A 57,671-nucleotide genomic window follows, 5' to 3' on the forward strand; every position below is an offset into this window, starting at 1 on the left:
GAGATCAAGGGTGCTCTGAGGGACACGGTGCTCAACAAACGCGGCCTCAGTCTGTGAAGCGGCGTCTGCTGCTTGACCACGCGGTCCTTCATCCAGATCGAAGGATCAAGCAACTGCCTGAGCGAGGTATTGGTTCAACCGCAGCGGCGGAAACTGAACTGCGACGGCTGATCAGCCATTATGCTGTGAAGCGGCAGTAGTGCTTTGGCAAGACCAAGGCCGTGACCGCCACGGCCCGGAAGATCGCAGTTCTGTTCTACAATGCTGTGCGATACGGAATGGACTATGTCGATCCCGGGGCCTCGTCCTACGAGACGCGCTACCGGACGCGAGTGGTCAACAATTTGCAGCGGCGTGCCAAGGCATTCGGCTTTGTTCACCTGCCCTTGGAGCCGAAAGTAGATGCTGCCGTTTCTTAGGAATCGTTCTCAAGCGTCAGCTCCCCGATCTTGGCGTGCAGCGTTTTCACGTCCCCCGCGGGCTCGCTCGTTCTGTTGCCACCGCGAGGACCAAAGACCTCGGCCGCCGCTTCCTGAAGCTGGGACTTCCACTGCGTGATCCGGTTCGGATGCATGTCGAAATGCTCAGCCAGCTCGGCCAGCGTCATCTCGCCCTTGATCCTTGATCGCCGCTAACGCCACCTTGGCCTTGAATGCGAGTGCGTGCTGCCGGCGGGCTCGTCTGCTCATCGTCTCTCCTGATTCGCGGGACAATCTTGCCCGCCGTCAGGCAGAAACTCCACTCATCGCCCTGTCCAGATTTCCGGAGCCAGCTCTTTCTGTTCTACGCGCTACCCGACATAGGCATCCGTCTGACGCCGTTCGAGACTTCCTGGCTAGCGCTCGCATTGTGGGGCGGTGCTTATCAAACGGAGGTCTTCAGGGCCGCATTCGAAGCTGTGCCGAAAGGCGAAGTGACGGCAGCTCGCGCTCTCGGCTTGCCGGCGTTCCAGACCTTTCTTGACATCACACTCCCGATCGCGTTGCGCATCGCGATCACCGGAACAACAACCACGGCGATCACGCAGTTCAGGTCGTCCTCCTTCATGATCGTCGTCGGCTATCAGGAATTGACCTATGTCGCCAACCGGATCGTGTCAGATACGTTTAAAGTGTTTGAGACCTTCGGAATCGCTTGTCTCATGTACCTGCTGGTGTGCAGCATCCTAAGCGCTTTGTCTCGTACGTTCGAGCGCAGGCTCGCGGTTCCGGGGCTGGGAGTAGTTAAATGACCAACTGGGTTTGGCCTGTCACCCTTTACCTTGGTAAGAGCCTTTTGGTTACTTTGTGGATCTCGCTGCTCACCGTCATTTTGGCGACAATCCTTGGTCTCCTGATCGCGGCGCTGTCGCAAAGCACGCTCACGTTCGCGCGCTTTGTCGGACGGCTTTACGTTGAGTTGTTCCGCGGCGTGCCGTCGCTTATGATACTCCTCTTCGTGTTCTTTGCCCTTCCGCAAATTGGTCTCCGCACGGGCCCACTCACGGCCGCAATAATCGGATTGGGGCTCTGGGGCGGGGCGAACATCGGTGAGGTCTTTCGAGGCGCCTTGGATTCAATTCCACATCGCCAAGAGCAGGGCGCCCGAGCGCTTGGCTTGAGCGCAACGGAAGCGCTTGTGTTCGTCATTTTGCCACAAGCATTTCGGCGTGCGTTGCCGCCCTACGTCGGGCAGCTCACCGTTCTCGTCCAGGCGAGTGCACTGACGTCCGTTGTTGGGGTGTCGGATCTCTTGGGATCGGCGCGTCAAATGATAGAAAGACTAGCGTATGTCGGAACCGGAGACTCACACGCCATCGAGATCTATCTGGGCGTGCTGAGCATATTCTTTGTGATCTGCTACGCGTTGAGCGGGCTGGCCAGTATGATCGAACGCTGTCTTCGAGTCTGAAAACAATTCCTAGTCGATCGAAACCTTCTAGGGAAAGGCAATTGCGCCGTTTGAGCGAACCCGCTCGACTCCATCGAGCGCTTTGCGCGGAGACATGTTCTAGGGTCTGTACCTAAATAGCGCCACGTGATTCTCTTGCCTACGTGTTGATTCGGGGGCGAGAGAATGCGCGCTGGTTTGTTTTGGCTGAACGACAGGCAATGGGCGCGTATCGAACCGCATCTGCCGAGGGGACTGACGGGGCCGGATCGGGACGACGACCGACGCATCGTCAGCGGCATCATTCACATGCTGCAATCGGGTGCACGATGGCGTGATTGTCCACGTGAATACGGCCCTTACACGACGATCTACAATCGCTTCAATCGCTGGGCCAAGCGAGGACGATGGTGCGCAATCTTCGAAGCGCTGGCCAAGCCTGGCGAAGACGGCGTCGTACTGTCGCTCGACTCGACCTCGATTAAAGCTCACCGGTGTGCCTCCGGCGGAAAAGGGGGGAGCACAATCAAGCAATCGGCCGCTCGCGCGGAGGCCGCACGACAAAAATCCATGCGCTGAGCGATCCGCTCTGCCGGCCGGTCGTCCTGCATCTGACTCCAGGCCAGGATGCCGATATCGCTGCGGCTCCCGATGTCCTGGCGCTCGCGCCACCCATGAGCGTGCTCCTCGCCAAGGGTATGATGGCGACAAGCTTCGCGGCGCAATCATTCGTCGTGGCGCCAAGCCCGTAATCCCCAATAAATCTAACCGTGTCGTCATCCATCGCTTCAACAAACGCGCCTACAAAGGACGAAATGTCATCGAACGCTGCTTTGGCAGGCTCAAGGACTTCCGGCGCATCGCCACGCGATATGACAAGCTCGCCCGTAATTTTTTGGCCGCTGTTCATCTCGCCGCTCTCGTCGCATATTGGCTCAATTGAGTCTGGACCCTAGTTCAAGCAAAGCCCAAACTGCACCGAGAGCGCGCCCACGCCAGTCAGATCATCGCCTAAAAAGCGGCCGTGCGGACGGCCAGAGTCGAATCCTCTTGGTCTGGACTCGCATCATCATACCGGACGGCAACTCGATCGTGCTGGAGCGCCAGCCGGGCGCCGACAGTGGTGGTTATGCCGGACTCGAGGACGATGTCGACAACCACTGGGGCATGCTATTCAAGGCCGCCGTTCTCTCGACCATGCTCAGCGTCGGAGCAGAGGCGGCACGAGCCAAATGAGAACAACCTCGTTCAAGCGATCCGTAGCGGTGCGTCCATCAGCATCAGCCAGACCGGCCAATTGGTCGTGCAGCGTCAGCTCAACATCCAGCCGACGCTGACCATCCGGCCAGGTTTCCGGTCCGCGTGATCGGCACGCGCGATTTGGTGCTGGCGCCCTACAGCAATGGAGGAGCGCCATGACGAAGCTCAAGCTTGGGCCGCTTGAAGACGACAAGCCAGTCAAGCTCACGACCGAGCTGCCGGCGGCGGTCTTTAGGGATCTCAGAAGCTACGCCGAGATCCTGACGCATAGCGTAGGTCTGATGACGCGGACCGAGCCTGCTAAACTGATTGCGCCGATGATCGAGCGTCGCATGGCGACCGACCGCGCCTTCGCGAAAGCACGGCGAAATACACTCAGCTCGCACCTCGGTCATAGCGTTCACGACGCAGGTCAAGAAACGGACGCAACGATGGATTGCCGTTAGCTTGCCGCCAGTAAGCGCGAAAGCTGAGCACAGGGTTTGCCGGTTCGGGAAGGCAAGGCGTCCAGCCATAAGATGTATTGGCCGAACAATTCGGTCGTCAAATCGGCCGGCGCCTGAACCCTGCCGCTATCGGCGAGAAAGCGGGCAAAGAACTTCAGTGCTTTCCAGCATTGGTGACGCGTGCTAGGTGACGACGATGCATGATGCCCCCGGAACGCCTCGGCATAGGGAGCAACAAATTCGGCTGGAAGATTGGGTTGCCCGAGGTCGAACCGCTGCGCCGGTTCGCCCCACGCATCCCGGAACGGCATCGTCAACTTAATCGACCGCCGAGCCGAAGGCGGCGATTCTCAGAGGTCGAGATTCGGCGATAGCGCTTGTCATGGAGATCTCGCGCCAAGTCGCAAAGGCTCGCTCGCGCGAAGCACGACGGAAGTCGGCGGTGGCGGCTCCGGCATAGGGGATGTGGAAAAGGTTCGCGACCTGATCGTGAACTGACAGAAAGCGTTGAGCCTGATGGGACGATTTGAAACGCTTCATGATCCGCTCGCGTCGGCTGATGAGAATTTTCGGCCCGATTGTTGAGAGCTTTGTGCTGGCGATGTTCGACGTGAAAGCCCATCTTCGCCCTCGCAGCGCCGTACGAACGCAGCTTATCCGTGATCATCACGCGCGGCGGCGTGCCGGCGGATTTCAAGAGCTTCTTCATGAGAAGCTGCGCAGCGCGCGAGTCTCTTCGGCGCTGGATCAAGACGTCGAGAACGAAGCCATCCTGGTCGACAGCGCGCCAGAGCCAATGTTGTTCGCCCGCGATCGAGATAACGACCTCGTCCAGATGCCATTTGTCACCGCGGGCGGGAGCGCGCTGGCGGATCCGATCGGAGAACGGCTTGCCGAATTTCCGTCCCCACTGGCGCACGGTTTCATAGGTCACGCCAATGCCACGCGCCGCCAGCATTTCCTCGACCATGCGCAAGCTTAAGGGAAACCGGAAATACAACCAAACGGCATAGCTGATCACTTCCGGTGGGAAGCGATGGCGGCGATAAAGAGGGGCCCGGGCGGTCGGCATGCCGGTCGTCTACCCCATCGGCCACCCCTATTCGTTAACTTGACGGTGCCGGTTGGGAGTGAGCCTACAAGCTTTGGCAGGCGACCAACTCAACGAGTTAAGGTATTCTGGGGCAAACTCGGTCGCAGATCACCGCGCAAAGCCGGGACACCGACCAGATCAAGGAGATCACTGATGGCCCACAAGAAACTGGTCAATCAGAGCGGGTTGTTGCTTACAGTGTTACTCATCACGCGTGTTGGCTCGGAGCCCAACCAGTCCGTGACGACGCGCGGCAGCAGCTGGGATAACGTGCTAAACACACATGACACGCTGGCCTTTAGCGGAGCGGACGGCCTGAACGTGGTGGGCTCGAATACGTAACCGCGGTCCACGGCGCTACGACCACCGACTCTCTACGGCCTGAACGCCGCCGGCAGTTTGATGGAAGCTCCCGTCGGCGACTAACGCGTCCCGGAAATCCGACGCTTTGTCGTGCTGAACATCGTCACCTTTCTGTGATCACTTCCAGACAGTGCGTCGCGCCGCCAGTTAAGCCTGTGGTCAGGCATAGGCAAAAGCGAATCCCTTTAAAGCGATCGTCAACGACGACTATCGCAAGGCCCAGAGAAGCCGGAAACGGACCGGCGCTTCCCCACATGATGCTCCGGTCCCTATCCAATTCTGAACCGATGATGTGACGCCGACCATGCTGCCCAGTTCTCAACAGGCCCGAGATGTGGCCTATCAGCTTCACGCCTATACCAACGCGCGGTCGCACCAACGGGCCGGGCCGCTCATAATTGAACGCGGCGAGGGCCCCTACGTCTTCGACACGGCAGGAAAACGCTACCTCGATGCGATGGCCGGTCTCTGGAGTGCGGGTCTTGGCTTCAGCGAAAAGCGGCTTATCGAAGCCGCGCATCGCCAGATGCAAATCCTGCCATTCTATCATACCTTCGCATCACGATCGAATGGGCCTTCCATCGCGCTTGCCGAGAAGCTGGTGAAGATGTCTCCGGTGCCAATGAGTAAGGTGTTCTTCACAAATTCCGGCTCGGAAGCGAACGATACGGTGTTGAAGCTGATCGCCTATCGATCGAATGCAGCGGGCCAGCCTCAGCGCAAGAAGGTCATCAGCCGGTTGCGCGGCTATCACGGCGTCACGATCGGTGCGGCAAGCCTGACCGGATTTCCAGACAACCACCGCTCTTTCGATCTGCCGCTCCCCAACATTATGCACACGGGCTCCCCCCATTTCTACAAGGACAGCCGTGCGGGCGAATCGGAGGAGACCTTTGCTACGCGTCGGGCCGAGGAGCTCGAGTCGCTGATTCAGCGCGAAGGTGCCGATACCATTGCAGCATTCTTCGGTGAGCCTGTCATGGGCGCGGGCGGCGTCATCGTTCCGCCGCCGACTTACTGGGACAAAATTCAAAGTGTGCTAAAAAAGCATAGCATCCTTTTGGTCGCTGATGAGGTGATTTGCGGCTTTGGCCGGACAGGAAAAATGTTCGGTTGCGAAACCTACAACATCGCGCCCGATGTAATCGTGGTGTCGAAGCAGCTCACGTCCAGTTATTTTCCGTTATCTGCGATCATAATGAATGACTACATGTTCGAACCAATCGCGGACGAGAGCAATAAGGTTGGACTGCTGGCTCATGGCTTCACGGGCGGTGGTCACCCGGTCGGAGCCGCCGTAGCGCTCGAAAACCTCAAACTCATCGAGGAGCGGGGTCTGATTGCGAACGTTGGCCGCATCGGGGCCTACATGCAGGAACGGCTGCGCACGCTCGTTGACCATCCACTCGTTGGGGAGGTCCGTGGCGTTGGCCTTATTGCGGCAATCGAGCTGGTGCTGGACAAGAAACGGAAAGTCGCCGCTACTACTCCGGGCGATGTTGGCAGCATTGCGAGCCGGTTGCTGCACGAGCGAGGGATCATCGTGCGGAATGTAGACGATGCATTGTCGATATGCCCACCTCTGATCGTCAACAAGGATCAAATCGACGAGCTCATCGACGGGATCACGGGCATGCTCCACGATCTTAAGGCGACTGTAGTTAATTGTCGCGAGCCTCACTAGCGTTCACTCAACTCCGCTTAGTGCGCCGCGAGTCCGATTGTCTGGACATCCATCAATGAGGGGCAAGGTGCTCGACCTCGCGGTCGACGTCCGCGTCCGGAGCCCGAATTTCGGACGCTACGTTGCCGCCGAATTAAGCGAGCATAACCGGCGGCAACTATGGGTTCCGCGCGGATTCGCGCACGGTTTCGTTGTGTGCTCTCAGAGACCGCGGACTTTTTCTACAAATGCGATGATTTCTATAATCCGGAGAACGAGGTTTCGATCCGCTGGGACGACCCGGTGATCGGTATAAACTGGGGTATCAAAAAGCCGTCGCTCTCGGCCAAGGACGCGGCCGCGCCGCTGCTTGCCGACATCCAAAACTTCCATTGTACGGGCGGATACTGGTGACGGGAACCCGCGGGCAGGTCGGAGGTGCATTGATGCCCGCAGGTAAAGGGGATCGAGGCTGAAGTATTGGAAGGTTGAGGAACACGAACCGGTTCACCCGCATCGGAGGGCTGAAATGTCGCCTCCGTCTACACGGCTTAACAGGTGGAATGCTGATGATGATGTCGCCGGACAGTCGGCGCATTCGCCGCTGCCTTTGGGCGTAGCCGACAGCTGGATGGTGGGCATTTCACGGACTCTTCCTGGCCGAATCGTGTCTCTCGCTGCAGACCGGTGCCGGCGGCGCGGGCCGGATCAGCGGGCGGTCGCGGCCGAACGAGGCCAGCTGGGGTCATCTCCCGCGCGTCGAGCGCGATAGACGCGTCTTGGATTCGCCAGTCGAGGCCGCGGCTACGAGTTCGTTCCACGAGTCCGGCGGGTTCCCGCGGTCCAGCATCTTCCTGAACACGGCGTAGGCGTCGTTCGCGCTCTCGTAGGCGCGCAGCGTCGAGTCGTCGTTCACCCAGGCGAGAACGATGATCTTGGCGTCCGCCGATTGCTGATAGCGGAAGAACAGGCGGAACTGCTGCAGCAATTTCGCGCGGAACCAGTGCTTGTACTCGTCGCCGAGAGTGCCGCCCTGCCGATAGACGTCACGCGTTGGGTCACTCGGAATGTCGTCGAACGCCACCTTCAAGACAGCCGACAGGAGCTTCGCGGCGCGCTTCTTCTTGTATCCCTTCGGATCCTTCTTGCGCGCCTTCTCGACCGCCGCGATCATAGTCTCGAACTGGTCGAGAAATAGCGGATGGGCGTAGACCGTCCAACCGTTAACCCCGAAGGTGTCGTCGCTCACGTATCGTCTTCCGGCAGCGCCGCGTCGAGATCGACCTTAACACCCTTGACCAAGCCCTTGCCGCGCGCGACCAGCGACTTCGGCACCGGCCGGATCCGGGCTGGCTCGCTCCCCATGTCGCGGGCCAGGAACGCGAGGAACGTGCCGATCACCGGATCGCCGTGGTCGGCGCTCAACTGCTTCTTCGCGATCACAACGGTGCCGTCAGCGAGCCCCCGAAACACGACCTGGTCGCGCTTTCCCAGGGCCAGCATTTTGCGGATGGCGGCGGGCACGGTCGTCTGGCCGCGGTCTGTGATGGTCGCGGGGATCGAGAGGATTTCGGCGGTCTTGGCCATAGCGGCTCCTTGCGTCGTCACGACATCCCAATGTAATGCATCTGCATTGTAAGTCAAGTCTGCCTGGGTGCCTCGAGATGGCCGCAAACTGGCGATTCCGCCGTCTGGTGGAGTTGGCGCTGAAGCTCAACGAGAATGATGCACAATTGCCCGCCTCCAATGCCGCTGCTACAGCTGTGGCTCGGGGGTCTGCGCGAATGAATGGAAACTATAGAGCTGGCCCCGCAAATTCGGACAGTAGCTTGAGTGGATTTTCTGCCTGACAGCGGCGAGGATTCTTGCTGCGAATCAGGAGCGAAGATGACGAAGAAGAGCCGCCGGACGCATTCTCCGGCATTCAAGGCGAAGGTTGCTTTGGCTGCGGTCAAAGGAGACAAGACACTGGCGGAGCTGGCGCAACTGTTTGATGTTCATCCGAACCAGATCACGATCTGGAAAAACCAGCTCCTGGAAGGCGCCGCCGGCGTGTTTGGGCATGACAAGACATCGGCCGAGACGCCGGTCGATTTGAAGGCGTTACATGCCAAGATCGGCGAGCTGGCGTTGGAAAACGATTTTTTGTCCGGCGCGCTCACCAAGGCGGGCCTGCTGAGCGCAAAGCGATGATCGACCGCGGTCATGATCTTTCTATCGTGCGCCAGGCGAAGGTCCTGAAGCTGGCTCGCAGCACGGTCTACTATGAACCTCGGCCAGTTTCGGCCGAGGACTGCGCGTTTCGCGGGATCGTGAGCAAGGCTTTCGGAGCCTTGCAGCGCTTCGGCCGACAACTCAACCGGCTTAGGGATGACCTCGTGGTTAACGAGGAAGTCCAATGCCTACCCAGAGATTGTCGATGCGCCGGATCAAGGAAGTCCTTCGGTTAAAACATTTTCAAGGCCTGCCAGAGCGGGCCATCGCGCGGAGCGTGGGCGTCAGCAACGGCGTTGTGCACAGCTACCTGAGCCGCGCCCGCTCTGCTGGGTTGAGCTGGCCGCTTCCGGAGGGAATGACCGATGAAGACCTGGAGCTTTTGCTTTTCCCGGCCCCACGACCAGCGTCTCAGAGCCCGCAGCGGCCGGTGCCCGACTGGAGCTACATCGATAAAGAGCTCCGCCGGCGCAACGTAACCCGTCGCCTGCTCTGGGAGGAGTATCGCGCCGTTAATCCCGACGGTTTCGGGTACACGTGGTTCTGCACTACCTACGAGGCCTGGAAGGGGCGGGTCCGACCTTCGATGCGGCAGATTCATCTGGGCGGCGAGAAGGTGTTCGTGGATTTCGCCGGCGACACCATCGACATCGTCGATCCCCTGACCGGGGAAGTGCAGCCGATGAAGCTGTTCGTCGCGGCGATGGGCGCTTCGAACTACACCTACGCCGAGGCCTGCCCCAGCGAGAGCTTGGCCGACTGGATCCGGGCCCACGTCAACTTGTTCACGTTTTTGAGCGGAACGGCGACGTTCGTGGTCTGCGACAACCTCAAAGCCGCCGTCAGCAACCCCGACCGCTACGATCCCGGCCTCAATCGCACTTATGCCGAGATGGCGAGCCATTACGGCACGGCCATTCTCGCCGCACGGCCGCGGCGCCCAAAAGACAAGGCGAAGGTCGAGGTCGCGGTGCAAATCGCCCAGCGCTGGATTCTGGCCCGGCTGCGCAATCAGCGCTTCTTTTCCCGGGCCGAGCTCAACGCCGCCATCAAGACACTCGTCGACGAACTCAATGCTCGTCAAATGCGTGGCTTCGGCTCAAGCCGCGCCGAACTGTTTGCCGAACTCGACAAACCCAAGCTAACCCCGCTGCCAGATCAGCCTTATGCCTTCGCACGCTGGAAGCGCTGCCGCCTCGCTCCCGATTATCATGTCGAGGTCGACGGCCATTGGTACTCCGCGCCGTATCGTCTGATTGGCGAGCTGGTCGATGCCCGTATCGACGATCGGACGGTTGCCGCGCGGCGAACAGGATGGAAGTGGAGCGTCGACCATGATGAGAGGGCTACGCCGGGCTCGTGACGCAGGGAGGGCGTAGCCCGACCGGAGTTACGAGCCCGGCGTCGGCGCGATCCACAGCGGACCGCGCCGACTGGTGATCGCGGCCGGCTGGTTATGCAAGTGGTTCTTCCGCCAAGAGGAATCACTCGCGTGCCAGGCCGACACATTACCGATCACCAAATGAGGCTCTACATGAAGTACCGTCAGACCGATAGCCCACCCGTGGCCGCCGCCAAGGCTTCGTTCAGCACCTCGACCGCTTACCGGATCGAGAAGGATCGACGCCTTCCGTCGCAGAAGAAGGCTCCCCGCGGCCGTCGCCGGCCAGATCCCTTGGCCCGCGTATTTGAGACAGATATCGCGCCGATGCTGAAGGCCGCCCCCGGTGTGCGGCCGGTCACGATCTTCGAGGAGTTGCTCCGACGCCATCCCGAGCTCGGCGCCGGCATCCGTCGCACGCTGGAGCGCCGGATCCGGGCCTGGCGGGCGATCCACGGCGAGGAGCAGGAGGTCATCTTCCGCCAGACCCACGAACCCGGTCAGCGCGGCCTGTCCGACTTCACCGACATGGGCGAATTGGGTGTCACGATCGCGGGCGTACCGCTCGACCATCGTCTCTATCACTTCCGGCTGGCCTATTCCGGGTTTGAGCACGCCCATGTCGTGCTCGGCGGTGAGAGCTTCGTCGCTCTGGCCGAAGGCCTGCAGAATGCCTTGTGGTCACTCGGTGGGGCGCCACGGGAGCATCGCACCGACAGCCTGTCGGCCGCCTTTTGCAATCTCGACCGCGACGCCAAAGACGATCTGACGCGGCGATACGAAGACCTCTGTGCCCATTACGGCATGCGGCCTTCCCGCAACAATCGTGGCATCGCCCACGAGAACGGGGCGATCGAGAGTTCGCATGGTCATCTCAAGCGAGCGATCGGCGACGCGCTGTTGCTGCGTGGCACCGCCGACTTCGACGATCTAGCTGCCTATCGTGGCTTCATCGATGAGATCGCCAGCCGCCGCAATGCCCGCAACGCCAAGCGGATCGACAGTGAACGTAGCGCACTTCAGGATCTGCCGGACCGCCGCACGTCGGACTATGAAGAGGTGATCGTCCACGTGACGTCGTCCGGCGGCTTCACCTTGCGCAAGGTGTTCTACACGGTGCCGTCGCGCTTGATCGGCCATCGGCTGCGGGTGCGCCTGTATGACGATCACCTCGACGTGCGCATTGCCTCGCCTTAATTGTTACCGGATCCTAAGCCGTTGCCTCACGTAAATTGCTCCCCTGGACCGGGAACGAGCGAGGGGCGGAGATGGGGTGGCTAAGCATGGCAACGCGGAAGGAACTGACGGCGGCGGCAGGCGTGCGCTATCGGCGGTCGGATCGCGCGAAGAAGGCGCGGATATTGGACGAGTTCGTCGACATCACCGGATTCCATCGGAAGCATGCGATGCGTCTACTTCGAAACCAGGAAGGCGTACATCCGGGCCGACGGGCGCGACGTCGGATATATAATGAAGCAGAACACACCGCACTCGTGCTGCTTTGGGAGGCGTCAGACCGCATCTGCGGGAAGCGACTGAAAGCATTAATGCCCGCGCTGATTGAGGCGATGGAACGGTACGGGCACCTCGACCTTGCCCCTGAGATTCGCACCAAACTTTTGGCGATGAGCGCTGCGACGATCGACCGCGCCTTGGTGCGGGTTCGAGAAAAATTGGGTCGCAAGCGCCGGCGGCACGCGGGGCATTCCCTGCGTCGCAGTATTCCAATACGGACTTCGGCAGATTGGAATGATCCGGCGCCGGGATTCGTCGAGGCCGACCTTGTAGCGCATAGCGGTCCATCTGCGCGCGGCAGCTTCATCCAGACCCTCGTGCTCACCGACATTGCTACCGGCTGGACAGAGTGCGCACCTCTGATCGTGCGCGAACAGACGCTGGTGAGCACGGTGCTGACGGAATTGCGCAAGCAATTGCCTTTTGCGCTGCTCGGCTTCGACACGGACAATGACACCGTGTTCATGAATGAGACGTTGAAGGCCTACTGCGAGGCGGCCAACATTGTCTTCACGCGTTGCCGTCCCTACCGGAAGAATGACCAGGCGTTCGTCGAGCAAAAGAACGGCGCCGTCGTGCGCAGGATGGTCGGCTATCGTAGGTTCGAAGGCCTGGAGGCGGCCAAGCTACTGGCGGAACTCTATCGGTCAGCGCGGCTGTTCGTAAACTTCTTCCAACCTTCGTTCAAACTGTTAGCCAAGCAGCGCGACGGTGCTCGTGTACGTAAGACATACAGCGCGCCGGCAACACCCCACCAGCGCCTGTCAGCGGACGCCCGCACGCCTGATGCGGTCCGCCACCATCTCCAGGAAATCTATACCGCTCTCGATCCGGTCACGTTGTTGCGCGACATCCGCGACGTGCAGGAGCGCCTCGCGGCGCTCGCGGATATCCAACCATCCGCCCATCCTGCTGCGGCATCACAATCGATTGATCGCTTCCTGGCAAGCCTGCGAACGGCCTGGAAGGACGGCGCCACGCGCCCGACGGATCGGCCAATCGTGAAGGCTAAAAGGGGCCGGCGTCGTCCCGATCCGCTTATCCGGGCAACGTCAGATTTGAGAAAATGGTTTGAAGCCGAGCCTTGGCGGACCGGCAGCGAACTGCTCTCGCGCCTGCAGGTGGAATATCCTGGAGACTATCCGAACAAGCTTCTTCGAACCCTTCAACGTCGGTTGAAATCCTGGCGCAGCGAGCAAGCGAATGCGCTGCTGTTTGCTTCAGAAAAAATGCCGCCAGGGCATGAGGTCACAACACCCCAATGACGTGCGAGGTGCCAGCGGAGGAGGCCGGGCGCTCCGAAACCCCGGCCATCTCCGCACCCGGCCTCCTCCTCAACTCAGGCCAGGAGCAAAATAAATGAGGCAACTGATCGCGCCCGGGAGCATCGATATGTGAGGCAATACGTCTTCCGACCCAGATCGTCGCGCTATAGACGGTCGAGATCTTCCACAAGGGCCAGCGGATCGCCAGCCATGCCCGCGCGCCCAACCGACGCGGACACACCACCATCGCCGACCACATGCCCAGCGCCCATCGCCGCTACGGCGAATAGACCCCCGCCGCGGTGATCGCCGCCGGCGAGCGGATCGGTCCTTCGACAGCAGCGTTTTTCCAGGCCGTGATCGACGCCCGGCCCCATCCAGAACAAGGCTTTCGAACCTGCCTTGGCATTCTGGCGCTCGTCAAAAGCTACGGCGCCGACTGACCGGAATGGCCAAGGCCTTCGAGGAGCAGCGCCGATCGCCCGATCTCGAAGCCCTGCCGTTCGAAGATCGCATCGGCCTGTTGGTCGACCGCGAAGCCGCCGAACGCGACACCAGGCGGCTCACCACGCGCCTCAAGATCGCCGCACTGCGCCAGACTGCTTGCGTCGAGGACGTCGATCTGCGCACCCCGCGGGGCATCGACCGCGCCGTTTTCGCCAAACTCGTCGAAGGTCGCTGGATCGATCGCCACGAGAATTTGCTCGTCACCGGGGCAACCGGCCTGGGCAAAAGTTGGTTAGCCTGCGCGCTCGGCCACAAGGCCTGCCGCGACAACCGATCAGTCCTCTATCATCGCGTTCCAAGGCTGTTCGAGGCGCTCGCGCGCGGAGACGGACGCTACGCCCGGCTCCTCAAAAGCCTCGGCCGCGCTCAGCTTCTGATTTTGGATGATTGGGGACTATCGGTGCTCACCGCCGCGGAACGCCGCGATCTGCTCGAAATCCTCGAGGACCGACATGGCCGCGCATCCACCATCGTCACAAGTCAGCTCCCCGTGGACACCTGGCATGGAGCCATTGGGGACCCCACGGTCGCCGACGCCATTCTCGATCGCCTCGTCCACAACGCCCACCGCCTCCAGCTCACCGGAGAAAGCATGCGAAAACGCAGCGCCAAAACCATCACCCTTGACGGCCAACCAGAACACTGACTCTATCTCCCATCGGCCGTAGCGGGCTGCTCACGATCGTCTGAATTCAGTGCTCACGATCGCGCGAAATCGATGCTCACGATCCGTGAAATCCGCAGTCTGCTGGGCGATCGCCTGCTCGCGCGTCAGGCGGGCCATTTCGACCGTCGAGACGCTGCCCGATTTGATCAGTGACGAGGCCCGCTCGACGGCGGCCACTGCCTTCTCCCGTCGCGCGGCCGCGGCCTCGATCGCCGACTGGATTTCGGCAATGCGCGCCTGGAGCTGGAGGATGCGACCGTCGCGGAACTGGGCCGCCTGGCGGGCGAGGTCCTGTTGCGCCGTCTCGGCGGCCGCAAGCTTGGCGGCGAAACTCGGGCGCTCATTTTCCATCCGGGACATCTGCCGCCGAAGATCGTCGAGCCGCACGCGATCGCCACGCGCGTTGACGACATGAAGGATCGCGTCGCCCTCATGGACCACGCTGAGTTGCGTCGAGCCTTGCGGCGGCTTCGCGCTCACGGTGCCGTCAATCGGCGAGCGCAACGTCACGATCCTGGCATTGACCACGGCCGCAACGCTCGAGGTCTGCAGCACGGCCTTCAGCGGCAACCATCCGAAGACGGCCACAATCGCAAGGCCAATGCCGACCTTGAGCAGGCGGCGAACCGGCGCGAGCCTGCAGGTACTTCGGGATGGGAAGCACTATCGCTGACGGGCTCGCTCACCGGCTCGTCGTGCGCCGGCTGCAACCGATCCTGCAAATCGCGCTGCAACCCTCGTGCGCCCGATTCCTCGTCCTTGCTGACGGACGTATGATCTTCGGGAACGGGCTTCTGCTGTTCCTGATTCTCTCCTTTTGTGAGACGTCAAGCCCAACATATTGCTTCATAGCCCCTCCGATTCGTGTGATTGCGTGCAGGCTTGAAGATAGCGGACCTTTCGTCCCGCGGGCGCCGACCGCAATTATGTCATCGTGTGGGGTCCGGACGCCGATCGGCGTCCCAAGTACTTGATTGACTTCGCGCGTACGGGGGTCAATGTTCAGCGTCGATTCACAGCCAACTCTATCTCGCCCACGGCGACATCAGCCCCTGAGTCGGTTTTGCAGTGCCTGCCGATCGACGACGAGCTGGTCCAGGTGGACTGTCTGCCCTCCTTGCTCCAATTGCCTAACCAGCGCCCGCGTCCCGTCCACGACAAAGACGCCGCAATCATAAGTGTTCTGCTGCTGGGCCATGCCGGCTGGCTCCAGGCGGAGGTGCAGCCTACTTGCGAGATGCTCTGCATGCTTTTTGTTGAGTCCCCTGTAGGAATCGTAGTGGTAGGCGACCGGCTGCCCCCGGTCACTGCGATCAACGAACAGCAGCGACCAATGGTTGCCGAGGTTATTAGGATCTTCAGGGTTGGCATTAATCACGGGCAGGAACAGGAAGTCGGCTGTATCATTAAATTCATCATCATGGACGATGCGCTGGAACTCGGTTTGCACGACGCCATCGTCGTTAGAGCCCAGATAATTTAGGACGATGAGGGGATTCACGAACCGCGTCCGGGCGGCGAGATCCGGATCGTTCCTCTGCAAATCCTGCTCCTGGAGCCGGTAATCCCTGTCGATATGCTCGTCGCCCAGCCATTCCGTGTCCTCGAGCACCAGCCCGTGGCCGTGAGACGAGACTGTCGGATCTAAAGCCCCGATCTGAGCGTTGGCGGAGGTGATCGGAAACGGCCGTACAGAATTAGCATCGTCGCGTGATTCGGACGGCGTGGGCGCAGTCAGATCAACCAATGGAAAACCGCGGTAGGTGTCCGAGCGCGCCCTGGCAGCGGGCGCCGGCGCAAAGTGAGCATCGTCGCGCAATTCCCACGGCGTGGGCGCATCCAGATGCACCAATGACTCAAGGCCGCCGTAGATGTCTGAGGGAGCCCTGCCGGTTGATGGTGAGGCCGGTTCTTGCATCTGCCGTCGCGCCAGCTCCTCGCGCAACCACGCCAAAGCTTCATCATCCGAGAAGGCTGGCGCCGGAGAAAGCCCCTGCGGCGAACCGGGCTGTCGAGCGCCCTGGTGATGCCCCGGTACTGGCCCGGCAAACAGCGGCCGAAAGTCAGGCGCCGGGGCCCAAGCATTGTCACGCAACTCGAATGGTGTGCGCGGATTCGGATTAACCGCTGCCTCAAGACCGGCGTAGGTGTCTGAGCGAGCCCTGGCAGGATGCGCTGGCGCAAAATGAGCATCGTCGCGCAACTCGGACGGCGTCGGCGCATTCAGATCAACAAATGGCTCAAGACCAGCGTAGGTGTCTGAACGGGCCCTGGCAGGATGCGCTGGCGCAAAATGAGCATCGTCGCGCAACTCGGACGGCGTCGGCGCATTCAGATCAACAAATGGCTCAAGACCAGCGTAGGTGTCTGAACGAGCCCTGGCAGGATGCGCTGGCGCAAAATGAGCATCGTCGCGCAACTCGGACGGCGTCGGCGCATTCAGATCAACAAATGGCTCAAGACCAGCGTAGGTGTCTGAACGAGCCCTGGCAGGATGCGCCGGCGCAAAGTGAGCATCGTCGCGCAACTCGGACGGCGTCGGCGCATTCAGATCAACAAATGGCTCAAGACCAGCGTAGGTGTCTGAACGAGCCCTGGCAGGATGCGCCGGCGCAAAGTGAGCATCGTCGCGCAACTCGGACGGCGTCGGCGCATTCAGATCAACAAATGGCTCAAGACCAGCGTAGGTGTCTGAACGAGCCCTGGCAGGATGCGCCGGCGCAAAGTGAGCATCGTCGCGCAACTCGGACGGCGTCGGCGCATTCAGATCAACAAATGGCTCAAGACCAGCGTAGGTGTCTGAACGAGCCCCGGCAGGATGCGCCGGCGCAAAGTGAGCATCGTCGCGCAACTCGGACGGCGTCGGCGCATTCAAATCAACAAATGGCTCAAGACCAGCGTAGGTGTCTGAACGAGCCCTGGCAGGATGCGCCGGCGCAAAGTGAGCATCGTCGCGCAACTCGGACGGCGTCGGCGCATTCAGATCAACAAATGGCTCAAGACCAGCGTAGGTGTCTGAACGGGCCCTGGCAGGATGCGCTGGCGCAAAATGAGCATCGTCGCGCAACTCGGACGGCGTCGGCGCATTCAGATCAACAGATGGCTCAAGCCTGCCCTTAGCATGTGACGGGGGCCTGGATGGTGATGCTGGTTCGTGCAGCTGTTCACCCAACCAAACCCAAGCTCCCGCGCTTGGGCTTGCCGGCGTTGAGGGAAGATCCTGCGCCGAGCCGGGATGCCGATCGCCCCACGCGGCCGGCGAGCTCGGCTGCTCAGGGCCTGGCAGCCCCAGCTCTCGGTTCGCCTCGATGAGTTTTAAGTAGCTGCGAAGATGCGACAAATCGGGACGGTATCTTGCGCCTCCGGTCCGTTGGAACGCCAGCACATCGTTGTCCAGCGTTAACTGCTCCTTGCTAGAGCCGTTAAGTCGCCCGATGATGCTCCCTTTGCGATTCCCTTTAAGCCACGCACTCAGCGCGCGAAGACGTGTCGCCCGCTTTTGCGCAGACCCCTTATCCTTCGCAGTTTTAACATGTTTCAGAGCTTGGCTCAGCGCGCCCTCGATGAGGGGCGCATCTTCTGGATGAGGAACCAGGCGACGTGGGGCACCGAGGACGCGGGGTTCGGGAGCTTCGGCTTCTTCACCCCCACGCAAGAGCCGCCGGAGAACATCCAGGGCCGATGTAATGCGGTGCTGGGGGTCACGGCCCAATCTCCGGTACGCCGCAATTTCCTCATCCAGCGGTGTACCTTTTCGTAGCCGAGAAGCTACGGACCCCCCATGCTCTGCGTTGACCCAGCGAACAAATCTCCCAAGCCCGGAAACACTGTTATTGATGGCGCCTGGGGTGAGCTTGCGCCGCTTGGCGTCTACACGAAACCTCGCCAAGAGCTCCGCGTCTTCCCCTGGGAGCGGCTCGCCGATCAGCTCGTTTTGCGACAGCATCGGAGCCTGCATCTGCAATGGGGACGCCGCCAGTTGATGGGATGGCGTCTGCATCAGCTGCCGCTCAACGGCGACGCCCTGCGGATTGCTTAGCGTCTTCTGCCTCTTCGCTGATCTCAACTCCCCTATATCATGCTCATTGATGACGAGAACCTGCTCGCCTGGCCCGAGCGGGTTCCTGTGACGTTTATCCGTCAGTTCGTCGTCATGGTGGCGCCAGTTCAGGGACCCTGCAGCATCCAATGCCAGGCCATGCGGCGGTGAAACCCCATGGTCGGCGCGGGGCAAGTTCAAGTCACGAAAAGACCCTCCTGCATCCGCTGCTTGTTGATGGTGCGCAATTGTCTCGATAGGCGGCGAGGAGCTGGGTCCGTCCATCGTCTCCAAAAGCAGATCCTGCTGGTTCGCAGGCAGAGTCTCCGGCCAGCTGATAGCTCCGCTCGAGCTGTGCTGTGCAGTCGCGGCCCGGGTCCGGCTCGGCTCAGCGCGAACCGCGCCTTCGAAATCAGGAACGGGGCGAATATGAGGCCGGAGCTCGATCGCTCTAGCACCCGCCGGCGACCTCAGGAGATGAGCCAGTGCGGCCCCGGCTTTTCTGCGGCCACGGGGGTCCGCCTCCTTATACTGGCTGACATCATTATCCAGCGAGCCGTCGCCAAGTCGAGCAGCAATGCCGGGCTTATCGTTCTCACGGAGGTAATCACTGAAATCGATAAGAAGAGTTGCATACTTCCTGACGGTGTTGGCGGTGCCTGACGCTGCATCTTCCTTGTACCCTTTGATGAGATCCGCATCTTGGGAATAGGGATTCAGCTCAACCCGGCTTGCAATCGGCGCGATGCCGCCCGGCGATTGGGAGGCTCGAAGATGAACCAGTGGCGTAGCGATGGCCTGCCCCTCCTGCTTGCCGAACTCCAGGGCATCCTCGACCAGCGACTCTTCGGAAAGCCGGGCAGCAATGCCCGGCTTTCCGTTCTTTACGAGCCAATGCCCCAATCCGAGAAGACAACGTACATTGCGCCTGACGGTGCGCTCGGTGGCCCCAGCCTTGAAGAGTGCCGGCCCGAGCCCCTCAATAAGAGACGCATCGTCGGAATAAACAGGATCCATGCCGCTTCCTGCGAAAACCAAATTTGCATGGCCGAGCGGCAGCGCCGACGCATTCAGCGTCGTTCCACCGCCTTCACCGTGCGGAGCCGGCGTATATGGTTGCCCGCTCGCCCGCACGATGGGTCGCGCCTCAGATCGCGATGCATCCGCTTGATAGGCGCGGACCTGCATGAGCACGGGAGCGGACAGGACAGCGACCTCGCTCAGCTGCCGCTGAAAGGCCGCCGCCTCTGCCGACGAGTCGGCTGGAGAGGCATCTTGCGCGTCCACGCTATCCGTTTGTTGCCCCCCCCGATTCATTGAGACGAATTTCATGTGTACTCACTTTCGAAGATGAAGAGCCTGGAGCGCTGATCGCATGCGCCTGGACTTGAGACGACACATCGCCGGCATTTGACGGTTCAGCTGCCAAGCGAAAGGAAGTTGGGGTCACGACGCTCCCGATCGAATTTCAATCGGACCCTGTTGTCGATCTGTTCGAGGAAGCCCGCGCCGGCTTCGAGCTCATCGAGGATTTCCTCTCGGTGAGAAACGGTCCACTTGATCGTGTCACCACAGCGACGCTCTGGCGCGGGACACCCAGGTAACTACATCCCGAGGCGCGCGAACTGCATCGACGCGTGCTCCGCCTCGGGAAGGGGATGCCACGGCTGGCCGCCAGCTGCGGTGCGCAACAAGGACCTACAGAACGCCGGCGTGAGCTTGCCGCGGTGGATCACGACGTTCTCGCGCCCCGTCGCAGCTCGAGCGCTCTGCCAGTCCTGATTGTAGCCGCGCTGGTCATTGGACTTCACGTGGCAAGCGGCGAACCCGGCATCGCTCAGCGTTGCCAACTGCCTGGCATGTACCGGCCGCTTGGTATGGATGTGCACCCACATCGGGCTTGGCGTCGCGCCATTGCGCAGGGCCTTGGGCTGCAGCTTGATCTCGAACAGTGTCCCCGGATCATCCTTCAAGGCGCGCGGTGAATTCACAGCCGCCAACTCCCCGGCCGCTCGCAACTGTTCAAGATACTTCTGGGACGGAAACGCGTAGGTCTTCATGCAATCGATCGTGATCACCGCCTTTTGCGCCGTGAAAGAGTTTGCCTGTCCCTGCACCTCGGACAACATCGCCTTGAGCCGGGCTATTTTGTCGTGCACTTCCGGCACTTGCGCAGGCGTGAGTAGGACACGTCGGCGAGGCTCCTCCAGCGCGGCTACACTGGCCTCAATCTCGGAGGCCTGTGTCTGCAGGCGCTTAACGACGAGATCCACGGCGTGATCGGCGTCCTCGGGCTTCCCGTGGCGCGCTTGCGAGACCGCGCTTTGCTGAGCCGGCAGATCGAACTGCAAAAGTTCGTCCAATCGCTTGAGTAATCCGGTCAGTGCGTTCCTGGAGGGCGGAGCCTGCAATATCTCCAGGTGCCCGGTCGCCGACGATGACGCCCTCGCGAGTGCCGCCTCCTCCGCGCTCGCGAGTTTCTTCGTACCCAGATCCGAGAGTACGATCACCTTGACTGTCGGGGCCGTGGCAGCGTCGGGCGTGGCGAGCTGCGGCTCGCGCGGCCCGGCCGCCGAACTTCGCTCGCCTGCGGCCGGTGCGCGCTTGCCCTTCCCCTCCCTGCGGGCCGCGCCCCCCTCAACCACTACGGCAGTCCGGGCCGTCGGCTCAATCACGGCGGGCGTCTTTGGCTGCACGTCCAAAAGACGCGTGACGTCGTCCGCGGTGACCCATGCACCATCCGCGATCTGGCCCAACAGTTTTAATGGAAGGTCGGCATCCGTTCCGGCGTCCCTTAGCCTGGTAACGATTCCGTGCACCCCTGAGGCAAATTCCGAAAGCCGCTCCATGACTCCTTCCAGAACGGTGCAGTGGTCTGCGTCGAGTGCCGCTCCGTTGCTGCTCAGAACGGCTTCGGACGCCGAGTTAAATGCCGGAAAAACATCCTCGATAAAGGTCCCGAGCAGACGCACCCGCCCATCCTCACCCATGAGGGCGTCGCTTACAGCTGGTTCGAACGTGCTCGCCCGCGACTCAATTAGAAGCTGAGCAAGAGCAACCTGCGATTGCAGATACACGCACTTCGTATAAAGTGCCCAGCCGGTCTGCAGGCGTAGTGCGGCCTCTTCGGCCTGCCGCATCTCGGGCGTGGTGCTCGGCAAGTTGGCGGTGGCCGCGCAGACGGACTGCATCCGTTCCATGCGCAATGCCTTCTTTCCCCACCCCTCCATGCAGGCCTCGTAGTGCTTCGCCACGCTGGATACCGCTCGGCTCAGCTGGTCAGGCTGAGCGTTGGCAACTCGCATATTCTTGAGCAAGGCTGTTGCTTTCTTCCTGCTCTTCTCCAGGTCGCCGATAATCCAGGTGGCCACGATGTCGCATTCGTTTCCCGCAGCGATAGTTTCCTCGCGGAGTCGGCGAGCCCGACCGTCGGAAAGAAGCCCGCGCGCCATGTCCGGGGGGAGGCTCGCGTAATAGCCCAGAACTTCCGAGCCTGCCTTGACGACTTGATCGATCAGCTCTTGCGCCTCCGACGGGTTCGGGTTCTGGGCTCGTGTGGCTGCATTTTTAGAAGCATCAAGCCCCGCAAGCAGGCTGCGCATTTTTTGCTTCGCTGCCTTGATTCCGTCGCCACTTGAGGAAATCTGGACTGCCACCGCCGAAGCTGGTGGCAGGCTCACGAGCGGAGCCGTTCCATCTCGAGGCCCGGAGCGCATCCGCTCCACGACAGAGTCGAAAGATTGCCCGCCCTCCCCGGGGGCGGGACCGAGCTCCGGGCTCGAACTACTCGATCCCCATGCGCTGTCGGCTCCTGCGGGCCCAACGTGCGATTTACCAGCTCGGCCAATGCCTGTCATATTCCACCTCCGATAAAGTCGAGAGTGCGCAGCCAGTCTGCATAGACTGGCTGGCTGACGAGTAGCTGACGTAGGGCGCTTCTCCCCGATTCACAGGAAAACCCGGATCACCGTGGGGTGCAATTCCATCGCGCCTGGCGTGCTGCTGGAGGCAGCGGGGCATCGTCAACTTAATCGACCGCGAGCCGAAGGAGGCGCTTCTCAAAGGTTCGAGATTCGGCGATAGCGCTTGTCGCGGAGATCTCGCGCCAAGTCGCAAAGGCTCGCCCGCGCGAAGCACGACGGAAGTCGGCAGTGACGGCTCCAGAATAGGGGATGTGGAAAAGGTTCGCGACCTGATCGTGAACTGACAGAAACCGTTGAGCCTGACGGGACGATTTGAAACGCTCCATGATCCGCTCGCGCCGCCGCGTCGGCTGATGAGAATTCTCGGCCCAATTGTTGAGAGCTTTGTGCTGGCGATGTTCGACGTGAAAGCCCATCTTCGCCCTCGAAGCGCCGTACGAACGGAGCTTGTCCGTGATTGTCCGTCGTCAGATGGTCGTTCAGCCGCCGGCGGCATACAACGCGCCGGATTCGAGCGAATGGTGGCGGAGGTTTGCCTCGGCAGGGTTGGTGCGGTTTGCGCCCGCGAGGTCTCGCGCTTCGCCCGCAACAGCCGGGATTGGCAGCAACTCATCGAGATGTGCCGCGTGGTCGATACCGTTCTGGTCGATCAAGAGACCATCTATGCGCCAAGGCACGGCAACGACCGCCTGCTGCTCGGGCTCAAGGGCAGCCTCAACGAGTACGAGCTGGATCTGTTGCGCCAGCGCTCGCTCTCGGCCCGCTACGAGAAGGCGCGCCGGGGCGAGTTGGTTGTGACAGCGCCCGTCGGCTTCGTGAAGGCCGGCGACCGTTATGAGAAAGACCCGGATCGGCGTGTCCAGGAGGCGATCAAGCTGGTGTTCGACAAGGTCGAGGAACTGGGCAGCGCGCGACAGGCGCTCTGCTGGCTCCATGAGTACAATCTCGATCTGCCGGTGAAGCAGACCAACGGCGACACGGCCTGGCGGCGACCAAACTACTCTGCCATCCACCGGATCATTGAGAACCCGGTCTACGGCGGCGCCTATGCCTATGGTAAGACAGCTGTGGCGGCGGGATACAGCACCGCTGGCGTGAGCCTGAAGATCCGCCGCAAGGCGCGGAACGAATGGCTGACGCTGAAGCCCAACACTCACGAAGGGTATGTGAGCTGGGAGAAGTTCGAGGCGATTCGCACCATGGTCAGCAGCAATGTTCCCACCAGTCGGCATCACGGCGCGCCCAACCATGGTGACGCGTTGCTGGCCGGTCTGATCCGCTGCAAGCGCTGCGGTCGCAAGCTCACACTCCGGTACTCCGGCATGGAGAACCATATCCCGCGCTACAGCTGCAACCGTGCCTGGATGGATAATGGCTGGGCCCACTGCATCGCCTTCGGCGGACTGCGCGTCGATGACGCCATCGAAGAATCGCTGCTTGGAGTCGTCGGTCCGGGCGCTGTCGCCGCCGCAACCGCTGCCGCCAAGGGAGCCAGGGAACGGCGCGATCAGGTACGCGATGCTCTCAGTCGCGACCTCGAAGCGGCGCGCTATGCCGCCGACAGGGCTTTCCGGCAATACGATGCCGCTGATCCCGCGAACCGGCTGGTGGCCAGTGAGCTGGAAGCGCGCTGGAACAGGGCGCTCGCTCACGCGGCGGAGGTTGAGGCCAAGATCGCCATGCATGATGCGGCCACGCCCGCACCCCTTGCCGATCCAGTCTCGCTCGGCGTTCTGGCCTCGAACCTCAAAACGGTCTGGGATGCGCCGACGACGGATGCTCGCCTCAAGAAGCGCATTGTGCGCACCCTCATCCATGAGGTCGTGGCCGATATCGACGACGCGGCCTCGGAGATCGTTCTCATCGTCCATTGGGTGGGGGGCGCCCACAGCGAGTTGCGCTTGCCGAAGCGCCGGCGCGGACAGCGCAACAGCACCTCTGCCGATATCGTCCAGGCCGTGCGTCAACTGGTGCTGATCGCCAGCGACGATCTGATTGCCGGCCTCCTCAATCGCAACGGCCTCAAGACCGGCAACGGCAATCGCTGGACCCGCGAGCGCGTCACATCAATGCGCTCGAACTACCACATCCCGGTGTTCAAGCCCGCCGAGGACGCGATCGAGCCATGGCTCGGGGCTTGGCAACCTTGACCATCACGCTACTCAACAAAACAGGTTATCGAATCTAGTACCCGGAATCAGAGCTGAGTGATACGGCGGCCTTTGAAACGGCGTTGACGGACCTTTTTCTTGGTCCAGACGAAGGGCTCGGCTCTGTCGTTGTATGCGTTGACGTAGGCATCGATGTGTTCCTGAAGCTGCTTGAGGCTCGTGAAGGAGGTGCCGCTGAGCGACTGCCCCTGCAAGATGGAAAACCATACTTCGACCTGATTGAGCCATGACGCACTTGTCGGCGTGAAATGAAATTGCACGTTGGGGTGGGCCTTGAGCCAGTCCTCGTTCTTTTTATGGGTGTTGAGGTTGTCGAGGATGACGTGAAGCTTGCGGTTCGGAAAAGTCGCGGTGACGCTGTTCATGAAATCGAGAAACTCGACGCGGCGCCGGCGTTTTGAATGGGTCGCGATGATCTTTCCGGTGGCGACTTCGAGCGCCGCAAACAATGTTGTGGTGCCATGCCGCTTGTAATCGTGGCTTTGGCCGGTTAAGGCGCGGCCATTGGGCAACTTCAGATAACCCTGCGCTCGCTCCAAAGCCTGGATCGAGGGCTTCTCGTCCACGCACAGCACAATGGCCTTCGCCGGCGGCGCGACATAGAGGCCGACAACATCGGCGGCTTTGGCCGTAAAGTTCGGGTCGTTGCTCTCGCACCAGGACTTGCGAGCCACCAGGTCAATCTTGTGGCTGCGCAGGAACCGCCAGACATATTGGACATCGACATCGCCCAGCGCCTCGGCCAGCAGGGGGCCGGTCCAGCGCGCAAACCCTTGCGGTGGCGGCTTATCCAGCAGCTTCAGAATCCGCTTGTCGGTCGTCTTCGTATAGATCGGCTGCTTGCCAGGCCGCGGCTTGTCTTGCAGCCCTTCAAGACCATGGTCGGCATAGCGATGCCGCCAAAGGCTGACAATCCGCGGCTGGACCCCAACTTCCTTGGCGATCGACCGGGTGCTGCGCCCATCCGCCGCCAACAGAACTATCCGCGCCCGCTTCAAATCGCGCTGCAACGTCACCGGTGAGCGACAGCACGCCTCAAGCACCTTGCGATCTTTCCTCGAAAGGTGGACTTCTCTTGCTTCGGGTATCATCCCGACCTTGAATCACGACTCACGTTCCAAGAAAAGTGGGTACTAGTCAGGCTCCTGGTCGGCCTGGGGCTAAAACGGCCAAGCCGGGCGCGATCACGATATTGAAACCCTTGCCGTCATCGTTCGGCCAAGCGGCGCCGATCCGCGTCCATGTAGAATTTCGGCCGTCACCGGCCACAGCGAAGGCATCGTGCGTGGGCTTTCGACTTTCAGACATGAGGTTTCCTTTTCAAAACGAGGGATGTTCATCATGACCGACAATCCGCGCCAGGGCTCGGCGCGGGATGACTTCTTTCGGGCCTCGGCGCTGCAACTGCTGACGGCGTTGATCGCCGATGTCTGTTTGTCCGGTCATACGGAAAAGAAGGATCAGCACCTCCGCCAGGTCCGCGCCAACCTGTCGGAGCCGGAGCCGAAGTTGCGCCAGCGGCTTCAGACGATTTACGACAACTCCGAGTCCGGATTCGTGAAGGAGAATGTCGCGCCCTTCATCGCCATGACGCCAGAGACCTTCAGCGGCGTCTACGCCAATGCGGTGAAGGAAACCCACTGGCTCTCCTATGGCAACTATGCCGCCCTGGTGTCCGGATCGAGCTTCACGACGGCCGAGCTCGCGGAGGGCCGGACGGACGTCTTCATCAATCTCGACCTGAAGACCCTGGAGAACCATGCCGGCCTCGCCCGCGTCATCATCGGCTCGCTGCTCAACGCCATCTACAATCGCAATGGCGAAGTGACCGGCCGGACCCTGTTCCTACTCGATGAGGTCGCGCGTCTCGGCTACTTACGCATTCTCGAAACCGCGCGTGATGCGGGGCGCAAATACGGCATCACCCTCTTGATGCTCTACCAGTCAATCGGCCAGATGCGCGAGGCCTATGGCGGCCGCGATGCCACCAGCAAGTGGTTCGAAAGCGCATCCTGGATCTCCTTCTCGGCGATCAACGACCCCGAGACGGCGGACTACATCTCCAAGCGCTGCGGCGACACGACGGTCGAGGTCGATCAGCTGAGCCTGTCCTCGCAGACGTCGGGTTCCTCCCGGACGCGGTCCAAGCAGCTCGCGCGCCGGCCGCTGATGCTGCCGCATGATGTCTTGCGCATGCGAACCGACGAGCAGGTCATCTTTATTGCGGGCAATCCACCGCTGCGATGCGGACGCGCCATCTGGTTCCGGCGCACCGACATGCGCGCCTGCGTCGGCGAAAACAGGTTCTATCGGAGAGACGCTGGTCGGCGTCGCTGATTATCGCGAACGCGGCGATGAGAAAGACGTGGGCGGCATACAAACGACCGGCTGGTTCCCAGGCAGAGAAAGAAAGGGCGTACGTGGAAGGGCAGTATTGTCTGGGAACGGAAAGCCGAGACGGAGCGCATCCAGCAACGACGGCATACCGGGCTCGATGCTCGGCTCGTCGTACGAGCCGGCGCATCATCTCGCCCGCCACCTGTAAGCCGCCTAATTTTTGATCCAGACGTAGGGCTCCACGCTGTTGATTTTGCAGGTGGCGATGAGCGAAGCTATGCGCGCCCATGAACGACCACCTTCGTCGTGACCAGCAAATGAACTATTTTTACGCGTCAGAGTCAGCGGCCTGATTTGATTTTCGACGGGATTGGTGTCCATCTCAACGCAACCATCGTCGAGAAACAAGGTGAGGCCATCCCAATGGTTCAGGAGATAGGCGATCGCCTTGCCCATCTCGCTGCCCGGCGACAGGCGAGCGGCTTGCTCGCGCAGAAACCTCTCGAGTTCAGCGACGAGCGGCCGTGATCGCTCGTTACGGGTCGTTTGCCGAGCCGGGGCGTCGGCGCCACGGATCTCCTTCTCGATCGCATAGAGTGCGGCGATGCGCGCGAGAACGGCTTCGGCGATGGGTGAGCCGGCTTTCGGAGTCGCTGCGATGATCTTGCGCCTTGAGTGGGACCAACATGCGGCCAGCCGCAGCGGCACGCCGCCTTTGCGCTTGGGCCGTGCGAGCCGATGATAGCCCTGGTATCCGTCGACCTGAAGGATGCCGTCGAAGCCCTCGAGGATGCGCTCAGCATGGTCACCACCGCGTCCTGGCGCGTAGTGGTAGACCACGATTGGTGGATCAGCGCCGCCGTGGCCGCGATCGTCGCGCAGGACAGCCCACAGATAGCCGGTCTTCGTTCGGCCCCGGCCCGGATCGAGCACAGGCGCCCTGGTCTCGTCTATGAACAAGCGGCCCGATTGCTTCATCACGACGCTCATGCGCTCGACCAGCGGCGCGAGGTGGAAGGCGACCGTTCCCATCCAGTCTGCCAGAACGGCGCGATCGATGAAGATGCCATGCCGAGCCAGAACCTGCGACTGACGATAGAGTGGCATGTGCTCGCTGAACTTGGCGACCGCCACCTGCGCCAGCAGCGCCTCGGTGGGGATGCCACCCTCCACGAGATGGGCGGGCGCCGGCGCCTGAGCAACACCGGTGCAGCCCTTTGCGCAGGCGTAGCGCGGTCGCACCGTCTCGATCACACGATACTGGGCGGCCATGACATCGAGACGGCGGGAGCGATCCTCGCCGATCTGGACCATCCGGCCGCAGCCGCAGGGACACTCGAGGTTCTCGGGTTCGATCACCTGCTCGATGCGCGGCAGGTGCGCGGGAAAGGCACGGGCAGCGCGCCTGGTCCGGCCGCTGGACGGCGCCGTGCCGGCGCGGCGCGCACGATCGTCCTGGCGTTCCTGGACTTCGGCGATGGCAATCTCGATGTCCTCGAGAACCAGTTGCATCTGATCGGGATTGAACTTCTCCGAGCGTTTACCGAAACGTGCGCGCTCGTACTCCTTCACGAGCAGTTCGAGGCGTTCGACGCTCTCTTTGGACGCAGCCAGTTCACTCTCGACATGAAGGCGCGCCGAGCATTCATCGTCTGCGCGACGACGCTCGGCTTCAATCATCGCTTCCTGCGCGCGGAAGAGCGCGCGCAAATCGGCGGGCAGCGCTGCAAGACGGGCGGGATCAATGGGGGACGGCGGCACATCCGCAAGCTATCATCCCAAAGCCCCGCGCGAAACAGGTTGTCGGGTCTGAGTCAGTTCGCCGCAGCTGGCGTCGCGACAATCCGTTCGCCCACTCGCTTCCAGTTCAGCCCTTCAAACAGCGCTTCGAACTGCACGCGCGTCAGATGCATGACGCCGTCGCTGATCTGCGGCCACTCGAAACGACCATCGCGGCCAAGGCGCTTGTAGACCAAAACGAGGCCCGTGCCGTCCCATAGCAAAATCTTCAGCCGGTCGGCGCGCTTCGAACGAAAAACCACGATCAGGCCCGAATGCGGATCGAGCCCAAGTGTGTTTTGCACAAGACCGGCCAGCGCGTCGTGCCCGCACCGGAAGTCAACAGGACGCACAGCAAGCACAATCCGCAGTCCCTGCGCCGGAATGATCATGCGCCGCGCTCGATCGCAGTCACCATCTCCGCGATCCGCACCGCCGACACGTCCGCATCCAGGCGGACCGAAACCTTGCCAATCGTAATCTCGACGGGCCCTCGCTCTTGCCTGGCGCCACTGGATCGCTCAGCTCGATCGACACGAAATCCGCCGCGTCGTCCGTGACCAATGCGAGCCGGCCAGCACGCGCCAATCTGCGCCACGTCGTCAACTGCTGGGCCTTCACACCATAACGCCGTGCGACATCACATACCCGGGCGTCGGGCTTCATGCTCTCGAAAACAGCGCGCCCCTTGATCTCCGCAGACCATAACCGGCATCCAGAACGCGTCCGGCGCGTAAGCTTCCCCACAAAGCCATCAGCTTCGGCTTCCTCCCCCGATTGTTCCATCGCCTTCAGTCTCCTCTCGGCTCTCTGACAAGCCAAGGATCGCAGAGCGAAAGCCGAAGCGAAACCAGTCAATCAAATGGGAGAAAAGCTCCGCTTACAATTTTTGCTCGTTCAGACCGACACAAATTGCTCAAAGATTCGTGGAGAGAAAAGCAGATGAGCGATGAGCCCGACCTCGAGAGCAGAGTCGTTGCAGCGATACGACACTATCGTGCGGCGCTCGACGTGGCGGAAAACCTGGAACGAGAGGACGCGTGCGCGCATCGAGCGCTGACGAGCACCCTGCTCGATTTGGAGCGTGCCCTGCGAGGCGAAGCGGCCCCGCATCTCAACAACAACCTGTTTGAGACCGGCTCCACGGCGGTTGCACGGTCGGATAAAACATGGGCCGACCTGGTCGAGGCGACTGCGAGATTGGATTCGGCCCGTCGAACCTTAGCTGCTCTGGAACGGCAGTTGGGATATCTTCCAAAAGTCTCGAGGGGAGCGGATCACAAGTGAGGTTAGATAAGAGTCTCGCACGATCGGAAGGTTTCCCGACCATTTCAGAGCGACGGCGGCAACGCTCTGACGGGCTCGTGTCCCAGCCAAAATCCCGCGCCCAAAACAGACCTCTCTGCGTCCTCGTGTTTGGGACCGCCGAGGTACAGCGCGCGAATCGGGACCTTGCTGGATCCCAACCTTCCAACTTTCCCGCCGCCTCGCCGCGTCCTCCTATGCAGGAATAGACCTCGACGCACTGGCTCGATCGTCCTGTCGAGCGTGCACAGTTTCTGATGACGCTGACCAGCGCGAGTCCTGGTTGAGTTTCTTCTGCTTGTGACTCGGCGTGGAAACGGCATTGCAGCCTCTTCGATCTTCGGCGCGGCTGCGATCATGTGATCAAGCTCTAAAAAGTGGTTCGACGACAGGCAGGCGCTTGAGGCCAGCGTCAACGTTGTCGGAAAAGTGGAAGCCGTGCCGGCTCACACCGTAATCAAAACAGACGTCAAGCGCCAATCCAAGGGCCAGAGCTGCGCTTACGATCAACGTCGAACCGATGCGTTCGAACCACCAATCTCATTGGTGGCGCCTGCTCCGGTGCGATCGATGACCCAGGCCACCATGTAGCCCTTGGCCTGCTCGGTCTGCACCTGCCGGAGGGCCTCAGAGTAGGTTAGTAAGGGCTCTTGCGCCGGGTAGACGGCGCGGTCGGTCGGGGTGACAAAGTGATGGCAGCACACGCGATAGTCTTTAGCCTCGAACATCGGAATCCTCCTCTCGCCTCAGGTTGCGCGGCCATACGCGCTTTCAGATACTGCCCTACCACAGAGAATGCGGCCTTTAAGAGGCCGCGCGCTTCTTCAACACCCCATAAGGTTGGTCGGGCTGCCAGACGCAGGTCGGCGATGTCCGACCACATCGCGCGCTTGATTCTCTGCAGCAGCACCGGCAAAGAAGTGCCCGGGTGTCATTCCATAATTCACCCGTGTCCGGACTTCGATTTCCCGTTCGTCCGCAATTGCTCCGTCGATCGCTCAACGGCTGCACCGATGTCACCTAGTCAGCTTTCAAACCTTGCTGAGGCTGCTGGATCGACAATGCTTGGACCGAGCTCCGGCGCGATTCAGTGAGCTTCTCGATCAGTTCAGACTGCGGTCTCGGTTTTGCCGCGAGACGGTGGGGTTCAAATCGGGCCGTGGAGCCTCCACATCATCGCCACAGTCCGAAGACACCCGCCTGGTGCAATTGATGTAGCGAGAGAATGAATCGTTTGGCCCTGATCGATTCATAGAAAGCATTGGACCTCGCTTCCACAGGAAGCGAGAATCCATGCATGCCGAACCTTAAGCTAGGGCCGCTTCACCTTCGCCGCATCGACACCACCCGCAACATGCGGCGGTTTTACTTGCTTTCGATCCAACCGACCTTGTTCGGCGGGGTCTCGCTGATCCGCGACTGGGGCCGGATCGGCACGACCGGCCAGACGATGGTGCAGACTTTCGATGCCAGCGCTGAAGCGGGCGAAGCATTCGGACGGCTGGAGCGCGCCAAGCGCAGGCGCGGATACACCTCTGCTGAGGAGAGAGTCTGAGGTTTCGTCAATTTCCCGGGGATTACGGATCCACTTACGATGCCTGGAACGTGAAGTGACAGAAACCGTTGAGCCTGACGGGACGATTTGAAACGCTTCATGATCCGCCGCGTTGCCGCGTCGGCTGATGAGAATTCTCAGCCCGATTGTTGAGAGCTCTGTGCTGGCGATGTTCGACGAAAAAGCCCATCTTCGCCCTCGCAGCGCCGTGCGAACGCTTGTCCGTGATCATCACGCGCGGCGGCGTGCCGGCGGATTTCAAGAGCTTCTTCATGAGCCGCTGGGAAACCGGAAATACAACCAAACGGCATAGCTGATCACTTCCGATGGGAAGCGATGGCGGCGATAAAGAGGGTCCCGGGCGGTCGGCATGCCGGTCGTCTACCCCTCGGCCGCTCCAATTCGTTAACTTGACGGTACCCGCTGCTCGTCGACAGCGATGGCACGATCATCGCGGGCGAAGGCCGATACCTGGCCGCGCGAAAGCTCGGTCTCCTCGAGGCGCCGGTCAGCTGACCGGTCTTTCCGAAGCGCAGCGTCGCGCGCTCGCCCTTGCCGACAACCGCATCGCGCTGTCGGTGGTCCGGCGGCTCGTCGGATACGGGCGCTTCGACGGGGGCGAGACGGCCCGCGTGATGGCACGTCTCTACGCCGCGGCGCGCCTGCTGGTGAACTTCTTCCAGCCGTCATTCAAGCTCAAAGAGAAGCGCCGCGAGGGTCCGCCCACGGCGACATCAACCCCTGAGTCGCGCTTGCAGTGCCTGCCGATTGGCAACGACGTTGCTGAGGTTCAGCTGGTCTGGCTCCCGTCCTTGCGCCAATTGCCTAACCAGCTCCCGCGTGCCGTCCACGACAAAGACGCCGCAATCATAAGTGTTCTGCTGCTGGGCCATGCCGGCGGGCTGCAGGGCGAGGTTCAGCCTTTCTGCGAGTTGTCTTGCATGCGTCTCGTTGTATCTCCCGTAGGAATCGTAGTGATAGGCGACAGGCCGTTGCCGGTTGCTGCGATCAACGAACAGCAGCGACCAATGCCTGCCGCGGTCCGTAGCACTGGCATCGTTCACTGGCAGCAACAGGAAGTCGGCTGTATCGTTATCACGCCGATCATGGACGATGCGATGGAATACGCGTAGCACGTCGCTCTCCGCGCCCAGGCGCAGCCGCAGCGCTTCGAGGGGATCTACGAACCGCGTCCGGGCGGCGAGATCCGAATCGCTCCTCTGCAAATCCAGCTCCTGAAGCTGGTAATCCCTGAGGATATGCTCGTCGCCCAGCCATTCCGTGTCCTCGAGCACCAGCCCGCGGTTGTGGGACAAGGCTATCGGATTCAACGCCCCGATCTGAGCATCGGAGGAGGTGATCGGAAACCGCCGCACGATATCGTCGCGCAATGGGGACGGTGCGGGCGCGGTCAGATCAACCAATGGAAGACCGTCGTAGGTGTCTGAACGAGCCCTGGCAGAAGGCGCTGGCGCAAAGTGAGCACTGTCATCCAACTCGGCCGCATCCGGATCAAGCAGTGCCCCAAACCCACGATAGAGATCCTGAGCCCTGGCAGTTGATGGTGATGCCGGTTCTTGCATCTGCCGCGCAAGCTCCTCGCTCAACCACGCCAAAGCGTCATCGTCCGAGTGGGCGGACACCGGAGAAAGCCCCTGCGGCGAGCCGAGCTGTCGAGCGCCCTGGTGATGCCCCGGTACCGGGCCGGCAAACGGCGGCGGAAAGCCAGGCGCCCGGCTCCAAGCATTGTCGCGCAACTCAAATGATGTGGGCGAATTCGGATTAAACGATACCTCAAGACCGCCGTAGGTGTCTGAGCGAGCCCTGGCAGAAGGCGCTGGCGCAAAGTGAGCACTGTCATCCAACTCGGCCACATCCGGATCAAGCAGTGCCTTAAATCCACGATAGAGATCCTGAGCCCTGGCAGTTGATGGTGATGCCGGTTCTTGCATCTGCCGCGCAAGCTCCTCGCTCAACCACGCCAAAGCGTCATCGTCCGAGTGGGCGGACACCGGAGAAAGCCCCTGCGGCGAGCCGAGCTGTTGAGCGCCCTGGTGATGCCCCGGTACCGGGCCGGCAAACGGCGGCGGAAAGCCAGGCGCCGGGCTGCAAGCATTGTCACGCAACTCAAATGATGCGGGCGAATTCGGATTAAACGACACCTCAATACCGCCGTAGGTATTTGAGCGAGCCCTGGCAGAGTGCGTTGGCGCTGCTTCCACGGTCGGCCGGGCAGGTTCCTGCCCAGCTTGGACTATGTCCTGCGCCTGCTCAGGAGGAACCTCGGGCCACGATGGGCCGTCTTCCACCATTAAGCGCAGATCCTGATCGTAACCTTCCGGGAGGACCAATGGCCGACTGACAGCTCGCTGCCGCGCGCTGTGCTGCGCAGCGGCGCCCCCGACGTACGTCGCGACCGCATGCGGCGCCGTGACATCTTCGTAGCCGCTCCGCAGCAGCATCGGCTGCGTCTCCCATGACGACGTACCCTGTTGATGGGTAGGCGCCGGTGTCGGCTGGCCGCCTGAATTGGCGATCTCGCTCAGCTGCCGCTCGCCGGCAACGCCTTGCGGATTGTTTAGGGTCCTCTGCCTCTTCGCTGGCCTCAACTCAGCTGTGTCATGCTCATCGTTGATGAGGACCTCCTCGCTTGGCAGGCGGTTGCTCCTGGCAAGCGCAGCCATCGGCTCGTCCGGGGACTGCTGGCGGTCGGGCTCTCCGGGATCCGGTGCCTGGTCATGGCGCGCGGCTGGCTCGAGAGATGACGACGAGCGGGGTTCGTCCATCAGCCCCAAAAGCAAATCCTGATCGCGGCCTTCCGCGGGAAGCTCCTCTGGCCGACGGCCAGTTTCCTGCGACGCGCTGTGCTGCGCAGCGGCGGCGTCGACGCGCCTCGGCTCCATCAGTACCGTGTCTTCGGGATTGATAAAGGCCACGTTCTGGGGGTGAGGATTCAGCTTAGCGCGTCGTGAGATCGGCACTTCGCCCGTCGACCGCAAGGTCCGGAGATAGTCGATTGCCTGAACGAGTGTCTTTGGATTACCCTCTCCGGTGAACTCGAGCACCTCACCGCCATCGGTCAGCGACTTATTGTCGAGCCGATCACGAATGCTCGGTTTTTCTTTTGCGAAAAGCCAACGGCTAAAGCTACGAAGAGAACCTCCGTGCTGCTCGGCAGCGGATTTGCTGAACCCGCCCTTGATGAGGGCCCTCTCAAGCCCCGAAATAAGGGGAGCATCCACGGAATAAAGAGGCTGCTTCCTCTTCCCTATCACAATCCAAGTTGACTGCGGCGCCGAGGACGACGCGCCGGGTTCATCCATCAGCCCCAAAAGCAAATCCTGATCATGGCCTTCCGCAGGAAGCAATTCCTCTGGCCAACTGCCACCCTTCTGCGACGCAATGTGCTGCGCAGCGGCGTCGCCGACCCGCCTCGACTCCCTCAGGGCCGCCTCTTCGGGATCAATATGGCGCTCGTGCTCCATCGCCTCAGCGCCGGCCTGCGATTTTCGGAGACGACCCAGTGCGGCACCAATCCTGAAATCAGCACCGGCGACCTTCCTATAGCTCTCGACATCTCCATCAAACGACGTGCCGAGCCCAGCAGCAATGCCCGGCCTGTTGTTGTCACGCAGGTAGTCGCTGAAACTGCGAAGAGCAGTTGCATCCTTCCTGCTTGCATCCTTCTTGCCGGTATCTGTCGCTGCTTCGTTTTTGTACTCTTCGATGAGAGCCGCGTCCTGGGGATAAGGATGCAACTCAGTGCGGCCTGCGATCCGCACGACTCCGCCCGTCGACTGCGAGGTTCGGAGATGAACTATCGCCGCAAGAAGCCTTAAGGGATTACCCTTTCCGATGAACTCGCGCGCATCAGCGGTCAGTGACTTTTCGTCGTCGAGCCGAGCAGCAATGGGATCTTTGTTATTTGCGAAGAGCCAGTGGCCAAAGCTGAGAAGAGTACGTACATAGCCCCTGGCAGTGCGTTCGGCGGCGTTCCCATTACGGAGGGCCTCCTCAAGCCCCGAAATAAGGGGAGCATCCTCGGTATGAAGAGGCTGCTTGTCGTGCCCTATCAAAATTCCAGTTGACTGAGCCGGCTGCGGCGCCGAGGACGACGGGCCGGGTTCGTCCATCCGGCCCAAATCCTGATCGTGGCCTTCCGCAGGAAGCAATTCCTCTGGCCAACTGCCAGCTTTCTGCCACGCACTGTGCTGCGCAGCGGCGTCGCCGACCTGTCTCGACTCCATCAGGGCCGCGTCTTCGGGATCAATATGGCGCTCGAGCTCCATCGCTTTAGGGCCCGCCTGTGATTTTCGGAGATGAGCCAGAGCGGCACCGATCCTCGAATCAGCACCGGCGTCCTTCTTATAGCTCTTGACATCTCCATCCAGCGCCTTGCCTGAAAGCCGACCAGCAATGCCCTTCTTGTTGTTTTCACGCAGGTAGTCACTGAAACTGCGAAGAGCCGTTGCATCCTTCCTGGCTTCTTCCTTCTTGCCGGTATCTGTCGCTGCTTCGTTTTTGTACTCTTCGATGAGAGCTGCGTCCTGGGGATAAGGATGCAACTCAGTGCGGCCTGCGATCGGCACGATTCCGCCCGTCAACCGCGAGGTCCTGAGATGGTCTATTGCCCTAAGGAGTGTCGCGGGACGCTTTTCGAACAACTCGCGCGCATCAGCGGTCAGTGACTCTTCGTCGTCGAGCCGAGCAAAAATGCTCTTTTTGTTATTTGCGTAGAGCCTCTGGCCAAAGCTGCGAAGAGAAGATAGATAGTTTCGGACGGTGCGTTCGGCGGCGCTCCCATTCCGGAGGGCCTCCTCAAACCCCGCAATAAGGGGAACATCCTCGGAATGAAGAGGCCGCTTCTTGTGCCCTATCGCAACCCCAGTTGACTGAGCCGGTTGCGGCGCCGAGGACGGCGGGCCGGGTTCGTCCATCGGACCCAAAAGCAAATTCTGATCATGGCCTTCCGCAGGAAGCAATTCCTCTGGCCAACTGCCAGCTTTCTGCAACGAACTGTGCTGCGCAGCAGCGTCGCCGACCTGCCTCGACTCCTTCAGGGCCGCGTCTTCGGAATCAATATGGCGCTCGAGCTCCATCGCCTTAGCGCCCGCCTGCGATTTTCGGAGATGAGCCAGAGCGGCACCGATCCTTGAATCAGCACCGGGGGCCCTCTTATAGCTCTTGACATCTCCATCCAACGCCTCGTCTGAAAGACGAGCAGCAATGCCCTTCTTGCTGTTTTCACGCAGGTAGTCGCTGAAACTGCGAAGAGCAGTTGCATTCTTGCTTGCATCCTTCTTGCCGGTATCTGTCGCTGCGTCGTTTTTGTACCCTTCGATCAGAGCTGCGTCCTGGGGATAAGGATGCAACTCAGTGCGGCCTGCGATCGGCACGATTCCGCCCGTCGACCGCGAGGTCCTGAGATGGTCTATTGCCCTAAGGAGTGTCGCGGGACGCTTTTCGAACACGCGCGCATCAACGGTCAGCGACTCTTCGTCGTCGAGCCGAGCAGCAATGGGATCTTTGTTATTTGCGAAGAGCCACTGGCCAAAGCTGCGAAGAGAATATAGATTATTTCGTGCGGTGCCTTTGGCGGCCCCGCCCTTGATGAGGGCCTTCTCAAGCCCCAAAATAAGGGGAGCATCCTGGGAATAAAGGGGGCTTTTGCTGAGCCTTCTCAGAATCCCTTTTGACTGAGCCGGCTGCGGCGTCGAGGCGGCCGGCATTGCTCCTTCACCTGAACTGCCGATCTCGCTCAATTGCCGCTCAAAGGTCGCTGCGGCTGCGGACGGAGCCGCGGGTGAGCTCTCTTGCGGGCCCGTGCTGTCCGATTGTTCACGCACCCGCTTGGTCGAGGGGAAATCCATCCGTTCTCACTTTCAAAATATGAACCAGGGCTTCGATCTGGCATGCTGGCGATCAGCAACAAACCACCCTTTACAGCCCTCGATAGACCCGCACCGGGAGCATCTGCGGATTTCACGGATCGTGAGCATCGATTTCGCGCGATCGTGAGCACTGAATTCAGACGATCGTGAGCAGCCCGCTACGGCCGATGGGAGATAGAGTCAGTGTTCTGGTTGCCGTCAAGGGTGATGGTTTTGGCGCTGCGTTTTCGCATGCTTTCTCCGGTGAGCTGGAGGCGGTGGGCGTTGTGGACGAGGCGATCGAGAATGGCGTCGGCGACCGTGGGGTCCCCAATGGCTCCATGCCAGGTGTCCACGGGGAGCTGACTTGTGACGATGGTGGATGCGCGGCCATGTCGGTCCTCGAGGATTTCGAGCAGATCGCGGCGTTCCGCGGCGGTGAGCACCGATAGTCCCCAATCATCCAAAATCAGAAGCTGAGCGCGGCCGAGGCTTTTGAGGAGCCGGGCGTAGCGTCCGTCTCCGCGCGCGAGCGCCTCGAACAGCCTTGGAACGCGATGATAGAGGACTGATCGGTTGTCGCGGCAGGCCTTGTGGCCGAGCGCGCAGGCTAACCAACTTTTGCCCAGGCCGGTTGCCCCGGTGACGAGCAAATTCTCGTGGCGATCGATCCAGCGACCTTCGACGAGTTTGGCGAAAACGGCGCGGTCGATGCCCCGCGGGGTGCGCAGATCGACGTCCTCGACGCAAGCAGTCTGGCGCAGTGCGGCGATCTTGAGGCGCGTGGTGAGCCGCCTGGTGTCGCGTTCGGCGGCTTCGCGGTCGACCAACAGGCCGATGCGATCTTCGAACGGCAGGGCTTCGAGATCGGGCGATCGGCGCTGCTCCTCGAAGGCCTTGGCCATTCCGGTCAGTCGGCGCCGTAGCTTTTGACGAGCGCCAGAATGCCAAGGCAGGTTCGAAAGCCTTGTTCTGGATGGGGCCGGGCGTCGATCACGGCCTGGAAAAACGCTGCTGTCGAAGGACCGATCCGCTCGCCGGCGGCGATCACCGCGGCGGGGGTCTATTCGCCGTAGCGGCGATGGGCGCTGGGCATGTGGTCGGCGATGGTGGTGTGTCCGCGTCGGTTGGGCGCGCGGGCATGGCTGGCGATCCGCTGGCCCTTGTGGAAGATCTCGACCGTCCGATCGTCGATACGGGCATCGACCAGCTCGCCAATCAGACGATACGGCGCGGAGTACCAATGGCCGTCGACCTCGACATGATAATCGGGAGCGAGGCGGCAGCGCTTCCAGCGTGCGAAGGCATAAGGCTGATCTGGCAGCGGGGTTAGCTTGGGTTTGTCGAGTTCGGCAAACAGTTCGGCGCGGCTTGAGCCGAAGCCACGCATTTGACGAGCATTGAGTTCGTCGACGAGTGTCTTGATGGCGGCGTTGAGCTCGGCCCGGGAAAAGAAGCGCTGATTGCGCAGCCGGGCCAGAATCCAGCGCTGGGCGATTTGCACCGCGACCTCGACCTTCGCCTTGTCTTTTGGGCGCCGCGGCCGTGCGGCGAGAATGGCCGTGCCGTAATGGCTCGCCATCTCGGCATAAGTGCGATTGAGGCCGGGATCGTAGCGGTCGGGGTTGCTGACGGCGGCTTTGAGGTTGTCGCAGACCACGAACGTCGCCGTTCCGCTCAAAAACGTGAACAAGTTGACGTGGGCCCGGATCCAGTCGGCCAAGCTCTCGCTGGGGCAGGCCTCGGCGTAGGTGTAGTTCGAAGCGCCCATCGCCGCGACGAACAGCTTCATCGGCTGCACTTCCCCGGTCAGGGGATCGACGATGTCGATGGTGTCGCCGGCGAAATCCACGAACACCTTCTCGCCGCCCAGATGAATCTGCCGCATCGAAGGTCGGACCCGCCCCTTCCAGGCCTCGTAGGTAGTGCAGAACCACGTGTACCCGAAACCGTCGGGATTAACGGCGCGATACTCCTCCCAGAGCAGGCGACGGGTTACGTTGCGCCGGCGGAGCTCTTTATCGATGTAGCTCCAGTCGGGCACCGGCCGCTGCGGGCTCTGAGACGCTGGTCGTGGGGCCGGGAAAAGCAAAAGCTCCAGGTCTTCATCGGTCATTCCCTCCGGAAGCGGCCAGCTCAACCCAGCAGACGAGCTATGCGGGAAACTGGGTGATGACGGAATGAGATAGGCGGCGTATCGAGGCGGGTGTCGAGCCTGCCAGAACCTCAAGGAGAGCGATACGCCATGAACGAGCATAGCAACATTGTCCCACTGCGTCAGCCCGATGAGATCGACGATCCACTGACGAATATTTTGCGATCTGGTGCTCGGCAGCTGCTTGCGCAGGCTGTCGAGATGGAAGCCGAGGCGTTTCTCGCCGCGATGAAGGGCTTGAAGCGTCCCGATGGCCGCGACCGCCTCGTGCGGCACGGCCATGGTCCAGTGCGGACGATCCAGACGGGGATCGGCGCCGTCGAAGTCGCCCGGGTAAAGATTCGCGATCGCGCGGTGACCAGCGATGGCGAGCGGATCCGCTTCACCTCGGCGATCCTGCCGTTGTGGGCACGGCGCACGAAGAGCTTGGATGCACTTTTGCCGGTTCTGTACCTGCGAGGCATCTCGACGGGCGACTTCCAGGAGGCGCTGGCGGCGCTCTTGGGCAAGGATGCGCCGAATCTTTCTCCGGGGGTGGTTTCCAGACTGACGACGGAGTGGCAGCTCGAGTACGAGCGTTGGCAGAAGCGCGATCTGTCGGCGCGCCGGTACGTATACGTGTGGGCGGACGGCGTCTTCCTGCAGGCTCGCATGGAAGACCACAGCGAATGCATGCTGGTGCTGATCGGCGCGACGCCGGAAGGCAAGAAGGAACTCATCGGCTTCCAGGTCGGCGTGCGCGAGAGCACGCAGAGCTGGCACGAACTGCTCGTCGAGGCGAAAACCCGTGGGCTGAAGATCGCCCCGGAAATCGCCGTCGGTGACGGCGCGCTCGGCTTCTGGAAGGCGCTCGACGAGGTCTTTCCCGCCACGCGACATCAGCGGTGCTGGGTGCACAAAACCGCGAATATCTTGAACAAAGTCGCAGTGTCGGTACAGGCCAGCATGAAGAAGGATCTGCGCGAGGTCTATTTGGCGTCCAACCGAGCTTCGGCCGAAGTGGCGATCGATGTCTTTGCCGAGAAATACGGAGCGAAGTACGACAAGGCGGTCGAGTGCCTGACGAAAGATCGCGACGCAATGCTTGCGTTCTACGAATTCCCCGCCGAGCATTGGGACCACTTGCGGACGACGAATCCCATCGAAAGCGTGTTCGCGACGGTCCGGCACAGAACGGTGCGCACGAAAGGTTCGTTATCGTCAACGACTGCCAAGTTGATGGTGTTCAAGCTGCTCTGCGCCGCATCAAAGACCTGGCGGCGGCTGAAAGGCACAAATCAGTTGCCGAAGGTCAGCGCAGGTGTCAGATTCGAAAACGGCATCGAGGTCATCCAAGTGCCGGAAAACCACGCCGCCTGATCGCCTCGTCACCCAAAATCCCGCATAGCTCAGACGAACTTAGGTTACGTTCTGACACAGGAGACATCAATGCTGTCTCCTCGGTCCTCCTTAGCTTAGCAGTTGCTGACTGATTTGTTTGCCCTAAGAAATTGGGGGCTACAGTACAAACCAGTTGCTGCCGATGCTCGCTGCGGCGAGGACACCTGTGTGATAGCCCGGCCGTGGTGGGGACGTGTTGCGCCGAGCACGTTTGACGGGTTGGACCAGAGGTCTGCCACACATGATGTGGGAGCTTGACGATAGCCGGAGCGCTGGGAATCGATAACGAAGCGGCGGCCCTATAGACAAGTCCAACCCGCACGCGTCAGCGGACGTAACAATTCCTTGGGCTGGGCATCGTTCAAAGCGCTTTCACCGGAAAAGCGGTGACCAAGACATGAGGGGCGTCCTGGCGAAGCTCCATTTCGTCGTCACCGCGGCTGGGCTGAGCACAACCAATCTCGTGCTTGCCGAGCGCTCTCGGGAACCGCTCTGCAATGGAGCATATAGCTTCGCTCCAGGTGGAGTTAAATGCTAGGGGCGCTGATCGCTCTGGGCCGGCATTACTTTGATCACGACCTGGAATGAATCGAGCCGGCGTACCCTCCGTCTCTCGCAAGGTCAAAGGTTGTTTTGCAGCCGACAGTAGCCGGTAATGCTTTGGCGGGCAAGAATTAGCTCCTAATAACGTTAGGGCAGGTCGCGGTTCCGGCCGCAAAGAGGTTGCCCGGTGCGTGATCGTCGTTAGATCGGACAAGAACGCGCAGTTGATCGAATCAGATGCGGCCTCGGTCGCCATATGCCTGCAGTGCGCTGTCGAGACACTTGACTAACTCTTGTACGCCGAATGGTTTGGCGAGGAAGCCGATCGCTCCGGCGTCCAAGGCTGACGCGCGTACGCGCTCGTTGGGGAAAGCTGTAATGAAAATGAAGGGTGCTTGGTAACCACGCGTCCGCATCTCTGCCAGCAGCTCCAGCCCGCTCATCGCTGCCATCTGCACATCAGTTATGACGCAGGATATCTCGTTCAACCGCGGCGACCGCAGGAGCGCCTCGGCCGAGGCAAATATCTGCACGACGTAGCCACGCGATTTCAAAAGGTTTTCTGTCGCCGCACGGACCGAGGGGTCGTCGTCAACGACGGAAATCAAAGGCGTGGACAAGATGAGCCCTCCCGACGCAGTACAGCGGCTGCCAAACCGTCAGCCACTTTCGCGAAAGTGGGCTTAAGTGATGGAATTGTAAAATCATACTTGGGTTTGTTCAGTGTGATTGGCGCTAATTCCGAGCGTCTCGCTCATTCTGATCAAGTCAGCCAGCGAGCGGGCACGCATCTTTTTCATTACGTGTCCCCGGTAGATCTTGACGGTGATCTCGGCGAGCCCAAGTTCGGCGGCTACCTGCTTGTTCATCAGCCCCGTCGCGACCAGTTTCATCACTGCCTGTTCTCGCGGGCTTAGGGTCTCAAATAGAGATTTCAGGTTCGCCACGGTTCGCTGAGCTTCTCGTCTTTTGCGATCGCGTTCGGTCGCCGCAACGACGGCATCAAGCAGTTCCTGATCGCGGAAGGGCTTGCTGAGGAAATCGACCGCGCCTCCCTTCATGGCCCTGACGGTCATGGGAATGTCGCCATGGCCGGTAATGAAGATGATTGGGATGTGTATGTTCAACCTGGCGAGCTCGGTCTGGTAGTCAAGGCCGCTCAGGCCCGGCAGCCGGACATCAAGAACTAGACAGCTTGTGACGTCCGGCATTGTGCTCTGCAGCATTTCACGGGCCGATCCGAACGCCACGACCTCCAAGCCTACCGATCGAAAAAGGTTCGTAAGCGAGCGACGCATAGAGATGTCATCCTCGACGACAAAGACGATTGCCTTCGTCGAAGCCTCGGTATGTCCGCCTTGGCCTCTCCAGTCAAATCGTCCTGTCACGAGATGGCCTCCTTATGCAGCGGAAGGGCAAACTGGAACGTCGCGCCCGGTCCATTTTTCTGAACCACTGAAATTCGTCCTCCGTGAACTTCCACGATCGACCGGCAGATCGAAAGGCCCATTCCTAGGCCGCTCGATTTGGTGGTGAAGAAGGGGTCCAAGACGCGGTCCGCGTCATTCTCGGCGATCCCGACGCCGCAATCGGTCACGGAAAGCTGCACGTACCCCAGATCGTCCGTAGATGATTGAATCAGAAGTTCACGCGGCCGGTCTGTAACTGCGTCCATGGCCTCGATTCCGTTCATCACCAGATTGATGATCACTTGTTGTAGCTGAATTCGATCACCGAGGACCCTAGGCAGCGCAGACGCCAACTCGCTTCGCAACGTCACTTGGTGGCTCACCAGCTCTCGTGTTACCAGCGCGCTGACGTCCCTAACCACCTGATTAATGTCGAGCGGCACCATCTCGATCTCGCCCTTTTTCGCGAGTGCGCGAATACTACGGATCACCTCGCTTGCCCGGATTGCATCTTCTATGATCCATTCGACTGAAGAGCGCGCGGCTGCAAGATTGGGAACATCGCGAGCCATCCAGCCGAGGCACGCATCGGCGTTGCTGAGGATAGCGGCGAGTGGTTGGGTTATCTCGTGGGCGATAGAAGTTGTCATTTCTCCCAAGGTCGTTACACGCGTCACATGTGCAAGCTCCGCCTGTGCCTTTCGCAGCTCTTGTTCGGCCTGATCAGCGCGAATGGTAGCGGTGATGTCAGTGCTGACGCCGCGATAGCCCAAAAAATTTCCGTTTCCGTCGAAGAAGGGCTTGCCACTAGTGCGGACGTAGATCGGAGATCCCATCCTATTTACGGTACGGTAGATGAGATCCCGGAACGGCAGGTGTGCCTGCAACGTCGCCCGATGCTGACGCCACTTCTCCGGTTCTTCTTCCATGTCGCACGCGATGTCCCAGCGAAGCAGGCCCGTTAACCCTGTCGCCAAAATTCCCGCAGCGCTGGTGTGCTCGGACAAGTGAGTGACCCGATGATCTGGCCCGGTTTCCCAGAGCCAGTCGGAAGCAGTCTCGGCATAGTCGCGAAAGCGCTGTTCGCTCTCGCGCAGCGCTACAAGCGTGTTTTCCAAGCGTTCCCTAGCTGCGTGTTGCTCGGTAACATCCATATGTGTTCCGATCAGCTCGCTGACATTACCATCGCTGCCGACGACAACGTGTGCAACGGAGTGTATGCGCCTTATCCCGCCATCTGGCAGAATAACACGGAAATCATATTCGAACCGTTCGTGCTCCTGGTCAATCGCCTGACGCTGCACCTCCTGCAACCCTGGCAAGTCTTCCGGATGGATGCGCGATCGAATAGTCTCTAGCGAAACCGGCTCTTGTGGGTTAAAGCCAAACAGGCGGTCGACCTCAGCGGAGCGATAAACGAAATCTCGTGTGTGGACGTCCCAGGACCAGCTGCCTGTGTGAGTGAGATGCTGAGCCTCGGCCAGATAGGCCTCGCTTCGGCGCAACTGCTGTTCTGCTCGCCTAGCTGCCGTAATATCGGTGGCTGCCCCAACAAACTCAATTTCACCAGAGGCGGTTCGCGTGACTCGTGCCTGCGCATGGATGTGCTTCACGGAGCCGTCAGGTAGCAGCAGCCGGTACTCGTGCTCGAAATCCCTCAGGTCTCGCATCGCTTCATCGATAATCTCTTTGACAGAAGCCCTATCATCTGGGTGCGTGCGCTCAATGACGAGTTGTGGCGCCGGTGTCGTCTGAAGATCGATTTGGAAAATCCGAAATGTCTCCTTAGACCAGAAGGCCTCGCCGGTAGAGGCGTTCCAGCTGAAGCTGCCTGTATGACTCAACTCCTGCGCGTGAGCCAAATGCGCTTCGCTCCGCTGCAGCGCAAGCTCGGTCTGCTTGCGCTCCGTAATATCTTCGCACGCCATGAGGATGACGGGGCGGTCGCCGGCCCAAAGCATGGCCTTGGCGTTTTCACGCACCCACAATACAGAACCGTCCTTCCTGACTTTCCGGACGTCCCAAGTGCGCGATTGTCCAACATCCTCAAGACACGTCTGAATGCATTTGCGGACGAATGCGCGATCCTCCTCCAGAAATACGTCGAGCACGGATTGGCCCAATAGTTCTGCACAAGCAAATCCCAGTTGTGTCGCGCCCAACGTATTGACGTTGAGGACAATGCCGGCCTCATCGACCATGAAGTACATGGCTGGATTGTGCTCGAAAATTGCGCGCCACCGTTTTTCACGATCCTCCAAATCCGAGGCACTCCGCTGAAGCTTGGCCGCAGCCACACGTGCAGCCTCTCTTTCCTGGCGGAGTTTTCCAATCAGGTACGTTCCGACAACAGAGACAATAAGAAATGCAACAACCACAGGAACATCGCGGGGATCATCGATTCGTAAACTAAACGCCGGCGGCGCAAAGTAGTATGCGAGAGCAGCGATTGCGACGATGCAAAGCGCTGATGAAGCAATGAAGCTGCCCATCAACGAAAATAGTAAGACTACTAACAAATAGGCGAACGCCGCGGCGGCGAAATGCGCCTGAAAGTACACGCAAGTCAGTGTAACCGCGGCTAGCGCTATGCTGCCCAAGGTCAACTGAGGGGCTGAACGTTTGAAACTGCTGATCCTATACATTTTGAGACCGTCCGGCCTGTTATCCGGCGGGAGAGCTATAGCATTTTAGGCAAAAATGAGGCAATCTTGAACACTTGGGTCCGCATGATAGCGTGTGCAAGATCGATCATCGGCTGCCGAACTCAGCACGGGCGGGGAAAAAACGCATTATAAACATACGTATATTTGTCCTAAACCTTTCAGTAGGTGTCGCTGACGCGACTTTAGTCGAAGCTGAAACGTCCGCTTTTGCGCATCGCTCGAGCCTACGGCCAATGCGCCCCATTAGGCCGCGGAATGAGGACAGTGGTTTCAGTTCAGCCGATAGGTTCGAAGGCGCGCCTCCGGACCGGCAAGGATCAGAAAAAAGCTGCCCAATGACTCGTCTCCCCGACACAGCCGCTCCCGCGAAGAAAGCGCAAGTTCGCCTGCCGACACAGAAGCCGGAGTCGCGCGAGTCCTACGCGCGATGATGATTCGTTCCAATCTTATCGCGCTTTAGCTGCGAAAAACTGGTTCCGCTGGAAGCGAGCGGCGTCGCAGAACGCAGGGCAGCCTCGTATGACTCGCCACGGCTTTGTCGAGTGCCATTCACGCTGATCACACCCACCATGCTCTGCTAACGCAGCGCGCATCGTAACGAGAACGACAAGCTGCGTCCGCAGGATCCCTACGTCGTCCTTAATCGCGTGAGGCAAGTGGAGCGACGTGCATATGGATCTTCGTAGGCGGACCAATACCTAGTCCGTCAGTCCCGTCATCGGCTTGGCAAAAATGTTGCACAAGCGTTCAGATGGCCGGTAGCCCTTGAGTGCGAAAGCGAAACCCTGAAAAAGCTCCTGCCTCTTTTCTCGCTAGTACCCACTTTTCTTGGAACGTGAGTCGTGATTCAAGGTCGGGATGATACCCGAAGCAAGAGAAGTCCACCTTTCGAGGAAAGATCGCAAGGTGCTTGAGGCGTGCTGTCGCTCACCGGTGACGTTGCAGCGCGATTTGAAGCGGGCGCGGATAGTTCTGTTGGCGGCGGATGGGCGCAGCACCCGGTCGATCGCCAAGGAAGTTGGGGTCCAGCCGCGGATTGTCAGCCTTTGGCGGCATCGCTATGCCGACCATGGCCTTGAAGGGCTGCAAGACAAGCCGCGGCCTGGCAAGCAGCCGATCTATACGAAGACGACCGACAAGCGGATTCTGAAGCTGCTGGATAAGCCGCCACCGCAAGGGTTTGCGCGCTGGACCGGCCCCCTGCTGGCCGAGGCGCTGGGCGATGTCGATGTCCAATATGTCTGGCGGTTCCTGCGCAGCCACAAGATTGACCTGGTGGCTCGCAAGTCCTGGTGCGAGAGCAACGACCCGAACTTTACGGCCAAAGCCGCCGATGTTGTCGGCCTCTATGTCGCGCCGCCGGCGAAGGCCATTGTGCTGTGCGTGGACGAGAAGCCCTCGATCCAGGCTTTGGAGCGAGCGCAGGGTTATCTGAAGTTGCCCAATGGCCGCGCCTTAACCGGCCAAAGCCACGATTACAAGCGGCATGGCACCACAACATTGTTTGCGGCGCTCGAAGTCGCCACCGGAAAGATCATCGCGACCCATTCAAAACGCCGGCGCCGCGTCGAGTTTCTCGATTTCATGAACAGCGTCACCGCGACTTTTCCGAACCGCAAGCTTCACGTCATCCTCGACAACCTCAACACCCATAAAAAGAACGAGGACTGGCTCAAGGCCCACCCCAACGTGCAATTTCATTTCACGCCGACAAGTGCGTCATGGCTCAATCAGGTCGAAGTATGGTTTTCCATCTTGCAGGGGCAGTCGCTCAGCGGCACCTCCTTCACGAGCCTCAAGCAGCTTCAGGAACACATCGATGCCTACGTCAACGCATACAACGACAGAGCCGAGCCCTTCGTCTGGACCAAGAAAAAGGTCCGTCAACGCCGTTTCAAAGGCCGCCGTATCACTCAGCTCTGATTCCGGGTACTAGGGTCTGTACCTAAATAGCGCCACGTGATTCTCTTGCCTACGTGTTGATTCGGGGGCGAGAGAATGCGCGCTGGTTTGTTTTGGCTGAACGACAGGCAATGGGCGCGTATCGAACCGCATCTGCCGAGGGGACTGACGGGGCCGGATCGGGACGACGACCGACGCATCGTCAGCGGCATCATTCACATGCTGCAATCGGGTGCACGATGGCGTGATTGTCCACGTGAATACGGCCCTTACACGACGATCTACAATCGCTTCAATCGCTGGGCCAAGCGAGGACGATGGTGCGCAATCTTCGAAGCGCTGGCCAAGCCTGGCGAAGACGGCGTCGTACTGTCGCTCGACTCGACCTCGATTAAAGCTCACCGGTGTGCCTCCGGCGGAAAAGGGGGGAGCACAATCAAGCAATCGGCCGCTCGCGCGGAGGCCGCACGACAAAAATCCATGCGCTGAGCGATCCGCTCTGCCGGCCGGTCGTCCTGCATCTGACTCCAGGCCAGGATGCCGATATCGCTGCGGCTCCCGATGTCCTGGCGCTCGCGCCACCCATGAGCGTGCTCCTCGCCGACAAAGGGTATGATGGCGACAAGCTTCGCGGCGCAATCATTCGTCGTGGCGCCAAGCCCGTAATCCCCAATAAATCTAACCGTGTCGTCATCCATCGCTTCAACAAACGCGCCTACAAAGGACGAAATGTCATCGAACGCTGCTTTTGCAGGCTCAAGGACTTCCGGCGCATCGCCACGCGATATGACAAGCTCGCCCGTAATTTTTTGGCCGCTGTTCATCTCGCCGCTCTCGTCGCATATTGGCTCAATTGAGTCTGGACCCTAGCCTCTCAGGGGCAGCTGCCCTGGCTGCGGCGCGGAATAATGCTGTGCGCCGGAGAGCGCAGGGGGAGTATTCGTGTCCGAATGGCGGCGGTTCAGATCCGGGACCTACCTCATGTGCTTGTAGTGTCGATAGTAGTGGAAGCGGTGGACTTGTTGAGCCGAGTCTGCAGCGTCACGTGATCGAGCTCGCTTTCCCACCAGGATACGAACACAGCCGCGATGCCATTGCCGATGATGTTGGTGAGGGCGCGCACCTCGCTCATGAACTTGTCGATAGAAAACACGATTGCCATGCCCGGCACCAGAGCTGGGTTTACTACCGATAATGTCGCAGCGAGCGTGATAAAGCCTGCGCCGGTGACGCCGCTTGCTCCCTTCGAAGTTAGCATTGCTACTAGCAGGATCGTGAGCTGCTGGCCAAAGCTGAGATCGACACCGAGTGCCTGGGCAATGAACAATGTTGCAAGTGTCATATAGATATTGGTGCCGTCAAGGTTGAAGGAGTAGCCAGTCGGCACCACCAGCCCGACCACCGGCTTGGAGCAGCCCAGCCGCTCGAGCTTCTCCATCAATTGAGGGAGCGCGCTTTCGGAGGATGAAGTACCGAGCACGATCAGAAGCTCGTCTTTAATATAGATAAGGAACTTGAAGATTGAAAAGCCGACGAGGCGGGCGATCAGACCAAGCACGACTACTACGAATAGGGCAGCAGTCACGTAAAACAGCGCGATCAGACCGATCAGATTGCCGAGTGCTGCGGGCCCGAACTTGCCGACTGTGAAAGCCATGGCGCCGAAGGCGCCGATCGGGGCCGCTTTCATTACAATAGCTATTACCCCGAACACCGCGTGCGCGACGTCGTCAATCATGCCGCGCAGACGCTCGCCACGCTTTCCCAACGCCATCAGCGAGAAGCCAAAAAGGATCGCGAACAGGAGAACCTGCAGAACATCGCCGCGAGCGAAGGCGCCGACCACGCTATCGGGAATGATGTTGAGAATAAAGTCGACGGTTTTCGAGGCTTCCGCCTGCTTGACGTAATTGGCGACCGCCGCAGCATCCGGTTTGACCGCAAGGCCATGGCCAATCCGGACCAGATTGCCCATGGCAAGGCCCAACAGCAAGGCAAAGCTGGAGACGATCTCGAAATAGAACAGCGCCTTGACGCCGACGCACCCGACTTTCTTGGCATCTTGAATATGCGCAATGCCAGACGTGACGGTGCAGAAAATAATGGGCGCGATCACCATCTTGATGAGCTTGATGAACCCATCACCGAGCGCCTTGACCCAGTCGTTTGTGGCGACAGACGGCCATAGGCAGCCAACCATGGCGCCAATTAGGATTGCGATCAGCACCTGGACGTAGAGTATCTTATACCAAGCTTGCGACGCGCGCACAGGCGCCGCGGTTGCCATGGTGGTCATGACGCTTCCTTCCCGAATATACTCGAATGTGTGCCGCGGCTCGGTGAGAGGCGACAGTGTCATACGAGACTAATCATTATAGCCTTGCGCGATTGAAGACGCGTCCGAGAGCCGGCGCGTCTTTCCAAAGGCAGGCGTTTAGTTGCGTTGTCCTTTCTCGCTAAGCAAGATATGCACCAAATCCCAAACTGCGGCGGACTAAAAAGTCGCGGACAATGGCCTCCCTTCGGTGGCATCGGCTTGAGTGCTCTTAGCCGTGTTCGCAAGGTCGAACATTAGGCTGCAGCGTAGCGCGCATTAGCGGAATGCTGGAGTGTTGAGATCGTGCAGCAGTACGTGCAGTTGGTAAAATTGCTATTTTGGATTGAACGCATTTACCGAATGGAAGTCTGGCTAGGAGCTGCGTTGCCCGGGTAGGACCTCTGATGGATGACTGCGTTTTTCCGCAAGCGGCCAATCTCGTCGATGACGCGGCGTTTGTCTCCACGCCTGTGCTGACGATGTGCAAGCTAAGCCGGTCAGGGGAGCGGCCGTCGCTCGCGGCCCCTCGCGCCTTTGCCGCGTCGCCGAACCAGCCTTACGACGAGTTTTCAGCTACTTCGTTTGCGTAGCTGCCGACCGGCAGGCTTCTTGCGATCGGTTCAGCTACCGGCCCTGCGAGCACGGGATTTGAGCCGCCGACAAACCAAACAGGCATTTCTCGAGTCGAGTCTGCCGTTTTCGTTGGGCGGCTGTTGCTGTCCGCTTGGAAACAAAGATGCCAGAAACCTGACAAAGCGTTAGGTCCACTCCACGGTGACGTCGGCGTCTACGCAAAGTGCTTTCACATAAGCATAGCGCCGCCGCTGTTCGCACGTGGCACTCGAATTGCTGATGACAAATGAGAAGCTGCCGCCGTCGGGTGGGACGAAGCGGACTTGTCACAGGAGTTGCCGATGAGCCTTGCGATGCTGCTCTTGCTCGCAGAAACGGTGCGCGTAAATTTGGGGGACAGAGCGAGCTGCCGCACGAACAAATGGCTATTCGCACCACATCGCTGGGCAGCCCGACGTATAGGCAATCACTATCGCGATACGGCGACCTGCGCTCGTTGGCGGGCTGACGCACATGGATTTTGATTCGTCAGAGATCTCGCAATCCATTGCGCTCACGATAGAGCTCGCTAGCGTGACGACCGTGATCCTCCTCGTGATTGGTGTGCCCCTCGCCTGGTGGCTGGCGCGTTCAAAGACTTTTCTGAGCGAGGCTGTCGCTGCGCTAATTGCCCTTCCGCTGGTACTACCCCCAGCGGCTCTCGGCTTTTGCGTACTCGTTCTGCTCGGCCCCGACGGACCCGGCGGCGTTCTCGCCTCTTTCTGGGGCGAGCGCACGCTCGCTCTTACCTTCGTCGGGATCGTGGTCGGATCGGTGCTCTCGGCGCTGCCATTGGTCGTGCAGCCGATACGTAACGCCTTTCTTGCGGTTGGCGATCACCCGTTGGAAATGACAGGGCGTGTTTCGCCATTGTATGGCTTCGTTGCTATCATCGCACCGCTGGCGCGACTGGAGCTCGTTAAAGCGGCCGTGCTTGGATTTTCTCACACGATAGGCACATTCGGCGTCGTGATGATGATCGGCGGAAATATTCCTGGACGCACCAAGGTGTTGTCGGCCTATGTCGTGGACTACGTCCAAGAGCCGCGCTGGCACGAGGAAGTGTGGTTGCCGCTGGTATGGTGATGTTCGCATTTGCGACAATCTTCACCTTAGCCATCATCGACAGACATTGTACCGGGCGAGGCAACGAATCATCTTAGGTTTGCCAGGGCGATCGCTCTAAACGTCCAGCCTGTCGCCGCGCACAGCCCCGTAGGCGAGGAGCCCCTTGGAACCAGGGGCAGATCGGATCAAATCAGACCTAAAGTCAAGCCAACGTGCGCACCACATTCTCAGTCCCTTGCGGGCTCTGTTCCTTGCTCGGCAACCGCGTTGGTACGTGCTGCCTGCATTAGGTTCGATTATGAGCGCTTTAACGCACCGTTGGTCAGCGATCGGCAAGTCTGATTGAGGCCGGGCAATGTGGTGCCCGTCGACTGAACCAATTCTATTCAACAATCGGCATCATGAGTGCCGCCTGCAGGAGCGTAGTTCCCTTCAGCGGTGAACGATCGGCTTGATTTGTTAAAGTGCTCACATCGACGTCGAAAACTGGACACCAATAGCGTAGCAGATCAATGGCCTAGCTTCTGGGACGCTGGCCGGATTCGACAAGCCGAAAATCTTAAAGCGGTGGCTTGTTATCTTTCAGGTGTTTCGCTCTGCTGGCTTGTTTCTTGCCGAACATCACCAATCGTAACGCTGGCGACAACTCGCTTGGAAGGTTTCATGGGTGATGCAACGGAAACCTTCTACGGCGTGATCAGACGACAGGGTATCACGCGTCGCAGTTTCCTTAAATTCTGCAGTTTCACGGCCGCGAGCTTGGGGCTTGGTGCAAGCAGTATTGCGCACGCCCTGGAAACCAAACCGCGAGTGCCCGTCATCTGGCTGCACGGGCTTGAGTGTACCTGCTGCTCGGAAAGCTTTATCCGCTCGGCTCATCCCTTGATCAAGGACGCGCTGCTGTCGATGATTTCGCTCGACTATGACCATATGATCATGGCGGCGGCAGGACACCAGGCTGAGGCCATCCTGGAGGAAACCCGTGCCAGGTACAAAGGCGGATATGTGCTTGCCGTTGAAGGTAACCCGCCCTTGAACGAGGGTGGCATGTTCTGCATTGACGGCGGCAAGCCGTTCGTTGAAAAGCTCACGTCGATGGCGGAAGAGTCCATGGCGATCGTCGCTTGGGGCACGTGTGCGTCCTGGGGATGCGTGCAGGCGGCCAAGCCAAATCCGACTCGCGCGGTGCCGATCGATAAGTTAATCACCAACAGGCCCTTCATCAAGGTGCCCGGGGGCCCGCCGATCGCAGAGGTCATGAGCGGCCTCGTGACTTTCATTACCACGTTCGGAAAGCTTCCAAAGCTTGATCACCAAGGGCGTCCAAGTATGTTTTATTCCGAGCGCATTCACGATAAGTGCTACCGGCGGTCCCATTTCGACGCTGGTCAATTCGTCGAAGAGTGGGACGACACCAACGCACGCAAGGGCTATTGCTTGTACAAGTTGGGCTGCAAGGGACCAACCACCTACAATGCCTGTTCGGCCCTTCGGTGGAACGGCGGCGTTTCATTTCCCATTCAATCCGGCCACGGCTGTCTCGGCTGCTCCGAAGATGGCTTCTGGGATAAAGGGTCATTTTACGACCGACTCACGACCATCAAGCAGTTCGGCATCGAGCAGAACGCCGACGAGATCGGCATGGCCGCTGCCGGCGTGGTGGGGCTAGCGGTCGCTGCCCACGCGGCGGTCACCGCCGCGAAGCGGTTGAGGCACCGGCCGGATCGCCCTGCCCACAAAGGCAAGCCGAGTTGAGGAGGTAACGACGGTGGCCGTCCAGACGCCGAATGGGTTCAATCTCGATCGTTCCGGCAAGCGAATCGTTAGCGGCGGTTTTCTATTCGGCTATATCCGCTTTGCTCATTTCTCGGCGGGATATGTACTCAGCGCCGGCTTTCTTCTGCGTATCTACTGGGCCTTGATGGGAAACGCGCACGCCATGCAGATCTTTTGCGTGCCGCTTTGGCGCCGGTGCTTTTGGCGGGAGTTGCACCACGAGATTCGCCGGTATTCGTTCCTTGCGGTTGAGCCTGAAAGGGGCCTCGGGCACAACCGCCTTGCTCAGCTAGCAATGTTCTTCATGTTTACGCAGACGATCACGTTCATGGTCGTCACCGGCTTTGCACTTTACGGGCAAGGTGCCGGTACTGACAGCTGGCAGTACAAGGTGTTCGGCTGGGTGTTTTCACTCTGGCCGAACAGCCAGGACTTTCACACCTGGCATCATCTCGGCCTGTGGGTGATCGTGATGTTCGCGCTGGTCCACATCTACGCGGTGCTCTGGGACGACGTCGTGTCGCGCCGCAGCTTCCCTTCTATCAAGTAGGTGAGCATTGGTTTGGCGATTGACTGGGAAGCGGATGCTCAATTCAACAGAGAAAAAGCGGATTTTGGTGCTCGGCATTGGCAATGTTCTGTGGGCCGATGAGGGATTCGGTGTGCGTGCGGTCGAGGAGTTTCATCGTAGCTACGCGGTCGATGATACGTCACCGTTCTCGATGGCGGCACCCAGGGGCTCTACCTCGTTAGTTTTCTTGAGGGGGCCGACTGCCTGATCGTGTTCGACGCCATCGACTATGGATTGCTGCCCGGGCAGTTGGAGCTTGTACGAGATGACGAAGTGCCAAAATTCACGGGGGCCAAGAAGGTGAGCCTGCATCAGATGGGCTTCCAGGAGGTCTTGAGCGCGGCCGATTTGCTTGGCCGCCGCCCGCGAGAGCTCGCTCTTATCGGCTGCCAGCCGATGGATCTGGAGAATTGGGGCGGTCCGCTGACCGCGCCGGTGCGCTTTCAGATTGCCCCCGCGATTAGACTGGCCTGTAAGCTCCTAGAGCAGTGGGACTCGCCGGCAAAACCGCGGAGTGCGCCGCTGCCTGCATCAGAACGGCTGTTGGCGAACAATATTGACCATGCGAATTATGAAATGAAAGGCAGAGCCGATCTAGCGGCCTGCGGCTGATCATGTGCCTTGGCTTGCCAATGACGATTGTCGAGACCGACGGTGTCACCGCGTTATGCGAGTATGGCAATGAGCAGCGGCGCATCTCCGTCGTGCTGCTCGCTGATGTACGGGCCGGCGCCAAGGTGCTCGTTCATATCGACAGCGCAGTGCGGCTCCTGGACGAAAACGAAGCAAGGCTGATCTGCAAAGCACTTGACGGGCTTGAGGCCAGCCTCAACGGTCAGAGCTGCGATCGCTTCTTTGCGGACTTGATCGGTCACGAGCCGCAATTGCCGGAGCACCTACGCTAGCGCTTCCGCTCCCTTGCACCGGCTGGGGTTCATAGACCGGATTCCAGTCGCAGGACCATCGGCTTGGACAACGTCAGGCGCTACGCCGTTGGGTCGAACGCGACTCGCGCACCTAGAGATGATTGGCATGCGCCTTGCTAACCGCCATGCTGGCAGAACCGATCATGATCAGAGAGGAGTGTGATGAAGTTGCAGCCGGCTCAGCATGCTCTGACACGGCCCGCTCCGTCCGACGACGTGGAGGGCGTTAGCGCCGATGCGCGCCTGGTCGCGCACGTTCCCAGGAAGGCGACCTTGATGCCGCTGCCGGCGGCTGATCCCCTACATATTCTGCGGATCAGTGAAGCACCCTCGCGCGGCCCTGGTGGCACACTGACCGGCCGGCCCGGCCAGCGTAGACTGTCGACGCCGCGCCTATCCCCGAGGAACAATATACTCTGCCTGATCGGCAAGAGACCGGATCGTTTGCTCACGATCAACCGCATCTCCTCACCGATCCTTTGGGCACTCGCCGGCAGCACCGGCGCCGGCAAGTGCAATACCCCTCGACACAGACAATGGAACATCGCATCGTGAAAGCAGCGATCCCCGTTGTATCTGGCGGCGCCGGCCGCGCGGCGAGCGGCTTTACCACAGGTTCTGGAACTCTCGATGTATTCTATCGCGGCGCGACAAGTGCGCTTGTCAATCGCGTTTGGCGGGTTTGCGACGAATGTGCAAGGAAGTATCCGAACGCTGCCCTGCTAATGTCAAATGTCGCTGCTGCTGTTGGGGGTCAGAGAAGCGGTGATCCGACACAATTGTACGGACTCGCAAATTTCAGCGATGCCGAGCGCAAGCTGATTGACGAATTGCTCGGGGAAGGCGAGGTGACCGGGTGGTTGCGTTGCCGGACGGCAGTTTGGCACAAATCCGGGAGTCCGTGCATGCCGGAATCTGGCGCGTGCGCATCGGAACCGAACCGGCGCACGAATATGTCGAGGTTGGAGCGATTCCGCAGATTGTCCGGCGTGCCGCAACTGACCTGACATCAACCGAACTTCTGATTGACACGCCGCCGGATGGCGCGATGAACGTTCAACCGGTGCTGGCCGAAATACGCGAGCGGGCCAGCGTCTGGCAATTTTGCATGAATGCGCATGTCATCAATCTGACGTTACTGCCAATGAGCGTTGTCGACTTGACATTCCTGCAGCAAAGCTTGGGCAACGGACCCGTCCAACTCATGTTGCGGGGCTACGGTGCCTGCAGAGTGCAGGCGACCGGGACTAGGAATGTTTGGTCCGTGCAGTTCTTCAATTCTACGGACAACATCATCCTTGATACGGTGGAGGTCGGGGGCGTGCCGATTGTTGCGTTGGCTGCCGACGAGGATTTCCAGGACTCTGCCGGACGCGTGCAGGAAATTCTCGAGGCGTACTTCACATGATGCGCTCGGGCACTCGACATCAGTTGCGATCCCACAGACGGCGCCTTCGGATGGATCATAGCTTGCGCGGGGGGAGGGGGCAGCATTGCGCATGAACCTCACTGCAAGCAACAAAATCCATGTCCGCGTATTGCTAGCTGCCGACGTAGTCGCCTCGGTCGAGATCCAGCCGCGAGTCCGGCCGCCGCTGGGTCGGATATTCGCCGGAAAGCAGGCCTCGTCACTGCTCAACGCAGTGCCGCGGCTCTTCGCGTTATGTGCCGCTGCGCAGCAAACCGCACTGTTGACCGCGATCGAAACGGCGCGCGACGAAGTGATCACCCTCGCAAAAAAAAACAGCATCGTATTGCGCTGATCGTTACCGAGCGCATCATGGATTTGGCACGGGGCCTATTTGCCGGACATCTCACGCTAGAGGTCGCCAGTGCGGCAGCAATCCGCTCCCTGATGTCGGAATTGTCAGCGCTTGTTCGCTCCGCCCAGCGAGCCTCGTGCCCCCCTCAACGGGAAGCAACAGCGCGGATCGCGGCGGCGCTGGCCGCGCTGGGCGTACCGAATGAGGGACGCGCGCTCAGGTCCGGCAGCCCACTGTCGCTTCGCGTCGCGGCGCTTCATGAGGCCGGCTTGAAGTCGGCTCCGGCAGCATACTCGTTCCTGTCCGCTGCTGACGACTTCAACATCGCGAAGCGATTGCTCGGGGATGATTCGACGTTTTGCGATTGTCCGGATCTGGAAGGACATGTGCCTGAGACGGGTCCTTGGGCGCGCCAATGACCCGGGATCGGTTCTTGCTGAGACCCTTCGGTGCGGCCGAGCGGCTGATGGCCAGAATAGTTGAAATCGTCCGGGCTATGTGCCTGGCTTGAGGCCGGCGCTCAGCCGGATACCGCAGAGCATGGGATTATCGAAAGATATAAGCTTGGGCCCGGTCGTGCAGCGGCCGCGGTCGAATGCGCCAGGGGACGTCTCTACCACGCTGTTGAGCTTGACGCTCACGGCCGGATATCTCGCTTCGAATTCCTGGCGCCGACGGAGTGGAATTTCCATAAGCGCGGACCGCTTGTACGGAACCTGCAGGGCGCCGTGCTGACAGCTCCGCGGCGCTGTGATGCAGTCCACGCGGTGATTGCGTCGCTGGATCCGTGCGTCGGGTTCACTCTCAATTTTCGTGAATTTCACGATGCATGAAATGGCCATTTGCATGGGGATCATTCAGATCGTCGAGGAGAAGGTACGGGAGCGATCCTCTTCGCGGGTGCGGAGCGTCTGTTTGGAATTGGGAACGCTGAGTCATGCCGCGCCTGAAGCGATCAGGTTCTGCTTTGCTGTCGCTGCAATGCGGACCGTTGCCGAAGGCGCCGCGCTTAATATCGTTGAACTACCGGGCGTTGCCTGGTGCATGAGCTGTTCGAAGAGCGTTGAAATTGCACGCCGGGGTGATTGCTGTCCTTGCTGCGGCAGTTATCAGTTGCAGGTAACCGCGGGCGAACAGATGCGCGTGAAAGCGCTGGAGATCGATTGATGTGTACCGTTTGCGGCTGCACGGAAGGTACACCGACGACCAAACACTCGAGGTCAAATGATGCGAAGAGCCACGAGCGATACAATGACCATGTGCGGGACTCTTGCGATGGCCATTCTCCTCTTCGCCGGCCGGCCCACCATCAGGCACATGGCATACAGCCGCTTCCGAGCGGCGGCGCCGGCTCGGCTGAT

At 60.3% G+C, this 57,671-nt stretch carries 40 protein-coding genes and 15 pseudogenes (1 of these 55 only partly in view); 33 read left to right on the top strand and 22 right to left on the bottom strand.

Annotation, left to right across the window (positions count from 1 at the left end):
- Window positions 1–57: the 3' portion of an NEL-type E3 ubiquitin ligase domain-containing protein gene (locus ACE10W_RS05240; RefSeq protein WP_011084490.1), read on the top strand. Its footprint begins 1,806 nt before the window's first position; only the last 57 of its 1,863 coding nucleotides appear in the window; its start codon lies off the left edge, out of view; it ends in the stop codon at window positions 55–57.
- A gap of 149 nt (window positions 58–206) precedes the next feature.
- A pseudogene (locus tag ACE10W_RS05245) lies at window positions 207–419 on the top strand (IS110 family transposase); the annotation flags it as partial.
- Window positions 420–421: 2 nt separating this feature from the next.
- On the opposite strand, the pseudogene ACE10W_RS05250 reads toward ACE10W_RS05245, so the two are convergent.
- Window positions 422–689, bottom strand: a pseudogene (locus tag ACE10W_RS05250) (transposase); the annotation flags it as partial.
- 26 nt (window positions 690–715) lie between these two features.
- Here ACE10W_RS05250 and ACE10W_RS05255 point away from each other — a divergent pair.
- From ACE10W_RS05255 to ACE10W_RS05275, 5 genes and pseudogenes are all read left to right on the top strand, one after another.
- Window positions 716–1,231 carry an ABC transporter permease subunit gene (locus ACE10W_RS05255; protein ID WP_028176066.1) on the top strand — a complete coding sequence of 172 codons (516 nt, stop codon included), beginning with the start codon at window positions 716–718 and terminating at the stop codon, window positions 1,229–1,231.
- A complete protein-coding gene (locus ACE10W_RS05260; RefSeq protein ID WP_011084494.1) occupies window positions 1,228–1,890 on the top strand; it encodes an amino acid ABC transporter permease in 663 nt (220 codons plus the stop codon). Before ACE10W_RS05255 ends, ACE10W_RS05260 begins: the two co-directional genes overlap by 4 nt.
- Window positions 1,891–2,033: 143 nt before the next feature.
- Window positions 2,034–2,812 (top strand): annotated as a pseudogene (locus ACE10W_RS05265) (IS5-like element ISBj2 family transposase).
- Between the two features lie 74 nt (window positions 2,813–2,886).
- Window positions 2,887–3,288 (top strand): annotated as a pseudogene (locus ACE10W_RS05270) (TrbI/VirB10 family protein); the annotation flags it as partial.
- The gene (locus ACE10W_RS05275; protein WP_011084496.1) at window positions 3,285–3,575 is read left to right on the top strand and encodes a DUF2274 domain-containing protein; all 291 of its coding nucleotides are present in this window, start codon (window positions 3,285–3,287) and stop codon (window positions 3,573–3,575) included. The pseudogene ACE10W_RS05270 and the gene ACE10W_RS05275, both read left to right, overlap by 4 nt.
- Here the strand turns inward: ACE10W_RS05275 and ACE10W_RS05280 are convergent.
- Both ACE10W_RS05280 and ACE10W_RS05285 read right to left on the bottom strand, forming a co-directional pair.
- Window positions 3,572–3,886: a hypothetical protein gene (locus ACE10W_RS05280; RefSeq protein ID WP_011084497.1), complete on the bottom strand. Its 315-nt coding sequence runs from the start codon at window positions 3,884–3,886 to the stop codon at window positions 3,572–3,574. The genes ACE10W_RS05275 and ACE10W_RS05280 overlap by 4 nt on opposite strands.
- A gap of 7 nt (window positions 3,887–3,893) precedes the next feature.
- Window positions 3,894–4,647: pseudogene (locus ACE10W_RS05285) on the bottom strand (IS6 family transposase).
- 174 nt (window positions 4,648–4,821) lie between these two features.
- Here ACE10W_RS05285 and ACE10W_RS05290 point away from each other — a divergent pair.
- The 4 genes from ACE10W_RS05290 to ACE10W_RS05305 all read left to right on the top strand — a co-directional run bounded on the left by ACE10W_RS05290 (window position 4,822) and on the right by ACE10W_RS05305 (window position 7,108).
- Complete coding sequence (locus tag ACE10W_RS05290; RefSeq protein ID WP_014498007.1) at window positions 4,822–5,010, top strand: hypothetical protein; 189 nt, start codon at window positions 4,822–4,824, stop codon at window positions 5,008–5,010.
- A 325-nt stretch (window positions 5,011–5,335) separates the two neighbouring features.
- A complete protein-coding gene (locus ACE10W_RS05295; protein WP_035668747.1) occupies window positions 5,336–6,715 on the top strand; it encodes an aspartate aminotransferase family protein in 1,380 nt (459 codons plus the stop codon).
- Window positions 6,716–6,770: 55 nt separating this feature from the next.
- The gene (locus tag ACE10W_RS05300) at window positions 6,771–7,001 is read left to right on the top strand and encodes a dTDP-4-dehydrorhamnose 3,5-epimerase family protein (protein ID WP_370141017.1); all 231 of its coding nucleotides are present in this window, start codon (window positions 6,771–6,773) and stop codon (window positions 6,999–7,001) included.
- Window positions 6,911–7,108 carry a dTDP-4-dehydrorhamnose 3,5-epimerase family protein gene (locus ACE10W_RS05305; protein ID WP_018648901.1) on the top strand — a complete coding sequence of 66 codons (198 nt, stop codon included), beginning with the start codon at window positions 6,911–6,913 and terminating at the stop codon, window positions 7,106–7,108. The genes ACE10W_RS05300 and ACE10W_RS05305 overlap by 91 nt, the downstream gene beginning before the upstream one ends.
- A 331-nt stretch (window positions 7,109–7,439) precedes the next feature.
- Here ACE10W_RS05305 and ACE10W_RS05310 read toward each other — a convergent pair whose 3' ends face one another.
- The gene (locus ACE10W_RS05310; protein ID WP_011084500.1) at window positions 7,440–7,943 is read right to left on the bottom strand and encodes a type II toxin-antitoxin system YhaV family toxin; all 504 of its coding nucleotides are present in this window, start codon (window positions 7,941–7,943) and stop codon (window positions 7,440–7,442) included.
- Window positions 7,940–8,281: a type II toxin-antitoxin system PrlF family antitoxin gene (locus tag ACE10W_RS05315; protein WP_026312989.1), complete on the bottom strand. Its 342-nt coding sequence runs from the start codon at window positions 8,279–8,281 to the stop codon at window positions 7,940–7,942. The genes ACE10W_RS05310 and ACE10W_RS05315 overlap by 4 nt, the downstream gene beginning before the upstream one ends.
- A 300-nt stretch (window positions 8,282–8,581) precedes the next feature.
- Here ACE10W_RS05315 and ACE10W_RS05320 point away from each other — a divergent pair.
- The 6 genes and pseudogenes from ACE10W_RS05320 to istB (ACE10W_RS05345) form a co-directional block, all read left to right on the top strand.
- Window positions 8,582–8,994: pseudogene (locus tag ACE10W_RS05320) on the top strand (transposase); the annotation flags it as partial.
- Window positions 8,995–9,092: 98 nt separating this feature from the next.
- Window positions 9,093–10,205 (top strand): annotated as a pseudogene (gene istA / locus ACE10W_RS05325) (IS21-like element ISFK1 family transposase); the annotation flags it as partial.
- A gap of 159 nt (window positions 10,206–10,364) precedes the next feature.
- Window positions 10,365–11,483: pseudogene (istA, locus tag ACE10W_RS05330) on the top strand (IS21-like element ISBj11 family transposase); the annotation flags it as partial.
- Between the two features lie 74 nt (window positions 11,484–11,557).
- Window positions 11,558–13,069, top strand: a complete 1,512-nt coding sequence (locus ACE10W_RS05335; protein ID WP_011084703.1) for an ISNCY-like element ISBj12 family transposase — start codon at window positions 11,558–11,560, stop codon at window positions 13,067–13,069.
- Between the two features lie 170 nt (window positions 13,070–13,239).
- Window positions 13,240–13,509: pseudogene (locus tag ACE10W_RS05340) on the top strand (IS21 family transposase); the annotation flags it as partial.
- An 8-nt stretch (window positions 13,510–13,517) separates the two neighbouring features.
- Entirely contained in the window at window positions 13,518–14,222 is a 705-nt protein-coding gene (gene istB / locus ACE10W_RS05345) for an IS21-like element ISFK1 family helper ATPase IstB (RefSeq protein ID WP_038952402.1), read from the top strand.
- A gap of 30 nt (window positions 14,223–14,252) precedes the next feature.
- Here the strand turns inward: istB (ACE10W_RS05345) and ACE10W_RS05350 are convergent, their stop codons facing one another.
- The 4 genes and pseudogenes from ACE10W_RS05350 to ACE10W_RS05365 form a co-directional block, all read right to left on the bottom strand.
- Window positions 14,253–14,831: a hypothetical protein gene (locus ACE10W_RS05350; RefSeq protein WP_011084521.1), complete on the bottom strand. Its 579-nt coding sequence runs from the start codon at window positions 14,829–14,831 to the stop codon at window positions 14,253–14,255.
- Window positions 14,832–15,288: 457 nt separating this feature from the next.
- Window positions 15,289–19,614, bottom strand: a complete 4,326-nt coding sequence (locus tag ACE10W_RS05355; RefSeq protein ID WP_011084517.1) for a Ulp1 family isopeptidase — start codon at window positions 19,612–19,614, stop codon at window positions 15,289–15,291.
- Window positions 19,615–19,886: 272 nt separating this feature from the next.
- A complete protein-coding gene (locus tag ACE10W_RS05360; protein ID WP_011084516.1) occupies window positions 19,887–22,139 on the bottom strand; it encodes a hypothetical protein in 2,253 nt (750 codons plus the stop codon).
- Window positions 22,140–22,320: 181 nt separating this feature from the next.
- Window positions 22,321–22,672: pseudogene (locus tag ACE10W_RS05365) on the bottom strand (DDE-type integrase/transposase/recombinase); the annotation flags it as partial.
- Here ACE10W_RS05365 and ACE10W_RS05370 point away from each other — a divergent pair.
- Window positions 22,559–24,355: a recombinase family protein gene (locus tag ACE10W_RS05370; RefSeq protein WP_011084515.1), complete on the top strand. Its 1,797-nt coding sequence runs from the start codon at window positions 22,559–22,561 to the stop codon at window positions 24,353–24,355. The pseudogene ACE10W_RS05365 and the gene ACE10W_RS05370 sit on opposite strands and share 114 nt — an antisense overlap.
- Window positions 24,356–24,402: 47 nt before the next feature.
- Here the strand turns inward: ACE10W_RS05370 and ACE10W_RS05375 are convergent, their stop codons facing one another.
- Window positions 24,403–25,467: an IS630-like element ISRj1 family transposase gene (locus tag ACE10W_RS05375; protein WP_011084514.1), complete on the bottom strand. Its 1,065-nt coding sequence runs from the start codon at window positions 25,465–25,467 to the stop codon at window positions 24,403–24,405.
- 244 nt (window positions 25,468–25,711) lie between these two features.
- Here ACE10W_RS05375 and ACE10W_RS05380 point away from each other — a divergent pair.
- Window positions 25,712–26,713: pseudogene (locus tag ACE10W_RS05380) on the top strand (type IV secretory system conjugative DNA transfer family protein); the annotation flags it as partial.
- Window positions 26,714–26,926: 213 nt separating this feature from the next.
- Here the strand turns inward: ACE10W_RS05380 and ACE10W_RS05385 are convergent.
- Genes ACE10W_RS05385 through ACE10W_RS05395 form a run of 3 tightly spaced genes read right to left on the bottom strand, consistent with a single transcriptional unit; the run spans window position 26,927 to window position 29,278 of the window.
- On the bottom strand, window positions 26,927–28,474 hold the full coding sequence (locus tag ACE10W_RS05385) for an IS66 family transposase (protein ID WP_039156384.1): 1,548 nt from the start codon (window positions 28,472–28,474) through the stop codon (window positions 26,927–26,929).
- Window positions 28,475–28,527: 53 nt separating this feature from the next.
- Window positions 28,528–28,884: an IS66 family insertion sequence element accessory protein TnpB gene (tnpB, locus tag ACE10W_RS05390; RefSeq protein ID WP_011090953.1), complete on the bottom strand. Its 357-nt coding sequence runs from the start codon at window positions 28,882–28,884 to the stop codon at window positions 28,528–28,530.
- Window positions 28,885–28,903: 19 nt separating this feature from the next.
- The gene (locus ACE10W_RS05395) at window positions 28,904–29,278 is read right to left on the bottom strand and encodes a transposase (RefSeq protein ID WP_309248224.1); all 375 of its coding nucleotides are present in this window, start codon (window positions 29,276–29,278) and stop codon (window positions 28,904–28,906) included.
- Between the two features lie 156 nt (window positions 29,279–29,434).
- On the opposite strand from ACE10W_RS05395, the gene ACE10W_RS05400 reads away from it, so the two are divergent.
- Window positions 29,435–29,779 carry a hypothetical protein gene (locus tag ACE10W_RS05400; protein ID WP_011084509.1) on the top strand — a complete coding sequence of 115 codons (345 nt, stop codon included), beginning with the start codon at window positions 29,435–29,437 and terminating at the stop codon, window positions 29,777–29,779.
- 524 nt (window positions 29,780–30,303) lie between these two features.
- Here ACE10W_RS05400 and ACE10W_RS05405 read toward each other — a convergent pair.
- Window positions 30,304–30,525: a hypothetical protein gene (locus ACE10W_RS05405; RefSeq protein ID WP_014497999.1), complete on the bottom strand. Its 222-nt coding sequence runs from the start codon at window positions 30,523–30,525 to the stop codon at window positions 30,304–30,306.
- A 569-nt stretch (window positions 30,526–31,094) separates the two neighbouring features.
- On the opposite strand from ACE10W_RS05405, the gene ACE10W_RS05410 reads away from it, so the two are divergent.
- On the top strand, window positions 31,095–31,352 hold the full coding sequence (locus ACE10W_RS05410; protein ID WP_011084508.1) for a WGR domain-containing protein: 258 nt from the start codon (window positions 31,095–31,097) through the stop codon (window positions 31,350–31,352).
- A gap of 50 nt (window positions 31,353–31,402) precedes the next feature.
- Here the strand turns inward: ACE10W_RS05410 and ACE10W_RS05415 are convergent.
- The 4 genes and pseudogenes from ACE10W_RS05415 to istA (ACE10W_RS05430) all read right to left on the bottom strand — a co-directional run.
- Window positions 31,403–31,724: pseudogene (locus tag ACE10W_RS05415) on the bottom strand (DDE-type integrase/transposase/recombinase); the annotation flags it as partial.
- Between the two features lie 362 nt (window positions 31,725–32,086).
- Window positions 32,087–37,222, bottom strand: a complete 5,136-nt coding sequence (locus ACE10W_RS05420; RefSeq protein WP_253574538.1) for a Ulp1 family isopeptidase — start codon at window positions 37,220–37,222, stop codon at window positions 32,087–32,089.
- 179 nt (window positions 37,223–37,401) lie between these two features.
- Window positions 37,402–38,127: an IS21-like element ISFK1 family helper ATPase IstB gene (istB, locus tag ACE10W_RS05425; RefSeq protein WP_253574539.1), complete on the bottom strand. Its 726-nt coding sequence runs from the start codon at window positions 38,125–38,127 to the stop codon at window positions 37,402–37,404.
- A gap of 8 nt (window positions 38,128–38,135) precedes the next feature.
- A pseudogene (istA, locus tag ACE10W_RS05430) lies at window positions 38,136–39,479 on the bottom strand (IS21 family transposase); the annotation flags it as partial.
- Between the two features lie 3 nt (window positions 39,480–39,482).
- Here istA (ACE10W_RS05430) and ACE10W_RS05435 point away from each other — a divergent pair.
- Window positions 39,483–40,736: pseudogene (locus ACE10W_RS05435) on the top strand (IS256 family transposase); the annotation flags it as partial.
- 797 nt (window positions 40,737–41,533) lie between these two features.
- On the opposite strand, the gene ACE10W_RS05440 reads toward ACE10W_RS05435, so the two are convergent.
- The 3 genes from ACE10W_RS05440 to ACE10W_RS05450 form a co-directional block, all read right to left on the bottom strand.
- Complete coding sequence (locus tag ACE10W_RS05440; protein WP_018648887.1) at window positions 41,534–41,920, bottom strand: response regulator transcription factor; 387 nt, start codon at window positions 41,918–41,920, stop codon at window positions 41,534–41,536.
- 84 nt (window positions 41,921–42,004) lie between these two features.
- Complete coding sequence (locus ACE10W_RS05445; protein ID WP_011084526.1) at window positions 42,005–42,688, bottom strand: response regulator transcription factor; 684 nt, start codon at window positions 42,686–42,688, stop codon at window positions 42,005–42,007.
- Window positions 42,685–45,354, bottom strand: a complete 2,670-nt coding sequence (locus ACE10W_RS05450) for a PAS domain-containing protein (RefSeq protein WP_011084527.1) — start codon at window positions 45,352–45,354, stop codon at window positions 42,685–42,687. Before ACE10W_RS05450 ends, ACE10W_RS05445 begins: the two co-directional genes overlap by 4 nt.
- 879 nt (window positions 45,355–46,233) lie before the next feature.
- Between ACE10W_RS05450 and ACE10W_RS05455 the strand changes: the two genes are divergently transcribed.
- Both ACE10W_RS05455 and ACE10W_RS05460 read left to right on the top strand, forming a co-directional pair.
- On the top strand, window positions 46,234–47,298 hold the full coding sequence (locus ACE10W_RS05455) for an IS630-like element ISRj1 family transposase (RefSeq protein WP_011084514.1): 1,065 nt from the start codon (window positions 46,234–46,236) through the stop codon (window positions 47,296–47,298).
- Between the two features lie 75 nt (window positions 47,299–47,373).
- Window positions 47,374–48,134 (top strand): IS5-like element ISBj2 family transposase gene (locus ACE10W_RS05460; RefSeq protein ID WP_110115815.1). Its coding sequence is split into 2 segments (ribosomal slippage): window positions 47,374–47,713 and window positions 47,713–48,134, totalling 762 coding nucleotides; the frame shifts between segments, so codons are not numbered across the junction.
- A 122-nt stretch (window positions 48,135–48,256) separates the two neighbouring features.
- Here ACE10W_RS05460 and dctA read toward each other — a convergent pair.
- On the bottom strand, window positions 48,257–49,573 hold the full coding sequence (dctA, locus tag ACE10W_RS05465) for a C4-dicarboxylate transporter DctA (RefSeq protein ID WP_011084529.1): 1,317 nt from the start codon (window positions 49,571–49,573) through the stop codon (window positions 48,257–48,259).
- 1,107 nt (window positions 49,574–50,680) lie between these two features.
- Here dctA and ACE10W_RS05470 point away from each other — a divergent pair.
- The 9 genes and pseudogenes from ACE10W_RS05470 (at window position 50,681) to hypA (ending at window position 57,477) form a co-directional block, all read left to right on the top strand.
- Window positions 50,681–51,292 (top strand): molybdenum ABC transporter permease, encoded by a 612-nt coding sequence (locus tag ACE10W_RS05470; RefSeq protein ID WP_011084530.1) that lies wholly within the window; start codon window positions 50,681–50,683, stop codon window positions 51,290–51,292.
- A 645-nt stretch (window positions 51,293–51,937) separates the two neighbouring features.
- On the top strand, window positions 51,938–53,029 hold the full coding sequence (locus tag ACE10W_RS05475; RefSeq protein ID WP_011084531.1) for a hydrogenase small subunit: 1,092 nt from the start codon (window positions 51,938–51,940) through the stop codon (window positions 53,027–53,029).
- 13 nt (window positions 53,030–53,042) lie between these two features.
- Window positions 53,043–53,600 carry a Ni/Fe-hydrogenase, b-type cytochrome subunit gene (gene cybH / locus ACE10W_RS05480; protein WP_018648279.1) on the top strand — a complete coding sequence of 186 codons (558 nt, stop codon included), beginning with the start codon at window positions 53,043–53,045 and terminating at the stop codon, window positions 53,598–53,600.
- 34 nt (window positions 53,601–53,634) lie between these two features.
- Window positions 53,635–54,233 (top strand): annotated as a pseudogene (locus tag ACE10W_RS05485) (HyaD/HybD family hydrogenase maturation endopeptidase).
- Window positions 54,234–54,235: 2 nt separating this feature from the next.
- Window positions 54,236–54,526: a HypC/HybG/HupF family hydrogenase formation chaperone gene (locus ACE10W_RS05490; protein ID WP_011084536.1), complete on the top strand. Its 291-nt coding sequence runs from the start codon at window positions 54,236–54,238 to the stop codon at window positions 54,524–54,526.
- Between the two features lie 877 nt (window positions 54,527–55,403).
- A complete protein-coding gene (locus ACE10W_RS05495) occupies window positions 55,404–55,955 on the top strand; it encodes a hydrogenase expression/formation protein (RefSeq protein WP_011084538.1) in 552 nt (183 codons plus the stop codon).
- 91 nt (window positions 55,956–56,046) lie between these two features.
- Entirely contained in the window at window positions 56,047–56,310 is a 264-nt protein-coding gene (locus tag ACE10W_RS05500; protein ID WP_018648280.1) for a hypothetical protein, read from the top strand.
- Window positions 56,311–56,789: 479 nt separating this feature from the next.
- On the top strand, window positions 56,790–57,143 hold the full coding sequence (locus ACE10W_RS05505) for a nickel-dependent hydrogenase large subunit (RefSeq protein WP_014497978.1): 354 nt from the start codon (window positions 56,790–56,792) through the stop codon (window positions 57,141–57,143).
- Entirely contained in the window at window positions 57,136–57,477 is a 342-nt protein-coding gene (gene hypA / locus ACE10W_RS05510; protein WP_011084541.1) for a hydrogenase maturation nickel metallochaperone HypA, read from the top strand. The genes ACE10W_RS05505 and hypA overlap by 8 nt, the downstream gene beginning before the upstream one ends.
- Window positions 57,478–57,671: the final 194 nt, after the last annotated feature.

The organism is Bradyrhizobium sp. B025, assembly GCF_042257955.1.
Taxonomy (GTDB): domain Bacteria; phylum Pseudomonadota; class Alphaproteobacteria; order Rhizobiales; family Xanthobacteraceae; genus Bradyrhizobium; species Bradyrhizobium diazoefficiens.

Bases quoted from the DNA above. Each gene is read 5' to 3' on its own strand.
- istB (WP_038952402.1), top strand. From the start codon at position 13,518: ATGGCCAAGGCCTTCGAGGAGCAGCGCCGATCGCCCGATCTCGAAGCC.
- ACE10W_RS05405 (WP_014497999.1), bottom strand. From the start codon at position 30,525: ATGTTCGAGGCTAAAGACTATCGCGTGTGCTGCCATCACTTTGTCACC.
- ACE10W_RS05275 (WP_011084496.1), top strand. From the start codon at position 3,285: ATGACGAAGCTCAAGCTTGGGCCGCTTGAAGACGACAAGCCAGTCAAG.
- istB (WP_253574539.1), bottom strand. From the start codon at position 38,127: ATGGCCAAGGCCTTCGAGGAGCAGCGCCGATCGCCCGATCTCGAAGCC.
- ACE10W_RS05290 (WP_014498007.1), top strand. From the start codon at position 4,822: ATGGCCCACAAGAAACTGGTCAATCAGAGCGGGTTGTTGCTTACAGTG.
- ACE10W_RS05375 (WP_011084514.1), bottom strand. From the start codon at position 25,467: ATGATACCCGAAGCAAGAGAAGTCCACCTTTCGAGGAAAGATCGCAAG.
- ACE10W_RS05500 (WP_018648280.1), top strand. From the start codon at position 56,047: ATGAACCTCACTGCAAGCAACAAAATCCATGTCCGCGTATTGCTAGCT.
- ACE10W_RS05395 (WP_309248224.1), bottom strand. From the start codon at position 29,278: ATGGAACAATCGGGGGAGGAAGCCGAAGCTGATGGCTTTGTGGGGAAG.
- ACE10W_RS05370 (WP_011084515.1), top strand. From the start codon at position 22,559: ATGAGAATTCTCGGCCCAATTGTTGAGAGCTTTGTGCTGGCGATGTTC.
- ACE10W_RS05300 (WP_370141017.1), top strand. From the start codon at position 6,771: ATGAGGGGCAAGGTGCTCGACCTCGCGGTCGACGTCCGCGTCCGGAGC.
- ACE10W_RS05470 (WP_011084530.1), top strand. From the start codon at position 50,681: ATGGATTTTGATTCGTCAGAGATCTCGCAATCCATTGCGCTCACGATA.
- ACE10W_RS05260 (WP_011084494.1), top strand. From the start codon at position 1,228: ATGACCAACTGGGTTTGGCCTGTCACCCTTTACCTTGGTAAGAGCCTT.
- ACE10W_RS05295 (WP_035668747.1), top strand. From the start codon at position 5,336: ATGCTGCCCAGTTCTCAACAGGCCCGAGATGTGGCCTATCAGCTTCAC.
- ACE10W_RS05490 (WP_011084536.1), top strand. From the start codon at position 54,236: ATGTGCCTTGGCTTGCCAATGACGATTGTCGAGACCGACGGTGTCACC.
- ACE10W_RS05420 (WP_253574538.1), bottom strand. From the start codon at position 37,222: ATGGATTTCCCCTCGACCAAGCGGGTGCGTGAACAATCGGACAGCACG.
- ACE10W_RS05400 (WP_011084509.1), top strand. From the start codon at position 29,435: ATGAGCGATGAGCCCGACCTCGAGAGCAGAGTCGTTGCAGCGATACGA.
- ACE10W_RS05450 (WP_011084527.1), bottom strand. From the start codon at position 45,354: ATGTATAGGATCAGCAGTTTCAAACGTTCAGCCCCTCAGTTGACCTTG.
- tnpB (WP_011090953.1), bottom strand. From the start codon at position 28,884: ATGATCATTCCGGCGCAGGGACTGCGGATTGTGCTTGCTGTGCGTCCT.
- ACE10W_RS05355 (WP_011084517.1), bottom strand. From the start codon at position 19,614: ATGAAATTCGTCTCAATGAATCGGGGGGGGCAACAAACGGATAGCGTG.
- ACE10W_RS05360 (WP_011084516.1), bottom strand. From the start codon at position 22,139: ATGACAGGCATTGGCCGAGCTGGTAAATCGCACGTTGGGCCCGCAGGA.
- ACE10W_RS05410 (WP_011084508.1), top strand. From the start codon at position 31,095: ATGCCGAACCTTAAGCTAGGGCCGCTTCACCTTCGCCGCATCGACACC.
- dctA (WP_011084529.1), bottom strand. From the start codon at position 49,573: ATGACCACCATGGCAACCGCGGCGCCTGTGCGCGCGTCGCAAGCTTGG.
- ACE10W_RS05475 (WP_011084531.1), top strand. From the start codon at position 51,938: ATGGGTGATGCAACGGAAACCTTCTACGGCGTGATCAGACGACAGGGT.
- ACE10W_RS05315 (WP_026312989.1), bottom strand. From the start codon at position 8,281: ATGGCCAAGACCGCCGAAATCCTCTCGATCCCCGCGACCATCACAGAC.
- ACE10W_RS05280 (WP_011084497.1), bottom strand. From the start codon at position 3,886: ATGCCGTTCCGGGATGCGTGGGGCGAACCGGCGCAGCGGTTCGACCTC.
- hypA (WP_011084541.1), top strand. From the start codon at position 57,136: ATGCATGAAATGGCCATTTGCATGGGGATCATTCAGATCGTCGAGGAG.
- ACE10W_RS05335 (WP_011084703.1), top strand. From the start codon at position 11,558: ATGGGGTGGCTAAGCATGGCAACGCGGAAGGAACTGACGGCGGCGGCA.
- ACE10W_RS05455 (WP_011084514.1), top strand. From the start codon at position 46,234: ATGATACCCGAAGCAAGAGAAGTCCACCTTTCGAGGAAAGATCGCAAG.